This window comes from Limnohabitans sp., from assembly GCF_036804465.1.
Lineage (GTDB): Bacteria > Pseudomonadota > Gammaproteobacteria > Burkholderiales > Burkholderiaceae_C > Limnohabitans.
The window spans coordinates 1-43,697 of record NZ_DAIRSK010000023.1; the positions used below are offsets into that span (position 1 = coordinate 1).

Sequence of the window (43,697 nt, forward strand, 5' to 3'; positions counted from 1 at the left end):
ATCAACGCACGGCAATCTTGCCATTCATACAAACCTTTCGATCTGGCGTGATTTGCAAATGAAGATCTCCCCCATGAACTTTGACAATTTCTTTGCACAAACTCAACCCCAGTCCTGAGCCTGAAATAGCGCCCTCCTCCAGCCCCTCGAGCTGCAGGTGCCGATAGAAGCGCTCAAAGATGCGGTCATCGAGACCGCTTGTGGTGAGCTTGGTTGTGTTGGTGATCGAAAAGTGCACATGGCTCCGAGTCATATGTGCTTGAAAGTCGATCGAGCCTTGGATGCGGTTGTATTTGACGGCATTGCCAAAAAGGTTTCGCATCAATTGAATCAACAAGTCGCGATCAGCCTTGAACAAGATGACCCCGTCGATGGCCTTTGTCAATACCAAGTCGGGCCTGTCGCTGTTGATATCGTCCATGATTTGCCCAACCACATCGCTGAGGTTGACCTCTTCCTTGTCAAGCCCAATTTGACCCGCGTCGGCTTGCGAGAGAAAAAGCAATTTGTTGGAAATGGAGATCAACCGCTCCACCTCCTCTGACACCAGCGACAACTCCACTTGAGTCGTGGAGCCGTCGGGCACTTGGTTGATCAATCGGTGCAAATGGCCGCGAATGATGGTGAGCGGCGTTCGCAGCTCATGCGCTGCATCGCTGGAGAAACGAGCCGCTTGGGTGTAGCTGGCTTTGAGCCTGTCAATCAATTCATTGAAATACCGAATGAAGATAGCGAACTCTGTGAAGTTGTCCTTGACTTTTATGTGCGTATCGGGGCTAGAGAGTTTGATTTCAGTGAATGCGTTTTGCAAATTTTTAATGGGTTTGAGTACGAAATAAATGATGAAAGAAGTGGTCAGTATCGTGAAAAGAATAAGCAAGGGAAGTGTTTTTAAAGCGACTTGATTTCTGACTTCCAATATTTCTTCCAATGGTTTTTGAAACGCGGTCGCCTTCACCGCAATATAAATAGACTGAGAGTCCCGCAACAAACGCAGCAGATGCCAAGTTTCTTGACGCCACGTGGTGGTGGTAGCTTCGAATGGTTTTGTATCTAAGGCCTGCCACTCAAGGGCTTGGGAGGTCAAGCTCAGCGCAAAATCCGCTGCTTCCGCGCTTGGTTGTAATAGGTTTGAATACACAAGAACATCATTGGGTTGAAGAAATGAGATCGTTCTTTCCAGACTCACTTGGAGCGTCTTCAAATCGAGGGTGCTTGGGTTGGCAACCAACTCTTTTTGCACTTGCAGCGCCACCACATCACTGAAGTACATCCGAAATGGTTCACCACTGGTCCACCTGACCATCATGCGAGATGCACCGACGAAAATGACCACGCACAAGGTAACCGACAAAAAAACATAAAACTTAAATGAGCGCTGCATACTAAACATTGTTAAGTCGATAGCCCACGCCACGTATCGTTTCTAAGGGAAAGGCACGCAATGCATCTGGACTGGAATCATCCAATTTGCGGCGCAGGCGCTGAATGCATACATCCACCACATTGGTGCCCGGGTCAAAGTCAACATTCCAGACTTGCTTGAGGATTTGTTGTCGTGTGAATATTTGCCCAGGCGACAACAAAAAGCTCTCCAACAACACAAACTCACGCTGCGTCAGTAAGGCTGTTTGCTTGCCCCATTGCGCAACACGTGAAAACCGGTTGAGCGTCACGCCGCTTTGCGTGATCGTGGGTTGCGCGCTCCCCGTTTGGCGCGCAATCAAGGTTTTGACACGCACCACCAACTCTTCAATGAAAAAAGGCTTGGCCAAATAATCGTCGGCCCCTTTTTCAAACCCTTTCAACCGATCGATGAGCTCGGTGCGGGCCGTGAGCATCATGACTGGGGTTTTTAAACCTTTGCGACGAATCTCACCCAGCACCTCAAATCCATCTAGCAATGGCATAGACACGTCCAACACAATGGCGTCAAATTTTTTGATCAAGGCCGTGTTGAGCCCTCTGAAGCCATCTGCGTCATGATGAACGGCAAACCCTTCCGCTCGGAAACCCGACATGATGAAATCGGCAATGTGTTGCTCGTCTTCAACCAACAAAATATTCATGATTTGATTTTGGCCTCCAATCCATGAACTTCTCTTTGAATTACGAGTTTGTAATCTTTGTGCTTTGCATGGCTTTATCCAAAAAGTGCTGCATGCACCTGTTTGACGTCGCTTGTTTTGAGGCTGCCAAGCTGCAACTTGCGCCGCCTACACTTGCGCCGTGACCCCCACTCAACCACGACACGTCGCCATCGTTGGCGCTGGCCCCGCCGGCCTGATGGCTGCTGAGATGCTCAGCGCTGCAGGCGTGCGTGTGCAGGTGTATGACGCCATGGCATCGGTGGGCCGAAAATTTTTGCTGGCAGGCTTAGGCGGGCTCAACCTCACACACGCCGAGCCTTTTGAGCGCTTCACCACCCGTTATGCCGAACGCAGCGAAGCTTGTGGTGCGTGGCTAAGCACATGGGATGCCGTTGCCATTTGTGAATGGGTCAAGGGCTTGGGTCTTGACACCTTTGTGGGCAGCTCGCAGCGCATCTTCCCCACCGACATGAAGGCCGCACCGCTGCTGCGTGCATGGTTGCACCGGCTGCGTCACCCCACACAAGGTGTGCCCGTGACGTTTCATATGCGCCACCGCTGGTGCGGCGCTTTGCAGCATGAAAACAACCAATTCAGCTTGCGCTTTGACACCCCTCAAGGCGTTCGCACGGCGCACGCCGATGCCGTGCTGCTGGCCTTGGGCGGCGCCAGCTGGGCCAAACTCGGCTCTGACGGCGCGTGGCAAGCCTGGTTGGGCGCATTGGGCATAGAGGTGTCGCCACTGCGCCCCAGCAACTGCGGCTTTGATGTGAAGGGCTTGAATGGTCAGACAGGCTGGAGCAGCCACTTGTCAAAGCAATTTGCAGGCGTACCGCTCAAGTCGGTTGCCTTGTCGTTCCACGACAGTGTGGGCCAGCGTTTTCATCGCCGCGGTGAGTTTGTGGTCACCGCCACAGGCGTTGAGGGCAGTTTGATTTATGCCGCATCGGCTGTGTTGCGCGACGAAATTGAGCGCAGCGGCACAGCCACCTTTCACCTTGATTTGAAGCCCGACTACACCCCCGAGCGCGTGCTGGCCGAAGTGTCGCATCCGCGTGGGACGCGCTCGCTCAGCAGCCATTTGAAAAGCCGACTCAACCTCACCGCTTTGCATTTGGGCCTACTGCACGAAGTGCTGAGCAAAGAAGCCATGGCCAACCCCTTGCAGTTGGCGGCGGCTATCAAACACCTGCCCATCACGCTTGACAAGACCCGTCCGATCGATGAGGCCATCAGCAGCGCAGGTGGCGTCCGCCTAGAGGCGCTGAACGCCCACCTCATGGCCAACACCCTGCCCGGCTTGTTTGTGGCGGGCGAAATGTTGGATTGGGAAGCGCCCACAGGGGGCTACTTGCTCAGCGCCTGTTTGGCCAGCGGACGCTTGGCAGGCCTTGGTGCAGCGCGGTTTTTGGACCACTGACACAAGCTGATTCTTGTTAGTTAACGCTCAGCTTCGCCCTCTATGATTGGGGCATTACTTCGTCTGAAAACCTTCTCACCATGTTTCGTACCCTGCTGAAATCCAAGATCCACCGCGTCGTGACCACGCAGTGCGAGCTCCATTACGAAGGCTCCTGCGCCATCGACGAACACCTGCTGGAAGCGGCCAACATCTGTGAAAACGAACAAGTCCACATTTGGAACATCAACAACGGCGAACGCTTCATCACCTACGCCATCAAAGGCGAGCGTGGCTCGGGGATGATCTCTGTGAATGGTTCAGCGGCTCGCCGCGCCAGCGTGGGTGACTTATTGATCATTGCCTCATTCGCGCAAGTGCATGAAGACCAAGTGGCTGGTCATGAGCCGCAACTGGTGTTTGTGGATGAACACAACCAGCAAGTGGGCTTGCGCCACCATGTGCCCACGCAGGCGGCGCCTGGGCATGGGACGGATGAATGTTGAGTCAAGCTGCTGTCAATTGCCGCTAAGATTTGCGGCATATGTTGCAGTACCAAACCGTCCCCGTCACCCCCTTCCAACAAAACTGTTCCATCGTCTGGTGCGATGAAACGCACAAGGCCGCCATCATCGACCCCGGTGGCGATTTGCCCGTGTTGCAAGACGCCTGCCAACAACTCGGTGTCAGGCTGGAACAAATTTGGCTCACCCACGCCCACGTCGACCACGCAGGTGCCACCGCCGACTTGGCCGAGAAGCTGAGCCTGCCCATCATCGGGCCCCATGAGGGCGATCAATTTTGGATTGACGGCTTGCCGCAGGCCGCGGCCAACTACCATTTCCCGCCCTCACGCACCTTCACACCCACGCGCTGGCTGCACGATGGCGACACCGTCACACTGGGCGCTCACACACTGCAAGTACGCCATTGCCCAGGTCACACCCCCGGCCATGTGGTGTTTTATTCGCCAGACATCAAACGGGCGTTTGTGGGCGATGTGCTGTTTGCTGGCAGCATTGGCCGCACCGATTTTCCGCAGGGCAACCACGATGATTTGATCAACAGCATCACGCAGCGCTTGTGGCCCATGGGCGACGACACGGTGTTTATTCCAGGCCACGGCCCTGAGAGCACGTTTGGTCGAGAGCGCAAAACCAACCCCTATGTGGGCGGTACCTGAGCCGTTTATTTGGCGCGCTCGAACAGCGGCATGACTTTGGGCAAATTGGCCTGAATTTCTTCAATGCGCGTGTTGCCCGATGGATGGGTGCTGAGCCACTGCGGTGGTGCACCTTTGTTGGCCGCACTCATTTTTTGCCACAAGGTCACACCGGCGCGGGGGTCGTAGCCCGCACGCGCTGCGATTTCCATGCCCACCAAATCGGCCTCGGTTTCGTCGTCACGGCTGAATTTAAGTGACAGCAGTTTGGCGCCTTGGTTGGCCACCAAATCGGTGATCTGTGGATTCACGCCAAAGAACACCGCGGCCACCGTGCTGCCAATGGCAGCCACGCCGCTGGTGGCGGCAGATTTGCCCATGCGCTCACGGGCGTGTTCGCGCAAGGCGTGCGCAATTTCGTGGCCCATGACCATGGCCACTTCGTCGTCTGTGAGCTTGAGCTGCGTCAAGATGCCGCTGTAAAAAGCAATCTTGCCACCGGGCATGCAAAACGCGTTGATTTGGTTGGAGCCCACCAGGTTGACTTCCCATTTCCACTCTTTGGCGCGCGGATTCCAGTCAAAGCTTTGAGGAATGATGTCTTTGGCAATGCGACGCAAACGCATGACCTCGGGATGGTTGTCTGAGCCCAGCGCGTTTTTGCTGGCGGCCTCCTTCATCATCTCGCCGTATTGTTTGCGGGCTGATTGCTCTACCTCCGCGGCCGGCACCAAGCCTGCAAAAACTGAGGCCTCGCGCTTGACTTCTACCCCTTCTCTGGCCAAAGCCACAGCACTGCCAAGGCCGCAAGCGCAGCCAACACAACCGTAAAGAAAAGCGCGTTTGGTAAGCATGAAAAAGTCTTTTTGTGAAAGCCTGAAAATACAGACATGAACGATACAACAAGTCCACCACGCACGCCGCCCGCGCAAGTCAAAAAACAAGGGTGGTTGCATGCATTCAAAGTTTATTTAGAGCCTGCCTCTTGGCGCATGTTGTGCCTTGGCTTCTCGGCTGGTTTGCCGCTTTTGCTGGTACTGGGCACGCTGAGTTTTCGCTTGCGCGAGGCCGGCATTGACCGCAGCACGATTGGTTTTTTGAGTTGGGTGGGCTTGGCTTATGGTTTTAAGTGGGTATGGTCGCCCTTGGTGGACCGGCTGCCCTTGCCGCTGCTCACACGCTGGCTGGGCCGCCGCCGCAGCTGGCTGCTGTTGGCTCAACTCACCGTCTGCGCAGGCCTGGTGGGCATGGCCTTGCTGGACCCGCAAGTCGCGCTAGAGCCCGTGGTGTGGTGCGCCTTGGTGGTGGCGTTTGCCTCCGCCACACAAGACATTGCCCTTGATGCCTATCGCATCGAATCTGCCGACGCCCAGCACCAAGCCGCCTTGGCCGCCACCTACCAAACAGGCTACCGCCTCGCCATGATTTGGGCGGGTGCGGGCGTGTTGTGGGTGGCCGCACGCGTGGCAGGTGCAAACGACACCGCTTACCTGCATGCGGCATGGCAGACGGCTTATTTGGTGATGGCCGCCTCAATGAGCCTGGGTGTGTTGACCGTGCTGCTATCGCCCGAACCATCTCAGCGGGTGATGCCGCCTGCACGCAACGCAGCCGAGTGGCTGCAAGGCGCGTTGATCGAGCCCTTTGCCGAATTCATACGCCGCTACCGCTGGCAAGCCGCCATCATTCTTGGCCTGATTGCGGTGTACCGCATCAGCGATGTGGTGATGGGCATCATGGCCAACCCCTTTTATGTGGACATGGGTTACACCAAAGACGAGGTGGCCGCCATCACCAAAGTGTTTGGTGTGATCATGACCTTGCTGGGCGCCTTCATTGGCGGTGTGTTGTCGATGCGCTTGGGCGTGATGCGCATCTTGATGCTGGGTGCAGTGCTGAGCGCCATCACCAATGTGTTGTTTGCGTGGCTGGCCACGCGTGGCCACGACTTGACGGCTTTGGTGTGGGTCATCTCGGCCGACAACCTGGCCAGTGGCATTGCCTCTGCAGCCTTCATCGCGTACTTGTCTAGTCTGACGAATGTGAACTACTCGGCCACGCAATACGCGCTGTTTAGCTCGATGATGCTGCTTGCACCCAAGTGGCTGGCGGGCTTCTCAGGCGTGTTTGTGGACGCGCACGGGTATGAGGCTTTTTTCACCAGCACGGCGCTGCTGGGTGCGCCCGTGCTGGTGTTGGTGTGGCTGGCGGCACGGGTGTTGCCGCAGACGCATGCAGAGCCAGCCATTCAAGCGCAAGACTGACCTCCCATTCATTGCACAATATTGCGCATGACATCTACACCTCTGAACACCCGCTTCGCTCAACTGTTTCAGCTCAGCTCCCCCATCGCATTGGCTCCCATGGCGCTCGCCACAGGCGGCGCGTTGACGGCGACTTGTGCGCAAGCGGGTGCTCTGGGCTTGCTGGGCGGTGGCTATGGCGACCTCGCCTGGACACAGCGCGAATACACCTTGGCCACAGAGTTGCTGAAAAGCGATGCCGCCAGCCACGCCCGGCTGGGCTGCGGCTTCATCACCTGGAAGCTTGACGAGAACGCCGAGGCACTCGACTGGGTGCTCACACAAAAGCCCTGCGCCATCATGCTGTCGTTTGGTGACCCACGTCCTTATGCGGGACGCATTGCCGACGCAGGGGCCCAGCTGATTTGCCAAGTGCAGCGCCTAGACCAAGTGGCACAGGCCATTGAAGCGGGTGCTTCAGTGATCGTGGCGCAAGGCGGCGAGGCGGGTGGCCACGGTGCCAACGCGCTCGAAGGCCGCAGCACCTTCACGCTGGTGCCTGAGGTTGCCGACTATTTAGCAGCACACGCGCCCAACACCTTGCTACTCGCCGCAGGCGGCGTGGCCGATGGCCGTGGCTTGGCCGCTGCGTTGATGTTGGGGGCAGATGGTGTGTTGGTGGGTTCACGCTTGTGGGCCACCACCGAGAGCTTGGCAGCCACGGGCGCCAAAACACAAGCCACACACACCAGCGGCGACGGGACAGCACGCAGCCAGGTGTTTGATATCTTGCGCCGTAAAAACTGGCCTGCGCCCTATGACTTTCGCGCGATTCGCAACGACTTGCATCGCGCACTTGAAAACGACATACCTGGTCTAAAGGCCAACCCAGAGCCAGCACGTGCCAGCTACGACGCTGGCATCAAAGCCGCTGATTTTTCGCGAGCGCATGCCACAGCGGGTGAGGCGGTGGGCTTGATTGCCGACGTGCCCAACGCCCGTGAAGTGATTGCCCGAATGACGCAGCAAGCGCACGCGCTGCTCACCCAATAAAAGCGCGATGAGCCCTCGCATATTGATCTTGTCGCACGACAACAAAATTGGCGACGCCATTGTGGCCACGGGCTTGTTCAAGCCCCTGCGCGCCCATTGGCCCGATTGCGAAATAGGTGTGTTGTGTGGTGGCAGCAATGCCGCACTCTACCGCCACCACCCCGATGTGAAGTGGCTGCATGTGTGCAACAGCCGCAATGTGTTTGCGCGTATATGGGCCAGCTTCAAGGCACGCTGGGTGGGCTACGACATGGTGGTGCACTTTGGCTTGAATTTGGCCAACTCGTCCGAGCAAATCGTGCTTAGCATCGTCCATGCCAAGCAGCGGTTTTTGTTTGCAAAGCACCCCGTCAAGTCGCTGCCAAACGATGTTGTGATGGATAGTGAGTTGAGCAGCCCTCACTACTGCGCGCGGCACTTGCGTTTTTTGCAAACCATCCAAGCCCCGCACAGCACCTACCAATACGACATCCAACTCGACCATCACTTGGTGGTACCCATGCCCAAATTGCCTGGCCCATGGATGGTGATCAACAGCCAAAGCAGCACCCCCAATCGTTCGCTTTCAATTGAATGGGTTCAAACGTTTGTGGCTGCTGTTTGCGACAGCCAACCCGACACACAGGTCCAACTGTTGAGTGCCAGTCCAGCCCATGAGGCTGAATTAAAAGCGTCCTTCCTTGGCTTGGGTCCACGTGTGCAGGTTTGCCAATACCAAGCCAGTGTGAGTTACTCGCTCAACGTCATCCGCGGTGCCGACATCGTGGTCACGCCCGACACCTATGCGGTGCACGCGGCCAGCGCATGGAATATTCCTGTCGTTGCTTTGTATTTGCCCAACGGGCCCACGATGGTGTGGACGCCGCTGTCTGACACCTTTGTCCAAATTGAAGCAGCCCTTGGCAAAGAAGTCAGCGACATCCCTGTGGCCGAAGTGCTGAAGGCACTGCATCAAATCAAGGCATCACCCAAGTCTGGTCGCCTGATTCGGCTCAGCTGACTTGATCCGTCAACGGGGCGAGGTCTTCGGCAGCACCCAACTGACTCAAGCCCTGCGTGCAAACCTCAATGAACTTTTGGCGCATGGCATTGCGTCTTTTCAGTGCTGAGCGTTTTTTTGACTCGACCTCGTGCTCTGGACGCGCCACCCACACCAGCGGCAGCAACCAATCTTGCTGCGCCGTCTGTTGTGTGGCACCCAGCTGCTGCCAGACATCGTCATAACGAATGTTGATGCGTTTTGACAAACTGAAATAGCTGGCGTAGGCGTGCTTCTTATCGGCCACACCCACGATACACACCAAGCCCCAAGCTTGCGCCATTGCCTGCAATGCGTTGAGCAAAATAAAGGTTGGCTTGGTTCGCTCTAGTGCTTGGGTGGCTTGTTTGACCAAATCTTTTGTGTTTGAAGTGCCTTGCAAGCAGCCCACAAACAGGGCATGTCCATCACCTGACAATCCCAACATTTGCGCTGGCAAAACACTGACCGACGATCTGAGCAACACAGCGCCATTCATGAGCAAGGTCACGGCCAACTCCCCCTCGCGGGACAAGCCACGACTCGGGCTCAACAAAATCTCAAAATCCGTGTCGCTGTGCTGAATCTTTGCCAGACTGACCGATCCTTTTTCATAAAACGAAAGCACCTCAGCCCATTTGAATCGGGCTAAAAACCAATCAAGAAAAGCCAGTTGCGCGGCCACACGTTGTGGCCCATCTAAACCCGTCCAAAGATAAGCACGCGTGCACTTCAATGCCAAAGACGCATCCATTTCTAGCAAACGTGTGAGCTGATGCGACTCAAAGTATTGCTTGACTTGTGCAAGCTCAGCACTGAATAGTTTTTGCCTGAGCTTGAACTTCAAGCGCCGCTTCATGGTCTGCATCTTCCCCCCGGCAAGGCTGTCGGTGAGCAAGAAGAGCTCCTCTGAGTTAGACCACATAAATCCTCAATTCACATAGGGGGCAGCGACGGTGGCTGCCTGTATTTTTAAAGCAGGCGATAGACACGCTCAGCCGATACGTCTTCCAGGCAACGCATGTGTCCCAGCGGGCAAGCGCGCTCATAGCACGGCGCGCAAGCCAGGGGCGGTTGGTAATTTGGGTCCACGCGCAACCACACCACACGCGCATGCTCATTCAAAGGTGGGGTGTGCTCAGGGCTGGACGAACCAAACACAGCCACTTGCGGCACACCAAAAGCAGCGGCCACGTGCATGAGACCCGAGTCATTGCTGACCACGCGGTGTGCGTCGGCAATGAGCGCAAAGGCTTGCATGAGATTGGTTTGACCAGCCAAGTTAAAGCAGTTGCCGCGCTTTTGGGCATTGGCAGCGGTGGCAATTTCTTGGCAGATGTCAAACTCTTTGCTCGACCCCAACAAAAACACTGGACGGTCCATCTTGCTGGCCAATTCTGCAAAGTGTTTGGCTGGCCAGCGTTTGGCGGGGCCGTATTCAGCGCCGGGCGCAAACACCACGTAACTTTTTTTAGCCAAGGTGGGCAAGGTGGGCATGTTGGTAGCCAACTGTTCCAGCGCGTCGTCCAGCGCACCCACTCCGGCTTTGAGCACAGGCCGTAAATCGCCCACCAGCTTCATCGGGCCAGTCAGGGTTTGGCCAATCAAACTGAGCGCGGCATACCACTCCACCATCGGAGGACGTTCTTCGGCTTGGGGGTTGTCTAAGCGGTCGGTGAGCAGGCCAAAACGCATTTCACCGGTGTAGCCCACGCGCTTGGCAATGCCTGCCATCCAAGGCAGCAGCGCACTTTTGAACGAATTGGGGCACACATACGCCACGTCAAACTTGCCGCGCAGTTGGTTGGCTAAGTTGATTCGCCCCATCAGTTGCAGGCCGCCGTGTTTGAACGGCATCTCAATCACCTCAGCCACGCCGGGCATGACTCGGTAAACCGGTGCAATCCAAGGCAAGGCAGCAACCGTGAGGCGCTCGCCACGGGCAGCCAAGCGGCGCAACAAGGGCTCGGTCATCACCGCATCCCCAATCCATTGGGGCGCAATGACGAGCCCGTTTTTAGTGGCCGTGGCCAACGTGCTCGCCGGCTTTGAGTGTGTACCCGGTGCCGCAGTAGGGGCACTTGGCATGGCCTGTGCGGGCCACATCCAAGTAGACCTTGGGGTGACTGTTCCAGAGCTTCATGTCCGCTTTTTCGCTGGGGCAAAACACGCCGCCATGACCGTTGAGGTCTTTTGCCAAGAGTTCAACTGGATTGCTCATGTTCAAACCTTTGTCAACCAATGTGCGTACTTGGGGTTGCGGCCGTTGACAATGTCAAAGAACGCCGTCTGGATTTTTTCTGTGATCGGGCCGCGGCTGCCCACATAGCCGTCCTTGCCCAATTCGATGCGATCGAGTTCACGGATGGGCGTCACTTCAGCCGCGGTGCCTGTGAAAAAGGCTTCGTCAGAAATGTACACCTCGTCGCGCGTGATGCGCTTTTGCACGATCTCTAGACCCAAATCTTTGGCAATGTGAAACACCGTGTTGCGGGTGATGCCGTTCAGGGCGCCAGCAGACAAATCGGGTGTGTAGATCACGCCGTCTTTGACCACGAAGATGTTTTCGCCAGCGCCTTCAGAAACAAAACCTGAGGTATCGAGCAACAGGGCTTCGTCGTAACCTTCGTCGGTCACTTCCATGTTGGCCAAGATGGAGTTGGTGTAGTTGCTCACCGCCTTGGCCTGCGTCATGGTGATGTTGACGTGGTGGCGGGTGTAGCTCGAAGTCTTGACGCGAATGCCGCGCTTCATGCCTTCTTCGCCCAGGTAGGCGCCCCATGTCCAAGCGGCGACCATCAAATGGATGGTGTTGCCTTTGGGGCTCACGCCTAACTTTTTGTCACCAATCCAAGTGAGTGGGCGGATGTAGCCTGACTCCAACTTGTTCTCACGCACCACCGCGCGTTGCGCTTCAATCACTTGGTCTTTGGTGAACGGGATGGCCATGCGCAAAATCTTGGCGCTGTTGAACAGGCGCTCTGTGTGCTCTTGCAAACGGAAGATGGCCGTGCCTTGCTCGGTGTTGTAAGCGCGCACGCCCTCAAAGGCGCCGCAACCGTAGTGCAAGGTGTGGCTCAACACGTGAATCTTGGCGTCGCGCCAGTCGACCAGTTGGCCGTCCATCCAAATTTTGCCGTCACGGTCAGACATGGATGATGGGATCACGACGCTCATGGGATTTCCTTTGGACTGAAGTTGTGGTGGTCGCCAGTTTTGGCGACATGGTGCATTTTAGCGAGCCTCGGGCCTGCGAATTGAAGCGCTTGTTCAAGCGCTTAGTCGTTGGCGGCTTGGCTGATGGGCTCGACGTCGATGGCCTGAAAGGGCCGATCCAAGGTCCAGCTTTGCAGCTTGCCCTGCGCAAACACGCAGCGCACCACCGATTGGCTGCCGTCGCGCCAGCTGAACACCTCGGGCTGCGCGCCTTTGTCGGTCTCGGCTTGGCCCAAAGCGCGGGTCATGGCGATCACGTGCATCAAGCTCACGCCAGTCCTGAGCTTGGCGTTGAGCATGACGGCGCTGTCCACAAAACCGATGGGGCGGTTGCTGGCCCGCTTCATGATTTGCACCAAGCGCGTGAAATACAGCAGCAGCCACATCACGCCGCCCGTCACCACCATGGCAATGCCCATCCATTGCCATGTTTGCCAAGCCCATGCCGTCAAACCCACGGCGCCAATGGGCACCAAATATCTTTGAAAGTTCATGCGACTATTGTCTCAGGGTCGACGGCTGCTCTCTGTCACCATGGTCTGACCAGGCGTGTTATTTGACGGTGCTGAGTTTTTGACGTTGGGCGATTTCGGCTTGGATGGCAGCCATCATTTTTTTGTCAGGCTGTTTCCATGTGCCCCCGGACTGATTGACCATGTAATTCACAGCCTCTGAAAAGCCCTGGACCGTCAAGTCTGGGACGCCCCCTTTGGGCGGCATCGCCCTCACGCCTACAAACCCATGGGCCGTGATGATGACCTGGCCCTCTGCCACCAATGGCGCCCACTTGTTGTTGTCACCTATTTGTGGCGAATTGGCAAAGGCTTTGGCGTGGCAATTGGCGCAAACCGCTTTGAATGTGTCCTCACCCGAAGCAAGCGCAGGTGCGCCCATAAAAACCAACCCTGTTGCAACGACATATTGATAAAAATACATAAAAACCTTTTTAAAAATGACTGAACGCTGCTACCTTGCGCTGTCTGGGCAACGCAAAGTCACTTGCAAACCACCCAAGGCCACTGACTGACCCACTTGCACATCAATGCCCTGAAAAGCCGCGATGTGGCGAACGATGGACCAACCCAAGCCACTGCCAGTGGCCGATGTGCCCAACACGCGGAAAAAGCGTTCGCCCAAGCGGGCCAAGTCCTCGGGTGATAAGCCTGGGCCACTGTCTTGAACGCACACTTGTATCTGAGCGTTGCCCAAACGCTGTGCCTGGATGCGCACCGTGGCCCCATTGGGGCTGTAACGCAAGGCGTTGTCAATCAAGTTGCGCAACAAGATACCCCACAGCGTGCTTTGGCCGTTGACCTGCAAGGGCTCAGGCGCCAGCAGCTCTAGGGTTTGGCCGCGCTGCAAGGCTTGGGGTGCAAGGTCGGCCAAGATTTGCTGAAGCAGCTGGTCCAGGCGCAACGGCGCCAAGGCCACCTCTTGCGGGCCTTCTAAATGGGCCAAGGTCAGCAGTTGTTCGACCACGCGCGAGGCGCGGTCGCAACCCATCAACGTGTTTTGCAGCGCAAGTTGACGTCGTTTGTCGTTTGTGGCTTCGCTCAACGCCACTTGGGCTTGGGCACGAATGGCCGCGATAGGCGTGCGCAACTCATGCGCAGCATCGGCCGTGAAGCGCCGCTCGGTTTGCATACGTGAGGCCAAGCGCTGCAGCAAGTCATTGAGGGCGTCGAGCAAGGGCTGCACTTCTTGCGGCGTTTCGGGCAGGCTGACGGGGGCTAGCGTGTGTGTGTCGCGCTTCAATAGCACTTGGCGCAAGCGCTGCAAAGGCTGCAGGCCTGAGCGCACGTTCCACCACAAACCTATCAGCAACAGGGGCAGCGCAAGGGTGAGCGGCGGCAAGAAGCCGCGCAGCACCGCCCACAAAATCTCGTCGCGGCTGTCCAATTGCTCGGCCACATAAATTTGTACATCGTTGCTTCGACCGGGCGCAGCAAAGACGCGCCACGATTTGCCGTCGGCCAACGTCAGCGTCTCAAACCCTTGCGTGTGCTGGGCCATGGGCGCATGCGCCACATTGGGCGAGTGCATCACCAAGCGGCCTTCGTCAAAGACTTGGTAGGCCACGCGATTGGCGTATTTGTGCAGGGTGGGGGCATCGAGCAGAGGCTCGTCATCGTCAGGCGTGGCGTTTTGTTGCACCACCAGCAAAGCGGCCGATTGGGCCAAGTGCGCGTCCAGCAGCTCGTCCACTTCGTGCTTGGCTTCGTAGCCCACAAAGGCGGCCGTGCCCATCCACACCACCAGCACCGCGCCTAAGGTGCGGGAGAGTAAGCGTTGTTGCAAAGACAATTTGTGTGCCATGGCGTTGTTAACGTCTACTTGGGCATGACGACATAACCCACCCCGCGCACGGTGTCGATCAGCCCCAAGCCCATCTTGCGGCGCAGGTGGTGGATGTGAACTTCAATCGTGTTGCTCTCGACCTCGTGGCCCCAGCGGTACAGATGTTGTTCTAGCTGTTCGCGTGACAGCACACGTCCCGCGTTGAGCAACAAGGCTTGTAGCAAATCAAACTCACGGGTGGACAGACTGATGGCTTCGCCTGCTCGGCTCACCTGCCTTGCGCTGGCGTCCATCACCACATCGCGCAGTTGCAGGGTGGTTTGTGGTTTGCCGTGGGCACGACGCACCAGGGCGTGTAAGCGAGCAGCGAGTTCGTCTAAATCAACGGGTTTGACCACATAGTCGTCCGCGCCGAGGTAAAGGCCTTCAATGCGCTGAGCCACGGCATCGCGTGCGGTCAGCACCAACACGGGGGTGTCAATGCCACGCGCACGCACGGCCTTCAACACAGCCAAGCCGTCTTGGCGTGGCAGACCTAGGTCCAGCACTGCCGCTTGGTGTTGCGCACTGATCAGCTCTCGCTCGGCAGCCACACCATCGCGCACCCAGTCCACCTGAAAGCCGCGCTGATCAAGGCCCGCACGCAGGCCGCTACCAAGCAGCTCATCATCCTCGGCCAGAAGTATTCGCATAGCCTCGCCACATCGGTCGCAGGGCGTGTGGGCCACGCCACACGCGCAACACCACCACCAACCCCGCATGGAGACACACCACAGCCATGGCCGCGTTGCCCAAACCTTCGTGCAGGGCTTGCAGGGCATCGTTGAACCAACCATCGCCTAACAACGCATTGTAGGTAGCCCACCCGCTGGCAATGGCCACCGTGCAAAACACATAAATGCAAAGCACCGCAGCGCTCAGCACCCAGCTGCTGGCACCCACCCAAAAGTTGCGGCTCAGCCATTCACCCTGCTTGAATTTATTCACCCACACGCGCCACATGGCCACACGACGCAGCAACAAACCCCAACGCGCCGAAGCAGGCCCCACCCATCCCCACAGCAAACGAAACATCAACACTGCCGCCAAGCTGTAGCCGCTGTACACATGCACCAAGCGCCAGTATTCCGACTCGGACGTGACATAAGAAATGAGGAATGCCAAGGCCATGCTGGCGTGCGCCATGCGCGTGCCCAGATCGACCACGGGCTTGCGCGGCACGGGCATGGGTGTTGGCCGCTGTGCGTGGCTGAGTTTGAAAACGCTGTCGCTCATTTGGGAATCCTCACCCGATCGTCTTCAAAATCGCCTTGCACCGCATCTTGGTGGCAGGCGGTGCAGTTGGCGGGGCTTTTGATGGACGCACGTTTGAACGTGGCGGCACTCACCTCGCGGTGCTTGCGCTCAAACCATGCCGAGCGCGTGATGCGGTCTTGCGGCGGCTCTTCACGCGCACGTTTGCCTTGGCCGCCGTAGGTTTGTAGCCACGTGTCAATTTGCTTTTGCGTGGCTGCATCCAGCGAGGCATCGCTGCCATAGTGTTTGTCGAGGCCATGCATCACGCGCTGCCAAGATGCATTGGGCAACAAGTGAGGCGGGAAAGCGAAGTGGCAACTGCCGCACTCTTGGGTGTACACCGCGGGTGGTGTCGGACCTTTGTAGCTATCTGCCCATGCTGGAGCAGTCGCTAACAAGCAGGCGGCTACTGCGCTTTGTATGAGATGTGTCAAACGTGAATGCATATCAACTCCTATCCACGCACAGACATGAGCCAAGCCAACACATCGGCTTTTTCGACAGCCGTGCATTCCCGCGCCAGCACATCTTTGCAATTGCGGCGAAACCACTTTTCAGCCTTGGCGCTGTCGCTAAAACGCTTGGCATTGGCCGCAGGGGCGAGGGGCTCGATGGTTTTGTCGGTGCTGGCATGACGTCCGCCAGACATGGGTGATTTGCCGTGACAACTGGTGCATTGCCACTCTTGGCCATGGTTGGCCTTGAAAAATGCTTCACCCTTGGCAATACTGGCAGCTTGACCTGCTTGCGCGGTGTAGCCTGCCAACAACTCGGCAGGTGTAGCGGCCATCGCGTGCAGCGATACACAAAGCAGGAGCGGGATGATTTTGTGAAGCATGGTGGTGTGTCTTTCACAGCCCATGCTAGAGAACGCTTCTTAGGGTTTTCTTAAGAAGCCTCTCAACCCAATTCGCGCACCAAGCCGATCGCCTCATCCACCCGTTCCACCGCATGCACGGTCATGCCGGGAATGGGCTTTTTGGGTGCGTTGGCTTTGGGAATGACGGCCACGGTAAAGCCTAACTTGGCGGCTTCTTTTAAGCGCTCTTGGCCTCTGGGTGCTGGGCGCACCTCGCCCGCCAAACCCACTTCACCAAACGCAATAAAGCCTTGGGGCAAGGGCTTGCCGCGCAAGCTGCTTTGAATCGACAACATCACGGCCAAGTCAGCTGCAGGCTCGCTGATGCGCACGCCGCCCACGGCGTTGACAAACACATCTTGATCCATGCACGCCACGCCCGCGTGACGATGCAGCACGGCCAGCAACATGGCCAAGCGGTCTCGGTCTAGGCCCACACTCAAGCGACGCGGCGATGGGCCACCACTGTCGACCAAGGCTTGAATCTCCACCAGCAGGGGGCGTGTGCCTTCCAGCGTGACCAACACACAACTGCCGGGCACGGGCTCGGCGTGTTGGCTCAAGAAAATAGCGCTGGGGTTGCTCACACCCTTCAAGCCTTTTTCGGTCATGGCGAAGACGCCAATTTCGTTCACCGCACCAAAGCGGTTTTTAATCGCGCGCACAAGTCGGTAAGTCGAATGTGTGTCGCCTTCAAAGTACAACACCGTGTCCACCATGTGTTCCAGCACGCGGGGGCCAGCCAATGCACCTTCTTTGGTGACGTGGCCTACCAACACCACGGCGGTGCCTGAGGACTTGGCCATGCGGGTGAGGTGGGAGGCGCATTCACGCACCTGCGCCACCGAACCGGGGGCGCTGGTGAGTTGGTCGGAGTACACCGTTTGGATGGAGTCCATCACCACCACCGCAGGTTGCAGTTTGTCAACCGTGGCCAGTATTTTTTCGAGCTGCGTTTCGGCCAACACTTGCACTTGGCTGTGGTCCAGCCCCAAGCGGCGCGAGCGCAACGCCACTTGGGCAGCAGACTCTTCGCCCGTCACATACAGGGTGCTCATGCCGCTGCGCTGCAAGCCATCCATGGCTTGCAAAATCAAAGTTGATTTGCCGATGCCAGGGTCGCCACCGATCAGCACCACGCCACCTTGCACCATGCCGCCGCCGAGCACGCGGTCGAGTTCTTCTTGGCCGGTGGGCGTGCGGGCCACGTCTTGCGCTTCGATGTCGCAGAGGATGGCTACTTCGGATGCGGGGGCCAAAGCGGCCATGCCTGCGTAACGGTTTTTGGTGGTGCCGCTGCTGTCCACGGTGGACTCCACCAATGTGTTCCACGCATTGCAGCTGGGACATTTGCCTAGCCACTTGGGCGTGATGCCGCCGCAGTCGGTGCAGGTGTATTGGGTTTTTTCTTTGGCCATGCAGCAATATTACTGGATAAATAGCCAGTGGTGGTGTTAGTCTTGGCTAAAGCCTACGCGCCCCGATACCGCACACATCAACTCATAAGAAAGGGTGCCTGCAGCGTACGCCACCTCATCAATGGGCAACACGCTGCCATGGCTGGACTTGCCCCATAGCGTCACTTCGCTGCCATAAAAAGTCGGATCGCCAGTTTCAGACTTGGCGGCTGCGCAAGGCGACAGGTCCACCGCCATCATGTCCATGCTCACGCGCCCCAAGGTGCGGGTGCGCACCCCATCCACCAACACAGGTGTGCCCGTGGGGCAGTGGCGCGGATAGCCGTCGGCATAGCCACAGGCAACGATGCCGATGCGCATGGCGGCGTCGGCGGTGAATGTTGAGCCATAGCCCACGGTATCGCCCGCTTGCAAGTCTTGCGTGGCGATGATGCGACTGCGCAAACTCTGGGTAGGCTGCAAATCCCATTGCACCGTGGTGTGCTCGGGAAAGTCTGGCGCACTGCCGTAGAGCGCAATACCGGGTCGCACCCAATCCGCAGCCACAGCCACATCGCTGGCATGGCGCAACAAACCTGCGCTGTTGCACGTGCTGCGCTCGCCAGGCAAGTCTTCGGTGGTTTTGGCAAACACTCGCATTTGCTCGGCCACGCCTTTGGGGCCATCGGCATCGCTGAAGTGGGTGACCAAGGATATTTCTTCTACCTGCGGCAGTTGGTTCAAGCGCGTCCAAGCAGATCGAAACCGCGTGGGTGTGAAACCCAAGCGGTTCATACCGCTGTTCATTTTGAGAAAGATACGGTGCGGCACTTGGGTTTTGTGACGGCTGAGCATGTCCACTTGCTCGTCGCAGTGCACGGTGTGCCACAGATCGAGACGCGAGCAAAGTTCAAGATCGCGCATGTCAAACACACCTTCAAGCAACCAAATCGGCCCACGCCAGCCGAGGCTGCGCATCTGCTGCGCCTCATCGAGATCAAGCAAGGCAAAGCCATCGGCCCCGCGCAAACCTTCAAAGACATTCGCAATGCCGTGGCCATAAGCATTGGCCTTGACCACCGCCCACATGCGGGCGTCGGGAGCAGCGGCACGCATGCGCGCCAAGTTATGACGCAGGGCGTCGGTGTGAACAAAGGCTTGTATCGGACGGGGCATAGGCAATATTGTGGCACCCGCGTGATATAACCTGTGGTCGTTAAAAAAGAAAGAAGAATCAACAGACCCACAGCCTGTGTGCGGGTTTGCCTGACCCATCTATGAAGCGCGGTTTCTACACCATCATGTCGGCCCAGTTTTTCAGTTCGTTGGCCGACAACGCACTGTTCGTCACTGCCGTTGAACTCCTGAAAACAGATGGCGCGCCCGAGTGGCAACGCGCTGCTTTGGTGCCGATGTTTGCCTTGTTTTACGTAGTGCTTGCGCCGTTTGTAGGGGCGTTTGCCGACTCGCGGCCCAAGGGCGAAGTCATGCTGCTGAGTAACACCATCAAGGTGGTGGGTTGCTTGATGATGTTGTTCGGTGTGCACCCCTTGCTCGCGTATGCAGTGGTTGGTCTTGGTGCAGCCGCATACTCCCCTGCCAAGTACGGCATCTTGACCGAGCTGTTGCCCGCATCGCAATTGGTCAAAGCCAACGGTTGGATTGAAGGCTTGACGATTGCGTCCATCATCCTTGGTGTGTTGTTGGGCGGTCAATTGGTGGGCCAAAACTTCTCTGCCTGGTTGCTCTCTTTTGATATGCCGTTCATCAACACGGGCATTGACACATCGGCCGAGGCAGCCATCTGCTTGTTGATCCCGCTCTACGCTTTAGCGGCTTGGTTCAACCAACGCATTCCTTTGACAGGTGCTGCCTACATTCCCATGCGTGCCGATCCCGACAAAAGCATGGCACGCAACTTGTTGGTGTTGGTGCCCGATTTTTGGGATTGCAACAAACGTTTGTGGAATGACAAGCTGGGCCAAATTTCGTTGGCCACCACCACTTTATTTTGGGGCGTGAGCGGCAACCTGCGCTACATCGTGCTCGCATGGAGCGCTGCAGCCTTGGGCTACTCCACCACCCAGGCGTCCAGCTTGGTGGGCGTGGTGGCCATCGGCACCGCTGTTGGCGCGGTGGTGGCTTCCATGAAGATGAAGCTCGACCATGCCACCCGACTCATGCCCTTGGGCATTGCCATGGGTGTGTTTGTGATCGCCATGAACTTCATCGACAACCTTTGGCTGGCGGTGCCTTTCCTGATCATCTTGGGGGGCTTGGGTGGCTTTTTGGTGGTGCCCATGAACGCGCTGCTGCAGCACCGTGGCCACAACCTGATGGGTGCCGGCCGATCGATTGCGGTGCAAAACATGAACGAACAGCTGTGCATTCTGGGCCTGGGCTTTTTGTACACCTTCAGCACTGGCATGGGTCTGAGCGCGTTTGGCGCCATCACCGCATTTGGCGCATTGGTAGGCTTTGTGATGTGGCTCATCAAGCTTTGGCATGAGAACAACCTCCTGCACCACCGCGATGAATTGGCGCGTTTGATGCACATCGCGCGCAACGACGACCTGCACGGGTAAGCCCAGAGCGAGCCTCACATGACAAGCCCCATGCTGGCTGTGTTGGCCCTGGCGCTGAATGCCTTGGTATGGGGCCTGTCTTGGTGGCCATTGCGCCAGCTCGACGCAAACGGCTTGCACCCCCTGTGGTCCACCGCTTGCGTGTTCACCTTGGCCACCTTGGTGCTGACACTCGTCCGCCCGTCGGGCTGGGGGCACTTCAAGCAATACCCGCAACTTTGGTGGCTCATGGCAGCCTCAGGCCTGACCAATGTGGGTTTTAACTGGGCTGTCACCACGGGCGATGTGGTGCGCGTGGTGTTGCTGTTTTATCTCATGCCGACTTGGTCGCTGCTGCTGGCTTGGTGGCTGTTGGGCGATCGGCCTACACGGGGTGCGTTGGCGCGCTTGGGACTTGCGCTACTCGGTGTGGTGCTGGTACTCAAAGCACCCGAATCCCCCTGGCCGCTGCCGCAAGACTTGCCAGACATCTTGGCGTTACTGGCGGGCTTTTGCTTTGCACTCACCAACATCTGGTTGCTGAGGCTGCAGCACACACCCGAGTCCGCGCGCATGATGGCCATGTTTGGTGGGGGTGCATGCATGGCGTTGGCGTGTGCCTTGGTGCCATGGGCAGATGGCTTGGGTGCGTCGGCTGCCATGGCATGGCTGAGTGATGCGTCCTTGGCACAAGCCACCACGTGGGCGCCTTATCTAGTGGGCCTGAGCGTGGCCTTTTTGGTATCCAACTTCAGCCTGCAATATGGCGCCGCACGGTTGAGCGCGCACACCACCGCCATGGTGATGATGTCAGAGGTGGTGTTTGCCAGCGTGTCCTCTGTGGCACTAGGGGCATCGGCGCTGAGCTGGCGCATCGGCCTAGGTGGCGGCATGATTGTGCTGGCGGCGCTGCTGGCCTCTCAATCCCACACCTCGAAAGACACCACACCATGACCGCATTGACCGACTTCACCGCCTCCCACATTGACGGCACACCTGCGGCGTTTGCCAAGCTGCAAGGCAAGGTGGTGTTGATTGTCAACACCGCCAGTGCGTGTGGCTTCACGCCGCAATTTGAAGGCTTAGAAGCCCTGCACAAAACCTACGGCGCACAAGGCTTGGCCGTGATTGGTTTTCCTTGCAACCAGTTTGGCGCACAAGACTCGGGCACCAATGCCGAGATTGGCGCGTTTTGCCAGCGAAACTACGGCGTGAGTTTTACGATGATGGAAAAAGTGGAGGTCAATGGCGACCAGGCCCACCCTTTGTTCAAGTGGCTCAAGGCCGAAGCACCTGGCATGCTGGGCAGCGAGGCCATCAAGTGGAACTTCACCAAGTTTTTGGTGGGCAAAGACGGCCATGTGATCAAGCGCTATGCGTCTATCGATGCGCCCGCCAAATTGACGGGTGATATTGAAGCGGCCTTAGCCGCTTGATCAGTTCAACGCCTCATCCAGCACTTCCACCCAGTGCCTCACCGGCACATCCGTGCCGCTTTGCAAGTGGGTGATGCAGCCCACGTTGGCACTCAAGATCGCTTTAGGTTTCAGTGCATCTAAGTGGCCCAACTTGCGGTCGCGCAAGGTGGTGCTGATGCCGGGGTTGAGCACACTGTAAGTGCCCGCTGAGCCGCAGCACAAATGCGCTTCAGTGTTGGCCACTTGGATGGCAAAGCCCAAATCGGCCAAATGCTTTTCAACACCGCCTTTGAGCTGTTGGCCATGCTGCAAGGTGCAGGGCGGGTGGAAAGCTTGCATGCCTGCGTTGGCGAGCACTTGCGCTTTCAACTGAGGCTTGAGCACGGGCACCAACTCGGGCAACAACTCACTCAAGTCTTTCGTGAGTTCGCTGATGCGCTGGGCTTTGGCTGCATACACGGCATCGTCTTTGAGCACATGGCCGTAGTCTTTGACCATCACACCGCAGCCTGAGGCGTTCATCACGATGGCCTCGACTTCGTATGAACCGCCTGGCTCAACAAAGGGCCACCATGCGTCGATGTTGGCGCGCATGTGCGCCTTGCCACCGTCTTGGTCGTTCAAGTGAAATTTCACCGCGCCGCAGCAACCCGCCTTGGGCGCGACGAGGGTTTGAATGCCTGCTGCATTCAACACACGTGCCGTGGCGGTGTTGATGTTGGGCAACATGGCGGGCTGCACACAGCCCGCAAGCATCAAGACCTTGCGGGCGTGCGTTTGGGTGGGCCACACCACGCCGTTGCGTGATGCAATTTGTGGTGCAGGCACTTTGGCTTGGAGGGCGGCGGGCAATACCTCACGAACGGCTTGGCCCAGTTTCATGGCGGGGCCAAACAGCGGCGAGGGCAAGCCTTCTTTCAAGGCCCAACGCAACAGGCGCTCGCCCATGGGGCGCGGCACTTGGGCATCCACCACTTGGCGGCCCACGTCTACCAAGTGGCCATATTGCACGCCGCTGGGGCAAGTGCTTTCGCAGCTGCGGCAGGTGAGACAGCGGTCCAGGTGCTGCTGTGTTTTGCGCGTGGGGGTGGCACCCTCAAAGACTTGCTTGATCAAATAAATGCGGCCGCGCGGGCCGTCTAGCTCATCACCCAGCAGCTGGTAGGTGGGGCAAGTGGCGGTGCAAAAACCGCAGTGCACGCACTTGCGCAAAATAGCTTCAGCGGCTTCGCCTTCGGGCGTGCCGACGTATTGAGGGGCCAGGTTGGTTTGCATGTGGGGATTTGTCTTTTAAGCGCGACCGGGGTTGAAGATGCCCGCTGGATCAAACTGTTGTTTGAGTTCGTTTTGAATCCGTTGTTGCACCGCGTTGAGCGGGGTGTACACGCCCGCTTGCTTGTCCACATCGCCCAGGGTTTTCTGGCTGGCCGAGCTGGTGCGAAACAAGGTGGCGTGGCCCCCTGCCTTGACCGCCGCTTCGCGCACGTGTGCAGCATGTGCGGCTGGTGCCCATAGCCAGCGCTGCGCGCCGTGCCATTCGATGTACTGGGCACAGACAGCGCCGTTCACGCGCACATCTAACACCGGCGCGGTTTGTGGCACGCTGAGCCGCCACAAGCAGTCTTGGTCGGTGGGCGCGTGGAAAAAGTCCAAGGTTTGTTCCGTGCTGGCTTGCCAGTCGGCAGCGGCTTGTGCGCGGTCCAAAATGCTCACTTGGGCGCCCAGGGCTTTGACCTCTATGCTCATCTTGACGATGGCCGCGTCCACCGCAGCCACGGCACCGCGCAGGCGCACAAAGAAATAGTCTTGCGCTGGCATGACGGTGCTGTCGTGCACCCACGCGCTGGCATTGAGTGGCAGCGGCTGACCGCCCCACTGGTTGATGAGCTTCAACGCCAGCGCTTGGCTAAGCCCTGCACACACCAAGGTGGCTTCGCCAGGTGCAACAGGCAAGACCTTCAATGACACCTCGGTGATCAGGCCCAACTGGCCCCAACTGCCAGCCAACAAACGCGACACGTCGTAACCCGCCACATTTTTCATCACTTGGCCGCCAAAGGTGAGGTGTTCACCTTTGCCGTTGATCACGCGTGCGCCCAACACAAAGTCACGCACCGTGCCCACACTGGCACGCGCTGGGCCGCTGAGGCCTGCGGCGACCATGCCGCCGATCGTGGCATCCGCACCCAAGTGCGGCGGCTTGCCTAGGGTGTCGCGCCGGCTTGCACGAAAGTGCGGCGGCTCGAAGGCAAAGCTTTGGCCCTTGTCGGCCAACGCTGCCTCGACCTCCGCCAAGGGCGTGCCGCAGCGCACAGTGATGACCAACTCGCTGGGTTCATAGCTCAAGATGCCGCTGTAGGCGGTGGTGTCCAACACCTCGCCTTGCAGGGCTTGGCCCAAAAAATCTTTGGTGCCGCCACCGCGTAAACGCAAGGGCTGACCGGATTGGGAGGCTTGGAGAATACGGTCCGTGAAATGCGCTAGGGTGTCTTGCATGGCCAACATGGTAGTCGCTGGGCCAGATGGACGTTTTGAATTTTTTGCACAACTCGATCAAAAATCTGTGCAGCCTGCAACGCGGGCGGCAAGCCAAGCGCGCAACACCTGCCCACAAAAAAGCCCGCCCTGATGACTCAGGTGCGGGCTGTGAAGTTCAAGGAAAACTTGAAACGCTTGAAAAAATTAACGGTGGTAGGCCGTTTCGCCGTGTGCGCTGATGTCCAGGCCTTCGCGCTCTTCTTCTTCCGTCACACGCAGGCCCACCATCATGTCCACCACTTTGAAGCCAATGTAGGAGACCACGCCTGACCAAACAATGGTGGTGATCACCGCTTCGAATTGGATCAAGACTTGACCAGCGATCGAGTAGTCAGCGCTGGCCGCGTTGGCCACGTAATCAAAGATGCCCGTGCCGCCGAGCGAAGGCGCAGCAAACACGCCCGTCAACAACGCACCCACAATGCCGCCCACCCCGTGCACACCAAACACATCCAGTGAGTCGTCAGCGCCCAGCAGGCGTTTCAGACCGTTCACACCCCACAAGCAGAGGAAGCCGCCTGCTGCACCGATCACGATGGCACCCATGGGGCCCACGAAACCGCAGGCTGGGGTGATGGCCACCAAACCCGCCACCGCACCCGAAGCAGCGCCCAACATCGAGGCTTTGCCTTTGGCCAGCGCTTCACCGGCAATCCAAGCCAAGGTAGCAGCAGCCGTGGCCACCAGTGTGTTCACGAAAGCCAGTGCAGCAACACCGTTGGCCTCGAGGTTAGAGCCAGCGTTGAAACCGAACCAACCCACCCACAACAAAGAGGCACCGACCATGGTCAAGGTCAAGCTGTGTGGCGCCATGGATTCTTTGCCGTAGCCCGTACGCTTGCCGATCACATAAGCACCTACCAAACCTGCCACAGCAGCGTTGATGTGCACCACCGTGCCGCCCGCGAAGTCCAAGGCGCCCTTGGCCCACAACCAACCCGCAGCAGCCGTCACTGTTTCCAATGTGGCAGCGTCGGTGATGGCGTCAGGACCGTCCCAATACCAAACCATGTGGGCCACTGGCAAGTAGCTGAAGGTGAACCAAATACCGCAGAACAACAACACCGCCGAGAAACGCACACGCTCAGCAAATGCACCCACGATCAAAGCGCAAGTGATGGCCGCGAAGGTGGCTTGGAAAGCCGCGAACGTGAACTCAGGAATCACCACACCTTTGCTGAACGTGGCAGCAATCGAATCGGGCGTGATGCCTTGCATGAACAACTTGTCAAAGCCGCCAAAGAAAGGTGAACCGCCGCTGAACGCCACGCTGTAGCCGTAGATGACCCACAACACGTAGACCAGCGAGCTGACCACAAAGACTTGCATCAGCACAGACAGCATGTTCTTGCTGCGAACCAAACCGCCGTAGAACAAAGCCAAGCCTGGGATGGTCATCAAGATGACCAACACCGTAGAAATCGTCATAAAGGCCGTATCACCTTTGTTGGGCACGGGCGCAGGTGCGGCTTCGGCAGCTGGAGCTGCCGCAGCGGGGGCTGCAGCAGGCGCAGTGACTTTGACGTCGGCAACAGGGGCAGTTTGTGCCGTGGCAGCAGCGCCGCTGAGCAGCAGGCCAAACCCAAGGGCCAATGAGGCGAGAAATTTTTTCATGATGGTCTTCTTTCTTAAAGCGCTTCCACGCCGGTTTCACCGGTGCGAATGCGGACGACTTGTTCGAGGTCAAAAACAAAAATCTTGCCGTCGCCGATTTTTCCAGTCCGTGCAGAACCTTCGATGGCTTCGATCGCGCGCTCGACGTGTTCAGCGTCCACAGCGGCTTCGATCTTGACCTTGGGCAAGAAGTCAACCACGTACTCAGCGCCGCGATACAACTCGGTATGGCCTTTTTGACGGCCAAAACCTTTGACTTCAGTAACAGTGATACCTTGCACGCCAATTTGAGACAAGGCCTCGCGGACCTCATCCAACTTGAACGGCTTGATGATGGCGGTGATGAGTTTCATGGTTGCTCCTAGAGAAGACGATGCGTTGGTTTAGAACGCGTACTTAACGCCAACGACGACAACATCTTTGGCTGCGTTGTAGCCAGTCGATGAGAGATCTTTGAAGAGCTTGTCGGATCCCGTTGTTTTGATGGCGGCCAAACTGGCAGTCAAACCATCACCCAAGTCTTTGTTCAACGTGAGCGAGAAGTCGCTGTAGCCGTAAATGCTGTTTGCGTTCTTGATGCTTTGGCGCCCAGCGTGCGGAACCAAGCTATAACCATTGCCCAAATCAAATGTCGCGCTCAGGTCCAAGTAATTGCTGCCTTTGCTGTTTGAATAGCCAAACAGATTAGAGATGGCTTGTGAATACTTCAGAGTGATTGGGCCGAAAGTTGCTGCGCCATAAACTTCGTCCGTGTTGGCGTTCACGTTGGCTGAGGATGCATTTTTGTAAGTGTTGTCGAGGTATGCATAGCGCAAGTAACCCACGTCATAAGCCAGACCACCGGCCTCAAACTTGTAGCCGCCGTACACATCCAACTCAACTGGGCCTTTGGCTTGTTTGGCAGTCGCGTTGCCTGACTCTAGGGCGGCATCTTTGATCCACTTGATGGTCGAAGCCCAAGCGCCTAAATAAAAGCCATTGGCATTGGCATAGTCAATGCCGCCTTGCAGCGCTGGGTCGCCCTTGGTCTGGCCAATGCCGCGGTAACGGTACTCGCTGAAAACACCCACGTTGTAAGTGACTTCTGGGGCCGCAGGCGCAGTTTGCGCAAACGCTGCAGAAGAAGTGGCCAAGAGGGCCAGCAAAATTTTTGATTTGATGTTCATGGTTTTCTCCGTTGAAAAATAAAGAGTGACACACCTACTTAGCAGGGTCCGTGCCAATGTGTTTCTTCACAAAAGTGCTCTCACAACATGAACAATGACCCAAAGTGATGCGGTAGTCTGGCTACCAAGCCATTTTGACGCACAGTCTTGGTGCATAACTTTGTGTTACGTGCCCCGCATTGGGGATAGGTCTTCAAAAAGAGAATATTCATGACGCTTGCGCTCATTCACAGCCGAGCCCTGCTCGGCCTTCAGGCACCCGCCGTGACGGTGGAGGTGCATTTGGCAAACGGTTTACCCAGTTTCACTTTGGTGGGCTTGGCAGACACCGAGGTCAAAGAGGCCCGCGAGCGCGTGCGCTGCGCTATTCAAAACACGGGGCTGGACTTTCCGACAAACAAGAGAATCACCGTCAACCTTGCCCCAGCCGATCTACCCAAAGATTCGGGCCGTTTTGATCTGCCTATTGCTTTGGGCATTTTGGCGGCCAACGGCCAGTTGGACGAGGCCGCTTTGGCCTTGCATGAGTTTGCGGGCGAGTTATCGCTGTCAGGCGAATTGCGGCCCGTGCGAGGCGCGCTAGCCATGGGCCTGGCGGTGCGCGGCGCGGGGGTGCGCACACGTTTGGTGTTACCCCCCATCAGCGCGCAGGAGGCGGCCTTGGTTCCCACCGCCGAGGTGTACCGCGCCCAACACCTGAGCGATGTGGTGGCGCACTTTGCCAAGCCCGCGGTGAAGGGCTTGGTGGCCCTACGCGAAGAAGCCACCACGAACAAAGTACACACCACGGACGGCTGGTGCCGCATTGACGCGCCAACATGGACCCAAGCAAACCAGACACATGGCCCCGACTTGGCCGATGTCAAAGGCCAAGCAGGCCCTCGCCGCGCGCTAGAGATTGCAGCAGCGGGTGGACACTCTCTGTTGTTGGTCGGTCCGCCCGGCACCGGCAAGTCCATGCTGGCGCAGCGCTTTGCCGCCCTGCTGCCCGACATGAGTTTGGATGAGTCATTAGAAAGCGCTGCCATCGCGAGCTTAGCGGGCCGCTTTGAATTGAACCAGTGGATGCAACGGCCCACCCGCAGCCCGCACCACACCGCCACATCGGTCGCGCTGGTGGGTGGCGGCACGCCGCCGCGTCCTGGTGAAATCTCTTTGGCACACAACGGCGTGCTGTTTTTAGACGAGCTGGCTGAGGTCAAGCGCAGCGCACTCGAAGCCTTGCGTGAGCCTTTAGAGAACGGCCACATCACCATCTCACGCGCAGCCTCGCAGGCCAAGTTTCCTGCGCGTTTCCAGCTGATCGCGGCGATGAACCCCTGCCCGTGTGGCTATCTCGGCTCGACGCTGAAAACCTGTCGCTGCACACCCGACCAAGTGGCGCGCTACCAAGGCAAGCTCAGTGGCCCGTTGTTAGACCGCATCGACTTGCAGGTGGAAGTGCCCACGCTCGCCACCCAAGTGTTGATGCAAAGCGCGCCGGGTGAGTCCACCGCCACCGTACGCGCTCGATGTTTGGCCGCACATGCGAAAGCGCAGGCAAGACAAGGCACAAGCAACCAAGGTTTGCAGGGGCAAGCCCTCGAGGCGCACATGCATCTCGATGCGGCAGCAGCCACGTTTTTACAACACGCCGCCACCAAACTGGGCTGGTCCAGCCGCAGCACCCACCGCGCGCTGCGCGTGGCGCGCACCATTGCAGACTTGGCCGACAGCGCGACGGTGCAAGTGGCGCATGTGGCCGAAGCGTTGCAGTACAGGCGCGTCTTGGTCAATCCCTAAAGAGCGGGGTACCCAACGGATCAGTCCTGCGGTGCAGCGCTGCGCGTGGTTTGCAACCACTCGACATGGGCCACCTCTTTGAGCCAAGCTGGCCATTGATGCATCTCTGCGCTGGCGCAAAGATGGTCTACAAACGAACGCTGCACCGCTGTGGTCCAAGGCATATGGCAGCATGCGTCTTTGAGAAACAAACGCACGGTCAGGCGCCACAGATCGTCGCCCAAGGCGGCACGCGTCACGGGAAACGCAGGCACCAAGATGTCGCACACGTGGTCGGCCATGGCTTGCAAACACGCGTTGGCTTCGGCCGGGTTCACGCCTTCTGGTAGTGGTGCGTTCAAAGGATCGCGCAAGTGGCGTGCGAGCGCAAATTGGGCTTGGCGCAAATCGTTCAACATGTCAAAGCCTCCTCATTGAGTTGCTTCATATCGCCCACACATCGCGCCACGCGGCGGTGGGTGCGCGCCAGAACTTCGCGCAGCAAGGCGTCATCTTGGCCCACACGCACGTAGTCGATGCTGGCCAATGGCAGCGCTTGCAAGTACGCGAGGGGATCAAAACCAAAGCGCAAACCATGCGCGGCCAATTCATGCAAGTCCAAGTGCAAGCTACAACCTGCTTTGTCCACCACCGCGCTGATGAACTGGGCCTCGTTCATTTCCACTTGCAGTGGCCGCATGCGATGCGCCACGTTGCGAATGCCAATGCGCAAACCCAAGGCGTCTTGCACCTGCGCGATGCGGCTCACCGTCCAAGACACCGCTGCGCGCGTGCTGGGAATAGGCAAGTTGATGAACAAAGGCGCGTCGTCTGCGCTCCAAGACAAGGCTTCTGAAAATACCCGAATGTTGTGTTCTGCCATGAAGGCTCTCAAATCACGCAGCACGTTTTTGTCTAGCTGACCTGGCCCGCCCAACGATAGGCTTTGGCTCAAGCACACGCCAACGTAGCGCTGGGTGAGTTGCTTTAAATTTGCCTGCACTTGGCCACAGCGACCCACCCAGTCGGGTGGGGTGAGTTCTAAAAAATGCACGTGCGCGGGAACTGCGCTTTTCAAAGTTGTTAAAAAGGCCGGGCTTAATGCCAAACCCATGCCGTGAAGGGTGTGATGTTTCATAGATGCCTATCGAAGAGTCAGCCAAACATTGGCCTCTGCGTCTGATTCGTCAACCCCACGGAGAACATGAGTAAATGAACTTGCGAATAAACGACTTTGTGATTTATAGCCCCTAAGCTCAAACACTAATAAAGCAAAAGTCAAATTTGTTTGTGGTCACACAAAGAAAAGGCCCGCACTTGGCGGGCCTTGAGAGTGAGTCAGTGCTCTTACAGATGAGGCGCCAGTAAGCGCGCCAAGTCTTTCACAACAACGCCCCGGCGCTCTGCCAAATCATGCACTTGGTCGTCACCTATGCGACCCACATTGAAGTAGGTCGCAGCCGGATGCGCCAAATAAAAACCACTCACGCTCGCGGCGGGTGTCATGGCCAAGCTGGTGGTCAAGCCCATGTCGATGTCATCGCATTGCAGCAGTGCAAACATGTCTTGCTTGGCACTGTGGTCGGGGCAGGCGGGATAGCCGGGCGCAGGACGAATGCCTTGGTATTTTTCTTGTATCAGGTCTGCGTTGCTCAAGGCTTCGTCCGGGGCGTAGCCCCACAAATCGGTGCGCACGCGGTGGTGCATGCACTCGGCAAAGGCTTCGGCCAAGCGATCGGCCAAAGCTTTGAACAAAATGGCCGAGTAATCGTCGTGCGCATCGATGAAGCGTTTTTCTTGCTTGTCTGCGCCCAAGCCTGTGGTCACGGCAAAAAGGCCTACGTAGTCAGCGGCCTGGGTTTGGTCAGCCACAAAGTCGGACAAGCAACGGTTGGGATTGTGGTTTGGCTTGACGGTTTGTTGGCGCAAGCCATACCAAGTCATCACCTGTTGTTGGCGGGTTTCATCGGCATACAAAACAATGTCGTCGCCCACGCGCTGGGCAGGATACAAGCCCACCACAGCGTTGGCAGAGAGCCAACGGTTGGCGATGATTTTTTTCAACATCGCTTGTCCGTCTGCAAACACTTTTTTAGCTTCCACGCCAACGACCTCATCTTCCAAAATGGCTGGAAAGGGTCCTGCCAAATCCCAAGTTTGAAAGAAGGGTGCCCAGTCGATGTATTTTTCTAGCTCGGCGAGGTCAAAATTTTTGAACACGCGACGGCCAATGAATTTAGGCTTGGCGGGTTGGTAGTTGTCAAAGCTGAGCTGCATGGCATTGGCGCGTGCTTGGGCCAAGTTGAGCAGCGGCGTTTGTTTTTTGTTGGCGTGCTGCTCACGCACCTTGTCATAGTCGGCATTCAAATCAGCAATGTATTTGGCAGCAAGTTCCGACAGCAAGCCTTGCGCCACGCCCACGCTGCGCGAAGCATCGGGCACATAGACCACGGGGCCGCTGTAATGCGGCGCAATCTTGACGGCGGTGTGCACGCGGCTGCATGTGGCACCACCAATCAGCAGCGGCATTTGGCGCTCGCGGAAATACACATCTTTTTCCATCTCTGCGGCCACGTACTGCATCTCCTCCAAGCTCGGCGTGATCAGCCCTGAGAGGCCAATGATGTCCGCGTTTTCTTCCTTGGCTTTAGCCAAAATTTCGTGGCAGGGCACCATCACGCCCATGTTCACCACCTCGAAGTTGTTGCACTGCAAAACCACCGTGACAATGTTTTTGCCGATGTCGTGCACATCGCCTTTGACGGTCGCAATCACGATCTTGCCCTTGGCTTTGACGTCTTCTCCCGCCGCTTCTTGGGCGAGTTTTTCGGCTTCGATGTAGGGCAGCAAATGCGCCACCGCCTGCTTCATCACACGAGCACTTTTGACTACCTGCGGCAAAAACATCTTGCCCTGACCAAACAAGTCACCCACCACATTCATGCCGTCCATCAACGGGCCTTCAATCACGTGCAAGGGGCGGCCGGCTTTTGCCAAAATCTCGCGGTAAGCCTCTTCGGTGTCGTCGTTGATGAAGTCGGTGATGCCGTGCACCAGCGAATGGCTTAGGCGCTGCGCCACGCCCACAGGCGAATCAGGTGTGCCGCGCCAGGCGAGTTTGTGGCTGTCGTCTTTGGCCGCGCCTTTGGCGGTTTCGGCCACTTCAATCAGACGCTCGCCTGGGGTGAGGTGTGCTTCGCCTTCTTTGTATTGGGGCGCACGGTTGAGCACCACATCTTCCACGCGCTCGCGCAAAATGGGTTCGAGGTCGTCGTAAACGCCCACCATACCGGCGTTGACGATGCCCATGTCCATGCCCGCTTGGATGGCGTGGTACAAAAACACGGTGTGGATGGCTTCACGCACCGGGTCGTTGCCCCGAAATGAAAAACTCACGTTGGACACACCGCCGCTGACCTTCGCTCCCGGCAAATTTTGTTTGATCCAGCGCGTGGCGTTGATGAAGTCCACCGCGTAGTTGTCGTGCTCTTCAATGCCCGTGGCAATCGCAAAAATGTTCGGGTCGAAGATGATGTCTTCAGGTGGAAAGCCCACCTCGTCCACCAAGACGCGGTAAGCGCGTTCGCAAATTTCAACCTTGCGGGCGTAGGTGTCGGCCTGGCCTTTTTCGTCAAACGCCATCACCACTGCGGCTGCGCCGTAGCGCTTGACCAAAGTAGCCTGGCGCTTGAACTCGTCCAAGCCTTCTTTCATGCTGATGGAGTTGACGATTCCCTTGCCTTGGATGCAACGCAAGCCGGCTTCGATGACGGACCATTTGGATGAGTCCACCATCACGGGTACCCGCGCGATGTCGGGCTCGCCGGCCATGAGGTTCAAAAAGCGCACCATGGCCGCTTGGCTGTCGAGCATGGCTTCGTCCATGTTGACGTCGATGATCTGCGCGCCGTTTTCCACTTGCTGGCGTGCGACCGCCAAAGCCTGCTCGTATTCGCCATTCAAAATCATGCGCGCAAAGGCTTTGGAACCAGTGACGTTGGTGCGTTCGCCAACGTTGACAAACAGCGAGCCCATGCCAATGGAGACGGGTTCAAGACCCGACAACTTCATGGGGGAAATGGCAGTGGAATTCATGGGGTACTCACCTGGGGGCTGACATAACAGGTGAGCGTCGTTGCAAAAAATTCGCCCCAAGCCTGACTTCACGCGCAAGTCCTCAAAGGACGGGTGAAGCTGCAACGCTCCTTGGGGTGGATTTATTTTAACCGCTCAGACGCATGCGCATGGATTGCCCCACCGTCCTGCGTTTTGTTCTGAGGAGCGGGTCGACTTAGACCAGCTTGGCTTCTAGACGAATTTCTGCGCCTGCCAAAAGCTTGGAGACGGGGCACCCGACCTTAGCCGCCAACGCCTGCGTCTGAAAAGCTTGCGCACTGATGCCCGGTATTTCAGCTTCACAGGTGAGCTCTATCAAGCTGATGGTGGGCCCTTCGGTCAGGTGGACGGTGGCAGTCGTGGCGATTTTCTTGGGAACAAATCCCTCATTGCTTAACAACGCGGACAAGAACATGGCGTAGCAACCCGCATGCGCAGCACCGATTAATTCTTCTGGGTTCGTGCCCTTGCCCGATTCGAAACGTGAAGCAAAAGTGAATGGGCCTTCGTAGGTTCCGCTGGCCAGTTTCATGGTGCCGGAGCCTTCTTTGAGTGTGCCTTGCCAGACTGCAGAGGAGGTGCGCATGGTCATTTGTGTTGCCTTTCTAAAGTTAAACGACTAAAACTTTTATCATAACTATAGCTTTGAAAAGCTGTGTGATTGCCTCTTGCATGACAACGTGAGTGCAAGCTAAGTTTGCAAGTTGATCGGGTGGTCGGTCCTTGATCCATCAAGGCTCAGAAACACCCAAACCAACATGCAGGGCGTGGGCCGCAGCCAATGTCAGCCCGTCCGCGCCCACCGCACCCACCACCTGCAAGCCCACAGGCATGCCGTTGGGCGCAAAGCCTGCAGGGATGTTGACCGTGGGCGTGTGCAACACCGTCCAAATGCGGCAAAACACGGGGTCGCCTGTGTTCTCTAGCCCCAGCGGGGCTGCGCCCGGTGCGCTAGGGGTCAGCAGCACATCGACGTCTTGAAACACCTCTGCCAATTGCGCCCGGCAGCGCGTCACCCACGCGTGCGCTTGGTCGTATTGCTCAAGCGTCACCGCCAAACCCGCCTGCATGATGCCCTGCAAACGTGGGCTGAGTTGCGCCCAATGGTTCAAGCGCTCAAAAGCAAATGACTGTGCTTGGTCTGAAAGTTGAATGGCGGTTTGCGCGCGCGCCAACTGTTGGTAGTCCACAGGCAGCAGCACGTCGCGTAGCGTCATGGCGCTGTTGGCTTGAACACAAGCCGCCGCATGTTGCATGGCCGCTTGGGTTTCGGGCAAGGCCTGCTCCCACTCATAGCTGCGACACAAGCCCACACGCAATGGACGAGACAGGTGCTGGCCCAGTGGTCGCACCAGCCATGAGGTCCGCCCGCTCAGGGCCGCCGCAAACAAAGCCGCATCGGGCACGTCGCGGGCCAAGGTGCCCAAGGTGTCCAAGGTATCTGACAAGGGCTTGGCGCCCGCGCGGTTGATGCCGCCAAAGCTGGGCTTGAAGGCCACCACACCACAGTAAGCAGCGGGCCGAGACAGCGAGCCCGCCGTTTGTGAGCCCAGCGCCAGCGGCACCATGCCGTCTGCCACCGCAGCAGCCGAGCCAGAAGACGAGCCCCCTGGTGTGTGCGCCAGGTTGCGTGGGTTACGGGTTTGGTTGGGCTGGAAGGTGGCGAACTCGGTGGTCACGGTTTTGCCCATCACCACCGCGCCAGCGGCACGTGCTAAAGCCACGCAGCTGGCATCGCTCGCGGGTTGATGGTCGGCATACACGGACGAGCCATACGAGGTGGGCATGTCAACCGTGTCGATGAGGTCTTTCACGCCAATGGGCAGCCCATGCAACAGGCCTTGATGCGCCCCTTGGTCCAAGGCCTTGGCTCTGGCCAAGGCGGCTTCACGCGCCACATGGGTCCAGGCTTGCACTTCTGGCTCGCGGGCGTCGATGCGTTCTAGGCAATCGTGCACCAAGTCTTCGGCTCGCAACGTGCGTTGGGCCAGTTGCTGGGCAGCCTCGCAGGCGCTGAGGGGGGGCTTGTGCATGGGCGGGTCTCCGTTACAAAAAAACAAAGTCCCATTTTGCTATGGCTGGCGATCCGCCGCAGTCATGGGCGTTCGCGGGTCTTTGCCTTCAACCCTACGGTGCAGAGCGGACATCTACGGACCCTCCAAACCTCAGTTTGTCAAAATCCTCATACAGATGGTGCGCCAGTATTTTCTGAACTTGGGCCCCACAGGCTTTGCTTTGACGACGCCTGAGCGCAGTAAAGGGCTGTTTGACTTCAGCAAGAGTTGATGCAGGGGATTTTTTAAAGGCCCGTCCTGCTAGGGCCGACGTTCAGCCGCAGTGATATGCGGTCACGCCGCTTCGCGATAAAAAGGCCCCGCGCTGAGGGCGCGCGCTTTTTGATCCGCCACCACGTTGCCAATGGCCGCGATGTGCTCGGGCGTGGTGCCGCAGCAGCCGCCCACAATGTTGACCCAACCTTCGGCCGCAAACTCGTGCAACAAGCGGCTGGTCACCTCAGGTGTTTCGTCAAAGCCGGTGTCGCTCATGGGATTGGGCAGGCCCGCATTGGGGTAGCAGCTGATAAAGGTGTCACCCGCGACTTTGTTGAGCTCTTGGATGTAGGGGCGCATCAAAGTGGCGCCCAAGGCGCAGTTCAGGCCAATGGCCAGCGGCTGAGCATGGCGCACGCTGTGCCAAAAAGCCGTCACGGTTTGGCCGCTCAAGATGCGGCCCGAAGCGTCTGTCACCGTGCCGCTGATGATGAGGGGCAAGCGCTCGCCCGAGGCTTCAAAGAATTCTTCAATTGCAAACAACGCCGCTTTGGCGTTGAGTGTGTCAAAAATGGTTTCCACCAGCAGCACATCTGAGCCGCCCTCAACCAAGGCTTTGACTTGGTCGTGATACGCGGCACGCAGTTCTTCAAAGTTCACATTGCGCGCGCCCGCGTCGTTCACATCGGGACTGATGCTGGCGGTCTTGGGCGTGGGCCCTAATGCACCAGCCACAAAACGCGGCTTGTCGGGTGTGCTGTATTTGTCGCATGCGGCACGGGCGATGCGGGCTGAGGCCAGATTCATCTCGTAGGCCAAATCCGCCATGTCGTAGTCAGCTTGCGCGATGGTGGTGGCGCCAAAGGTGTTGGTCTCTATCAGGTCAGCGCCCGCAGCGAGGTAGCGCTCGTGGATGTCTCGAATCACATCGGGCCGGGTGAGGCTGAGCAATTCGTTGTTGCCCTTGACGTCTTTGTGGAAGTCTTTGAAACGCTCGCGCTGTGCGCCTGGCCCCGTGTAGCCGGCACCTCGGTATTGGGCTTCGTCGAGCTTGAAGCGCTGAATCATGGTGCCCATCGCGCCGTCAAGGATGGCGATGCGGTGTTTCAAAATGTCGGGCAGCGCTTGGGCGCGGGTATAGGCAGGAACTTTCATACCACGATTGTAGAAGTGCGGCGAATCGGCAGTCAGCGACTCGCGGATAGCCCCATCAAGGCGCTGTCGAAATCAGCTCAAACGCCAGGGCTGCACCTGGCTGCACCGTCACTTTGACCGCACGCACATCGGAGGCACCCGGCACGATCAAGCGCGTGATATTAGACAAAGGCTGGCGGTTCAAACTAAAGGGTTGGTCCAACTTGAACTGGTGGCTGTCGCCGTGAATGACCAACACCGGCTTGCCCCAGCGCTGCGCCAAGGGCAACAAAGTTTCGCCCACACTTTTGCGAAAACCAGACCAGCCGGGAAAGTCTTCGTAGATGCTTTTGGAGTCAAACACATCGGCTTGAAACGCAAACACGATCAAGCTGGGATTTTGCGCAGCGGCTTCTGCAAAGGCCGACTGAATCCATGCAATGTTGGCGCCATCGCGTTCATAAAACTCTCGGCTCGCGGCAGCGTCGCGCGGCTCAAAGTTGTTGTTGCTGCCCACGATGTGCACGGTGTTGAACTGCACGCCTTGGTGCTGCCAACGCAGGTTTTCCACATAGGCGGCAAAGGCTGGCATGCGCTGGGCTTGGCTTTGCACGCGCAGGGGCTGGCTGCCGAGCGACTGTCCAGGCTTGAAAAAACCTTGACGCAAAGCGGCCAAACGCTCGAGCGGGTCATACGCACCGTTGTTGGCTCGGTGGCAATCGGTCCACTCATTGTCGCCAGGGGTGTACACCAGCGCGCCTTTGAAGCGCTGAAAGTGTTCACGTTGGTTGGCAAACTCCTCGTCGCTGCAGCGGGTCGAGCCCGATTTGAAATCACCCACATGGATCGAAAAATCGGGCCCTACTTGGTTGATGCGATCGATCAATGCGCGGTAGGGGCCAAACGCTTTTTCTGGTGAGCCATAAGGCAAGTCGCCCAAGGCCACGAACGAAAACGCCTGCTGCGCATTGACAACCGACAAGGAGAGACAAAGGCCAAAGGCTAAACAAGCGCGAAGCAGGGTGGTTTTCATCATGGGCGACGTTCTAAGTGTTGGAGGTGTGGTGCGTGATTTTGAAGGGCAATTGTGACCTCTCTCGCCGATCGGGCTGCGGATGCGCGCGATGTGAGAGCGGCACGCACATTGTGCTGAATCCAATGGGGGACAATGCCTGCTCTTTGTCTGTCACAGGTTTCAGTTTTGCCCTCTCCGTTGAGCATCTTGCGCGAGGTTTTTGGTTACAACGCGTTTCGCGGTCCGCAAGAGGCCATTGTCAACCACGTGTGTGGTGGCGGCGATGCGCTGGTGCTCATGCCCACGGGCGGTGGCAAATCGCTGTGTTACCAAATTCCTGCCATTGCACGCCAGCGTGCGGGACACGGCATCACCATCGTGGTGTCGCCGCTCATCGCGCTCATGCATGACCAAGTGGGTGCGCTGCACGAAGCCGGTGTGGAAGCCGCGTTTTTAAACTCCAGCCTCAGCGGCGAAGAGGCCAACGCAGTCGAGCAACGTTTGCGCCGTGGCGACATCACCCTGCTGTATGCCGCGCCGGAGCGCGTCACCACGCCTCGGTTTTTGGCGCAACTCGATGCACTGCATGCGCAAGGCCATCTGAGCCTGTTTGCCATTGATGAAGCGCACTGCGTGAGCCAATGGGGCCATGACTTTCGCCCCGAGTACCGAGCGCTCACCGTGCTGCACGAACGCTACGCCGGTGTGCCGCGCATGGCGCTCACCGCCACCGCTGATGCGCTGACACGCGCCGACATCGTCGAGCGTTTGCAACTCGAAGACGCGCAACAATTCGTCAGCAGCTTTGATCGCCCGAACATTCGCTACACCATCGTCGAGAAAAAAGACGCCACGCTGCAGCTGTTGCGTTTTATTCAGCGCGAACACGCCGGCCCCTATGGACAAGACAGCGGCATCGTCTACTGCCAATCGCGCAAACGGGTGGAAGAAGTGGCCAAGCAGTTGTGCGACGCAGGCATTGCCGCCTTGCCCTATCACGCGGGACTGGATGGGGCCATTCGCCAAAAGCACCAGAACCGTTTTTTGCGTGAAGAAGGCTTGGTGATGGTGGCCACCATCGCGTTTGGCATGGGCATTGACAAGCCCGATGTGCGCTTTGTGGCGCACTTGGACATGCCCAAAAACATCGAAGGCTATTACCAAGAAACCGGGCGTGGCGGCCGCGACGGTCAAGCTGCCCATGCGTGGATGGCCTACGGCCTGAACGACGTGGTGAACCAACGCCGCATGATTGACGAAAGCCCCGCCGCCGAAGACTTCAAACAAGCCATGCGTGGCAAGCTAGACGCGCTGCTGGCCTTGGCGGAGGCGACCGACTGTCGCCGGGTCCGGCTGCTGGGCTACTTTGATGAGACCTACGCGCCTGAAGATGGGCAAGTCAGGCTCACATGCGCAAATTGCGACAACTGTCTGCAACCACCAGAAATTTGGGACGGCACACAAGCCGCCCGCATGCTGCTGTCCACCATCTACCGCGTCAAGCAGCAAAGCGGCATGTCGTTTGGCGCGGGCCACATGATGGACATCTTGCGCGGCAAAGCCACTGAGAAGGTCCTCCAATACAGCCACGACAAGCTCAGCACCTTTGGCATAGGCGCGCATTTCAGCGAGGTACAGCTGCGCGGCGTGTTGCGCCAGCTGATTGCCTTGGGTGCATTGGGTGTGGACGCACAAGCCTTCAACACCTTGTATTTGACCCAAGCCTCACGTGCGGTGCTCAAAGGGGATGTGTCGGTGCGGCTGCGGGCATCGGTGTCGGCCCCCGCAGACCGCAAAGGCGACCGAAGGGCCAAGGGGGTCAGCAGCAGCGCCAAACCCGCACCCATGGCGCTGGACGATGCAGGCCAGCAACGCTACAACGCCCTCAAAGCTTGGCGGGCCGAGGTGGCCAAGTCGCACAATCTGCCGGCCTATGTCATCTTTCATGACGCCACCTTGGCCGCCATTGCACAAGCCGAGCCACAAGATTTGCAAGCGCTTCAAGGCATTGCTGGCATAGGCGTCAAAAAATTAGAAGCCTACGGTGACGAGGTGCTGCGCGTTGTGGCTCTGACGGGCTAGATGACTTGCGTCAGTTGTGTCAATTCATAGGGCTTCTCATTTCCCCTAGAATTCAGGTCAGTTTATCTATCCAGAGGAATTCCCCCATGTCCGACCACAAACCAGAACACAGCACCGAGCAAGACGTCGTCGAATCCATCGTGCCCATGATGCCCATCGTGCTGCCCGTCGTGGGTGGCGTTTTGATGTTTCTGATGATTTTCATTGCCATGTTCATGGCCTGAACCACCGGCTTGGCCGACGTTTCGTTGCCCTTGACCCTCCAAAAAGCGCCTCTTCAGGCGCTTTTTCTTTGTAACTTCTTACTCAGCCAAACCCTATAAGTTACAGAAAACCAGTTGAAAAGTAATGCTTTTAGGCCTTTGCAAGTAACTCTTAGGGTTTTTGCAAGCCTGCACCAAGGCAGAGTTTCATAAAATAGCCATCCCGCTGTTATAGGAAAACAGCAATGAATTGAGGTCAGCGCCTCGCACTTTATTCAAAGGCTAGACGCTGGCCTCAATTTTTTGACTTAGGAGCTTTCCATGAACATCCACGCACCCGCGTATGTAAAAAATCCCAAACTCATTGCTTGGGTTGGTGAAATGGCCGCCTTGTGCAAGCCAGACACCATCTACTGGTGTGATGGCAGCCAAGAAGAGTACGACCGCTTGTGCCAACAGCTGGTCGACCACGGCACCTTCAAAAAGCTCAACCCTGCCAAACGCCCCAACTCTTATTTGGCTTGGTCTGATCCCACCGACGTGGCCCGCGTGGAAGACCGCACCTACATCTGCTCTGAGCAAAAAGAGAACGCAGGCCCCACCAACAACTGGATGGCCCCCGCCGAGATGCGCGCCACCTTGCACCCCTTGTTTGATGGCTGCATGAAGGGCCGCACCATGTATGTGGTGCCCTTCAGCATGGGCCCCATGGGCTCACACATTGCCCACGTCGGCATTGAGCTGTCTGATAGCCCGTATGTGGCTGTGAGCCAAAAAATCATGACCCGCATGGGCAAAGCCGTGTACGACGTCATCGGCACAGACGGTCACTACGTGCCTTGCGTGCATACCGTCGGTGCGCCTCTCACTGAAGGCCAAGCCGACGTGACCTGGCCATGCAACAAAACCAAATACATCGTGCACTACCCAGAGACGCGCGAGATTTGGTCTTACGGCTCAGGCTACGGCGGCAATGCGTTGTTAGGCAAAAAGTGCTTTGCCTTGCGCATCGCATCCAACATGGGGCGCGACCAAGGATGGTTGGCCGAGCACATGCTCATCTTGGGCGTGACCAACCCGCAAGGCAAAAAGTACCACGTCGCAGCCGCCTTCCCCAGCGCTTGCGGCAAAACCAACTTCTCTATGCTCGTGCCGCCTGAAGGCTTCGACGGCTGGAAAGTCACCACCATCGGTGACGACATTGCGTGGATCAAGCCCAACGCCGACGGCAAGTTGTACGCCATCAACCCAGAGGCTGGCTACTTTGGTGTGGCGCCTGGCACCAACTTCCACACCAACCCCAACTGCATGGCCAGCTTGGACAAAAACGTCATCTACACCAACGTCGCGTTGACCGACGACGGTGACGTGTGGTGGGAAGGCATGGAAAAAGACAGCGGCCAATTGCCAGACCACTTGATCGACTGGCAAGGCAAAGACTGGACCCCCACCATTGCCAAAGAAACTGGCGCCAAAGCGGCTCACCCCAACGCCCGCTTCACCGTGGCTGCCACCAACAACCCCGCGCTCGACAGCCAATGGGACGATGCCAACGGCGTGGCCATTGACGCGTTCATCTTCGGTGGCCGTCGCTCCACCACCGTGCCTTTGGTGACCGAAGCACGCAACTGGACTGAGGGTGTCTACATGGCTGCCACCATGGGCTCGGAGACCACCGCTGCCGCTGCTGGCCAACAGGGCGTGGTGCGCCGCGACCCCTTTGCCATGTTGCCTTTCATGGGCTACAACATGAGCGACTACTTCCAGCACTGGCTCAACATGGGCGACAAGCTCAAAGCGGGCGGCGCCAAAGTGCCTTCCATTTACTGCGTCAACTGGTTCCGCAAAGGCGACGACGGCAAATTTGTGTGGCCAGGCTACGGCGAAAACATGCGCGTGTTGAAGTGGATGATTGACCGCATCGAAGGCCAAGCCCACGGCAAAGAAAACGTGTTCGGCGTGAGCCCCACCTACGAAGAAATCAACTGGACGGGCTTGAACTTCACGGCCGAGCAATTCAAGACCGTTACCAGCATCGACAAAGCAGCGTGGGTGGCTGAGTTGAAACTGCACGAAGAGCTCTTCACGCAACTGGCCTACCACTTGCCTGCTGAAATGACGACGACCAAAGCCGCTTTGGCCGCGCGTCTAGAGGCATAAAACGCCACGAATGACACGCCTTAAAAGCGGCGTGTCAAAAACAAAAAGCCCCGCAAGCTGCCAAGCTGGCGGGGCTTTTGTTTGCACCCTTGAATCTACAACCACCCGCGCTTGCGAAAACGCCAATACAAGAAAGCGGCCGTCGAGCCAATGATGCCCAACGCCATGGGGTAGCCATAAGTCCACTTCAACTCGGGCATCACTTCAAAGTTCATGCCCCAGATGCCTGCCAACGCGGTGGAGACGGCAAAGATGGCCGCCCAAGCCGCCAGGCGCTTGGTGACCTCGGACTCTTCAATGGTGACCAAAGACAGGTTGACCTGAATCGCCGTGGCGATGGTGTCGCGCACCGCATCGATCGCGCTGTTGATGCGCGCCAAGTGGTCGTGCACATCCCGAAAGTACGCTTGGCTGGCTTGGCACACCGCTGGCACGCGCCCGCCGTGCAGTTTGCCAAGCACCTCCAGCAACGGCACCACGGCGTGGCGCACGGTGGAGCTTCTGTGCTTGAGGGCATAGAGCCGCTCGATGTTCCAGCGGGCCGAGCCACGCTCAAAAATTTGATCTTCGACTTCTTCCAAGTCCGCCTCTATCGCTTCGACCAAGGGGAAATAGCGGTCCACCACCACGTCCATCAGGGCATAGGCCACGAAAGCTGCGCCCTGCTTGAGCAATTCGGGTTCGCGCTCACAACGCTCACGCACGCCTAGGAAGTTTTGCTGACTGCCGTTTCGCACAGACAACACAAAATTAAGGCCCACAAACACCGCCACTTCGCCCACGTGCACCGCGTCTTGCTGCATTTCCAACAGGTGCATAACCACAAAAACAATGTCGCCGTACTCTTCAATTTTGGGGCGCTGGTGACCCCGCGAGGCATCTTCGACCGCCAAAGGGTGCAGGTCGAACTCTTCCTGCATTTGTGCCAGCTCAGCGGGCGACGCATCGCGCAAAGCAACCCAAATGAAACAGTCAGGTTTTGCCAACCAATCGCTGATATCGGCAATCGCAATATCCGCTAATTTTTGGCCCTGTTGATAAGCCACGCAATTGACAAGCATGTGGGCAACCCTTGGAAGCGATAAAAAGTAATTACCCACGACTATAAGGTGACGCCTTGTTTGCAAGACAATCGCGTTTTATGCATCCTCTAGAGCTGATATGAACCTCTGCCTTGCCAACACCTTGCGCACCGCGGCACTCACCCTCACACTGAGTCTCGCGACGCTGCCCGCACTCAGCCAAAACGTCATCAAGATTGGCGAGATCAACAGCTACAAAGCCCAGCCTGCCTTTCTTGACCCCTACAAAAAGGGCATGGAACTGGCGGTGGAAGAAATCAATGCCGCAGGCGGGGTCAACGGCAAACAACTGCTGCTCATCACGCGTGACGACAACGCCTCGCCTGGCGACGCGGTGCGTGCCGCCGAAGAGCTGCTGAGCCGCGAGAAAGTGGATGTGCTCGCAGGCGCTTTCCTGTCGCACATTGGGTTGGCGCTGGGTGACTTTGCCAAGCAACGCAAGGTGTTCTTTCTTGCGGGCGAACCGCTGACCGACAAAATGGTCTGGCAAAACGGCAACCGCTACACCTACCGCCTGCGCGCCAGCACCTACATGCAAGTGGC

At 57.7% G+C, this 43,697-nt stretch carries 43 protein-coding genes and 1 riboswitch; of the genes, 14 read left to right on the forward strand and 29 right to left on the reverse strand.

Annotation, left to right across the window (positions count from 1 at the left end; genetic code table 11):
• Position 1 precedes the first annotated feature (1 nt).
• Positions 2 to 1,384: a sensor histidine kinase gene (locus V7Q41_RS11890; protein ID WP_333846083.1), complete on the reverse strand. Its 1,383-nt coding sequence runs from the start codon at positions 1,382 to 1,384 to the stop codon at positions 2 to 4.
• Position 1,385: 1 nt separating this feature from the next.
• A complete protein-coding gene (locus V7Q41_RS11895) occupies positions 1,386 to 2,069 on the reverse strand; it encodes a response regulator transcription factor (RefSeq protein ID WP_333846084.1) in 684 nt (227 codons plus the stop codon).
• A 160-nt stretch (positions 2,070 to 2,229) separates the two neighbouring features.
• Between V7Q41_RS11895 and V7Q41_RS11900 the strand changes: the two genes are divergently transcribed.
• The 3 genes from V7Q41_RS11900 to V7Q41_RS11910 all read left to right on the forward strand — a co-directional run bounded on the left by V7Q41_RS11900 (position 2,230) and on the right by V7Q41_RS11910 (position 4,672).
• The gene (locus V7Q41_RS11900; RefSeq protein WP_333846085.1) at positions 2,230 to 3,510 is read left to right on the forward strand and encodes a TIGR03862 family flavoprotein; all 1,281 of its coding nucleotides are present in this window, start codon (positions 2,230 to 2,232) and stop codon (positions 3,508 to 3,510) included.
• Between the two features lie 80 nt (positions 3,511 to 3,590).
• Positions 3,591 to 3,995 (forward strand): aspartate 1-decarboxylase, encoded by a 405-nt coding sequence (panD, locus tag V7Q41_RS11905; RefSeq protein WP_333846086.1) that lies wholly within the window; start codon positions 3,591 to 3,593, stop codon positions 3,993 to 3,995.
• Positions 3,996 to 4,033: 38 nt separating this feature from the next.
• Positions 4,034 to 4,672, forward strand: coding sequence for an MBL fold metallo-hydrolase (locus V7Q41_RS11910; RefSeq protein WP_333846087.1), 639 nt, complete (start codon positions 4,034 to 4,036; stop codon positions 4,670 to 4,672).
• Between the two features lie 5 nt (positions 4,673 to 4,677).
• Here V7Q41_RS11910 and V7Q41_RS11915 read toward each other — a convergent pair whose 3' ends face one another.
• Entirely contained in the window at positions 4,678 to 5,505 is an 828-nt protein-coding gene (locus tag V7Q41_RS11915; RefSeq protein ID WP_333846088.1) for a M48 family metallopeptidase, read from the reverse strand.
• 36 nt (positions 5,506 to 5,541) lie between these two features.
• Here V7Q41_RS11915 and V7Q41_RS11920 point away from each other — a divergent pair, with 36 nt between their 5' ends.
• Genes V7Q41_RS11920 through V7Q41_RS11930 form a run of 3 tightly spaced genes read left to right on the forward strand, consistent with a single transcriptional unit; the run spans position 5,542 to position 8,947 of the window.
• On the forward strand, positions 5,542 to 6,915 hold the full coding sequence (locus V7Q41_RS11920; protein WP_333846089.1) for an AmpG family muropeptide MFS transporter: 1,374 nt from the start codon (positions 5,542 to 5,544) through the stop codon (positions 6,913 to 6,915).
• Positions 6,916 to 6,942: 27 nt separating this feature from the next.
• Entirely contained in the window at positions 6,943 to 7,947 is a 1,005-nt protein-coding gene (locus V7Q41_RS11925; protein WP_333846091.1) for an NAD(P)H-dependent flavin oxidoreductase, read from the forward strand.
• A 7-nt stretch (positions 7,948 to 7,954) separates the two neighbouring features.
• Positions 7,955 to 8,947, forward strand: coding sequence for a glycosyltransferase family 9 protein (locus V7Q41_RS11930; RefSeq protein WP_333846093.1), 993 nt, complete (start codon positions 7,955 to 7,957; stop codon positions 8,945 to 8,947).
• Here V7Q41_RS11930 and V7Q41_RS11935 read toward each other — a convergent pair.
• The 13 genes from V7Q41_RS11935 to alr form a co-directional block, all read right to left on the reverse strand.
• A complete protein-coding gene (locus tag V7Q41_RS11935) occupies positions 8,940 to 9,863 on the reverse strand; it encodes a DUF535 family protein (protein ID WP_333846094.1) in 924 nt (307 codons plus the stop codon). The two genes, V7Q41_RS11930 and V7Q41_RS11935, sit on opposite strands and share 8 nt — an antisense overlap.
• A 74-nt stretch (positions 9,864 to 9,937) precedes the next feature.
• The gene (gene waaF / locus V7Q41_RS11940; protein ID WP_333846095.1) at positions 9,938 to 10,999 is read right to left on the reverse strand and encodes a lipopolysaccharide heptosyltransferase II; all 1,062 of its coding nucleotides are present in this window, start codon (positions 10,997 to 10,999) and stop codon (positions 9,938 to 9,940) included.
• The gene (locus V7Q41_RS11945) at positions 10,983 to 11,186 is read right to left on the reverse strand and encodes a zinc-finger domain-containing protein (protein ID WP_333846096.1); all 204 of its coding nucleotides are present in this window, start codon (positions 11,184 to 11,186) and stop codon (positions 10,983 to 10,985) included. Before V7Q41_RS11945 ends, waaF begins: the two co-directional genes overlap by 17 nt.
• Before the next feature lie 2 nt (positions 11,187 to 11,188).
• The gene (locus tag V7Q41_RS11950) at positions 11,189 to 12,142 is read right to left on the reverse strand and encodes a branched-chain amino acid transaminase (protein ID WP_333846098.1); all 954 of its coding nucleotides are present in this window, start codon (positions 12,140 to 12,142) and stop codon (positions 11,189 to 11,191) included.
• 101 nt (positions 12,143 to 12,243) lie between these two features.
• Entirely contained in the window at positions 12,244 to 12,675 is a 432-nt protein-coding gene (locus V7Q41_RS11955; protein ID WP_333846099.1) for a glycerate kinase, read from the reverse strand.
• Positions 12,676 to 12,733: 58 nt separating this feature from the next.
• Positions 12,734 to 13,117, reverse strand: a complete 384-nt coding sequence (locus V7Q41_RS11960) for a c-type cytochrome (RefSeq protein WP_333846100.1) — start codon at positions 13,115 to 13,117, stop codon at positions 12,734 to 12,736.
• 30 nt (positions 13,118 to 13,147) lie between these two features.
• The gene (locus V7Q41_RS11965; protein WP_333846101.1) at positions 13,148 to 14,497 is read right to left on the reverse strand and encodes an ATP-binding protein; all 1,350 of its coding nucleotides are present in this window, start codon (positions 14,495 to 14,497) and stop codon (positions 13,148 to 13,150) included.
• Positions 14,498 to 14,511: 14 nt separating this feature from the next.
• Positions 14,512 to 15,171, reverse strand: coding sequence for a winged helix-turn-helix domain-containing protein (locus V7Q41_RS11970; protein WP_333846102.1), 660 nt, complete (start codon positions 15,169 to 15,171; stop codon positions 14,512 to 14,514).
• Positions 15,146 to 15,754 carry a cytochrome b/b6 domain-containing protein gene (locus V7Q41_RS11975; protein ID WP_333846103.1) on the reverse strand — a complete coding sequence of 203 codons (609 nt, stop codon included), beginning with the start codon at positions 15,752 to 15,754 and terminating at the stop codon, positions 15,146 to 15,148. The genes V7Q41_RS11970 and V7Q41_RS11975 overlap by 26 nt, the downstream gene beginning before the upstream one ends.
• Positions 15,751 to 16,221, reverse strand: coding sequence for a diheme cytochrome c (locus tag V7Q41_RS11980; RefSeq protein WP_333846104.1), 471 nt, complete (start codon positions 16,219 to 16,221; stop codon positions 15,751 to 15,753). Before V7Q41_RS11980 ends, V7Q41_RS11975 begins: the two co-directional genes overlap by 4 nt.
• An 8-nt stretch (positions 16,222 to 16,229) precedes the next feature.
• A complete protein-coding gene (locus tag V7Q41_RS11985; protein WP_333846105.1) occupies positions 16,230 to 16,613 on the reverse strand; it encodes a DUF1924 domain-containing protein in 384 nt (127 codons plus the stop codon).
• Between the two features lie 62 nt (positions 16,614 to 16,675).
• Positions 16,676 to 18,052, reverse strand: a complete 1,377-nt coding sequence (gene radA / locus V7Q41_RS11990) for a DNA repair protein RadA (RefSeq protein WP_333846106.1) — start codon at positions 18,050 to 18,052, stop codon at positions 16,676 to 16,678.
• Between the two features lie 36 nt (positions 18,053 to 18,088).
• On the reverse strand, positions 18,089 to 19,207 hold the full coding sequence (gene alr, locus V7Q41_RS11995) for an alanine racemase (RefSeq protein ID WP_333846107.1): 1,119 nt from the start codon (positions 19,205 to 19,207) through the stop codon (positions 18,089 to 18,091).
• A gap of 101 nt (positions 19,208 to 19,308) precedes the next feature.
• Between alr and lplT the strand changes: the two genes are divergently transcribed.
• The 3 genes from lplT to V7Q41_RS12010 are packed head-to-tail and all read left to right on the forward strand — an operon-like array spanning position 19,309 to position 22,031.
• Positions 19,309 to 20,616 (forward strand): lysophospholipid transporter LplT, encoded by a 1,308-nt coding sequence (lplT, locus tag V7Q41_RS12000; RefSeq protein WP_333846108.1) that lies wholly within the window; start codon positions 19,309 to 19,311, stop codon positions 20,614 to 20,616.
• An 18-nt stretch (positions 20,617 to 20,634) separates the two neighbouring features.
• Complete coding sequence (locus tag V7Q41_RS12005; RefSeq protein ID WP_333846109.1) at positions 20,635 to 21,549, forward strand: DMT family transporter; 915 nt, start codon at positions 20,635 to 20,637, stop codon at positions 21,547 to 21,549.
• On the forward strand, positions 21,546 to 22,031 hold the full coding sequence (locus tag V7Q41_RS12010) for a glutathione peroxidase (protein ID WP_333846110.1): 486 nt from the start codon (positions 21,546 to 21,548) through the stop codon (positions 22,029 to 22,031). Before V7Q41_RS12005 ends, V7Q41_RS12010 begins: the two co-directional genes overlap by 4 nt.
• On the opposite strand, the gene glcF is transcribed toward V7Q41_RS12010, so the two are convergent.
• From glcF to V7Q41_RS12035, 5 genes are all read right to left on the reverse strand, one after another.
• On the reverse strand, positions 22,032 to 23,288 hold the full coding sequence (gene glcF, locus V7Q41_RS12015) for a glycolate oxidase subunit GlcF (protein WP_333846111.1): 1,257 nt from the start codon (positions 23,286 to 23,288) through the stop codon (positions 22,032 to 22,034). It lies immediately after the preceding gene.
• Positions 23,289 to 23,303: 15 nt separating this feature from the next.
• A complete protein-coding gene (gene glcE, locus V7Q41_RS12020; RefSeq protein WP_333846112.1) occupies positions 23,304 to 24,509 on the reverse strand; it encodes a glycolate oxidase subunit GlcE in 1,206 nt (401 codons plus the stop codon).
• Positions 24,510 to 24,695: 186 nt separating this feature from the next.
• On the reverse strand, positions 24,696 to 26,165 hold the full coding sequence (gene amt / locus V7Q41_RS12025; RefSeq protein ID WP_333846113.1) for an ammonium transporter: 1,470 nt from the start codon (positions 26,163 to 26,165) through the stop codon (positions 24,696 to 24,698).
• A gap of 14 nt (positions 26,166 to 26,179) precedes the next feature.
• Entirely contained in the window at positions 26,180 to 26,518 is a 339-nt protein-coding gene (locus tag V7Q41_RS12030) for a P-II family nitrogen regulator (RefSeq protein ID WP_333846114.1), read from the reverse strand.
• Between the two features lie 30 nt (positions 26,519 to 26,548).
• Complete coding sequence (locus tag V7Q41_RS12035; protein WP_333846116.1) at positions 26,549 to 27,331, reverse strand: TorF family putative porin; 783 nt, start codon at positions 27,329 to 27,331, stop codon at positions 26,549 to 26,551.
• A gap of 210 nt (positions 27,332 to 27,541) precedes the next feature.
• Here V7Q41_RS12035 and V7Q41_RS12040 point away from each other — a divergent pair, with 210 nt between their 5' ends.
• Positions 27,542 to 29,113: a YifB family Mg chelatase-like AAA ATPase gene (locus V7Q41_RS12040; protein ID WP_333846117.1), complete on the forward strand. Its 1,572-nt coding sequence runs from the start codon at positions 27,542 to 27,544 to the stop codon at positions 29,111 to 29,113.
• Positions 29,114 to 29,133: 20 nt separating this feature from the next.
• On the opposite strand, the gene V7Q41_RS12045 is transcribed toward V7Q41_RS12040, so the two are convergent.
• From V7Q41_RS12045 to V7Q41_RS12075, 7 genes are all read right to left on the reverse strand, one after another.
• The gene (locus V7Q41_RS12045; protein ID WP_333846118.1) at positions 29,134 to 29,511 is read right to left on the reverse strand and encodes an HvfC/BufC family peptide modification chaperone; all 378 of its coding nucleotides are present in this window, start codon (positions 29,509 to 29,511) and stop codon (positions 29,134 to 29,136) included.
• Positions 29,505 to 30,230 (reverse strand): DUF692 domain-containing protein, encoded by a 726-nt coding sequence (locus V7Q41_RS12050; RefSeq protein ID WP_333846119.1) that lies wholly within the window; start codon positions 30,228 to 30,230, stop codon positions 29,505 to 29,507. The genes V7Q41_RS12045 and V7Q41_RS12050 overlap by 7 nt, the downstream gene beginning before the upstream one ends.
• 209 nt (positions 30,231 to 30,439) lie before the next feature.
• Positions 30,440 to 33,163 carry a methionine synthase gene (metH, locus tag V7Q41_RS12055; RefSeq protein ID WP_442918862.1) on the reverse strand — a complete coding sequence of 908 codons (2,724 nt, stop codon included), beginning with the start codon at positions 33,161 to 33,163 and terminating at the stop codon, positions 30,440 to 30,442.
• 49 nt (positions 33,164 to 33,212) lie between these two features.
• A riboswitch (S-adenosyl-L-homocysteine riboswitch) is annotated at positions 33,213 to 33,306 on the reverse strand.
• 77 nt (positions 33,307 to 33,383) lie between these two features.
• The gene (locus tag V7Q41_RS12060; RefSeq protein ID WP_333846121.1) at positions 33,384 to 33,800 is read right to left on the reverse strand and encodes an OsmC family protein; all 417 of its coding nucleotides are present in this window, start codon (positions 33,798 to 33,800) and stop codon (positions 33,384 to 33,386) included.
• A 139-nt stretch (positions 33,801 to 33,939) separates the two neighbouring features.
• Positions 33,940 to 35,241, reverse strand: a complete 1,302-nt coding sequence (locus tag V7Q41_RS12065; RefSeq protein ID WP_333846122.1) for an amidase — start codon at positions 35,239 to 35,241, stop codon at positions 33,940 to 33,942.
• A gap of 315 nt (positions 35,242 to 35,556) precedes the next feature.
• Positions 35,557 to 36,633 (reverse strand): homocysteine S-methyltransferase family protein, encoded by a 1,077-nt coding sequence (locus V7Q41_RS12070; protein WP_333846123.1) that lies wholly within the window; start codon positions 36,631 to 36,633, stop codon positions 35,557 to 35,559.
• A gap of 55 nt (positions 36,634 to 36,688) precedes the next feature.
• A complete protein-coding gene (locus V7Q41_RS12075) occupies positions 36,689 to 37,648 on the reverse strand; it encodes a hypothetical protein (RefSeq protein ID WP_333846124.1) in 960 nt (319 codons plus the stop codon).
• A gap of 165 nt (positions 37,649 to 37,813) precedes the next feature.
• On the opposite strand from V7Q41_RS12075, the gene recQ reads away from it, so the two are divergent.
• From recQ to V7Q41_RS12090, 3 genes are all read left to right on the forward strand, one after another.
• Positions 37,814 to 39,709, forward strand: coding sequence for a DNA helicase RecQ (recQ, locus tag V7Q41_RS12080; RefSeq protein WP_442918861.1), 1,896 nt, complete (start codon positions 37,814 to 37,816; stop codon positions 39,707 to 39,709).
• An 86-nt stretch (positions 39,710 to 39,795) separates the two neighbouring features.
• Entirely contained in the window at positions 39,796 to 39,933 is a 138-nt protein-coding gene (locus V7Q41_RS12085) for a hypothetical protein (RefSeq protein ID WP_333846127.1), read from the forward strand.
• Between the two features lie 300 nt (positions 39,934 to 40,233).
• Positions 40,234 to 42,072: a phosphoenolpyruvate carboxykinase (GTP) gene (locus V7Q41_RS12090; RefSeq protein ID WP_333846128.1), complete on the forward strand. Its 1,839-nt coding sequence runs from the start codon at positions 40,234 to 40,236 to the stop codon at positions 42,070 to 42,072.
• A gap of 95 nt (positions 42,073 to 42,167) precedes the next feature.
• On the opposite strand, the gene corA is transcribed toward V7Q41_RS12090, so the two are convergent.
• A complete protein-coding gene (gene corA / locus V7Q41_RS12095; protein WP_333846129.1) occupies positions 42,168 to 43,133 on the reverse strand; it encodes a magnesium/cobalt transporter CorA in 966 nt (321 codons plus the stop codon).
• A gap of 100 nt (positions 43,134 to 43,233) precedes the next feature.
• Here corA and V7Q41_RS12100 point away from each other — a divergent pair.
• Positions 43,234 to 43,697, forward strand: a 464-nt coding sequence (locus V7Q41_RS12100) for an ABC transporter substrate-binding protein (protein ID WP_333846131.1), incomplete at its 3' end; no start/stop codon positions are given.

Coding starts and splice junctions, on each gene's coding strand:
- amt (WP_333846113.1), bottom strand. CDS start 26,165: ATGAAAAAATTTCTCGCCTCATTGGCCCTTGGGTTTGGCCTGCTGCTC.
- V7Q41_RS12060 (WP_333846121.1), bottom strand. CDS start 33,800: ATGACCATGCGCACCTCCTCTGCAGTCTGGCAAGGCACACTCAAAGAA.
- V7Q41_RS12050 (WP_333846119.1), bottom strand. CDS start 30,230: ATGAAACATCACACCCTTCACGGCATGGGTTTGGCATTAAGCCCGGCC.
- V7Q41_RS11895 (WP_333846084.1), bottom strand. CDS start 2,069: ATGAATATTTTGTTGGTTGAAGACGAGCAACACATTGCCGATTTCATC.
- glcE (WP_333846112.1), bottom strand. CDS start 24,509: ATGCAAGACACCCTAGCGCATTTCACGGACCGTATTCTCCAAGCCTCC.
- V7Q41_RS12010 (WP_333846110.1), top strand. CDS start 21,546: ATGACCGCATTGACCGACTTCACCGCCTCCCACATTGACGGCACACCT.
- V7Q41_RS11980 (WP_333846104.1), bottom strand. CDS start 16,221: ATGCATTCACGTTTGACACATCTCATACAAAGCGCAGTAGCCGCCTGC.
- V7Q41_RS12085 (WP_333846127.1), top strand. CDS start 39,796: ATGTCCGACCACAAACCAGAACACAGCACCGAGCAAGACGTCGTCGAA.
- V7Q41_RS11925 (WP_333846091.1), top strand. CDS start 6,943: ATGACATCTACACCTCTGAACACCCGCTTCGCTCAACTGTTTCAGCTC.
- V7Q41_RS12035 (WP_333846116.1), bottom strand. CDS start 27,331: ATGAACATCAAATCAAAAATTTTGCTGGCCCTCTTGGCCACTTCTTCT.
- V7Q41_RS11955 (WP_333846099.1), bottom strand. CDS start 12,675: ATGAACTTTCAAAGATATTTGGTGCCCATTGGCGCCGTGGGTTTGACG.
- V7Q41_RS11915 (WP_333846088.1), bottom strand. CDS start 5,505: ATGCTTACCAAACGCGCTTTTCTTTACGGTTGTGTTGGCTGCGCTTGC.
- V7Q41_RS11910 (WP_333846087.1), top strand. CDS start 4,034: ATGTTGCAGTACCAAACCGTCCCCGTCACCCCCTTCCAACAAAACTGT.
- V7Q41_RS12090 (WP_333846128.1), top strand. CDS start 40,234: ATGAACATCCACGCACCCGCGTATGTAAAAAATCCCAAACTCATTGCT.
- V7Q41_RS12005 (WP_333846109.1), top strand. CDS start 20,635: ATGACAAGCCCCATGCTGGCTGTGTTGGCCCTGGCGCTGAATGCCTTG.
- V7Q41_RS12070 (WP_333846123.1), bottom strand. CDS start 36,633: ATGAAAGTTCCTGCCTATACCCGCGCCCAAGCGCTGCCCGACATTTTG.
- metH (WP_442918862.1), bottom strand. CDS start 33,163: ATGAAGTTGTCGGGTCTTGAACCCGTCTCCATTGGCATGGGCTCGCTG.
- V7Q41_RS12030 (WP_333846114.1), bottom strand. CDS start 26,518: ATGAAACTCATCACCGCCATCATCAAGCCGTTCAAGTTGGATGAGGTC.
- V7Q41_RS11985 (WP_333846105.1), bottom strand. CDS start 16,613: ATGCTTCACAAAATCATCCCGCTCCTGCTTTGTGTATCGCTGCACGCG.
- lplT (WP_333846108.1), top strand. CDS start 19,309: ATGAAGCGCGGTTTCTACACCATCATGTCGGCCCAGTTTTTCAGTTCG.
- V7Q41_RS12040 (WP_333846117.1), top strand. CDS start 27,542: ATGACGCTTGCGCTCATTCACAGCCGAGCCCTGCTCGGCCTTCAGGCA.
- alr (WP_333846107.1), bottom strand. CDS start 19,207: ATGCCCCGTCCGATACAAGCCTTTGTTCACACCGACGCCCTGCGTCAT.
- V7Q41_RS11975 (WP_333846103.1), bottom strand. CDS start 15,754: ATGAGCGACAGCGTTTTCAAACTCAGCCACGCACAGCGGCCAACACCC.
- V7Q41_RS11960 (WP_333846100.1), bottom strand. CDS start 13,117: ATGTATTTTTATCAATATGTCGTTGCAACAGGGTTGGTTTTTATGGGC.
- V7Q41_RS12075 (WP_333846124.1), bottom strand. CDS start 37,648: ATGATGAAAACCACCCTGCTTCGCGCTTGTTTAGCCTTTGGCCTTTGT.
- glcF (WP_333846111.1), bottom strand. CDS start 23,288: ATGCAAACCAACCTGGCCCCTCAATACGTCGGCACGCCCGAAGGCGAA.
- V7Q41_RS11930 (WP_333846093.1), top strand. CDS start 7,955: ATGAGCCCTCGCATATTGATCTTGTCGCACGACAACAAAATTGGCGAC.
- corA (WP_333846129.1), bottom strand. CDS start 43,133: ATGCTTGTCAATTGCGTGGCTTATCAACAGGGCCAAAAATTAGCGGAT.
- V7Q41_RS11970 (WP_333846102.1), bottom strand. CDS start 15,171: ATGCGAATACTTCTGGCCGAGGATGATGAGCTGCTTGGTAGCGGCCTG.
- panD (WP_333846086.1), top strand. CDS start 3,591: ATGTTTCGTACCCTGCTGAAATCCAAGATCCACCGCGTCGTGACCACG.
- V7Q41_RS11945 (WP_333846096.1), bottom strand. CDS start 11,186: ATGAGCAATCCAGTTGAACTCTTGGCAAAAGACCTCAACGGTCATGGC.
- V7Q41_RS11920 (WP_333846089.1), top strand. CDS start 5,542: ATGAACGATACAACAAGTCCACCACGCACGCCGCCCGCGCAAGTCAAA.
- V7Q41_RS11950 (WP_333846098.1), bottom strand. CDS start 12,142: ATGAGCGTCGTGATCCCATCATCCATGTCTGACCGTGACGGCAAAATT.
- radA (WP_333846106.1), bottom strand. CDS start 18,052: ATGGCCAAAGAAAAAACCCAATACACCTGCACCGACTGCGGCGGCATC.
- V7Q41_RS11965 (WP_333846101.1), bottom strand. CDS start 14,497: ATGGCACACAAATTGTCTTTGCAACAACGCTTACTCTCCCGCACCTTA.
- V7Q41_RS12065 (WP_333846122.1), bottom strand. CDS start 35,241: ATGCACAAGCCCCCCCTCAGCGCCTGCGAGGCTGCCCAGCAACTGGCC.
- V7Q41_RS12045 (WP_333846118.1), bottom strand. CDS start 29,511: ATGTTGAACGATTTGCGCCAAGCCCAATTTGCGCTCGCACGCCACTTG.
- V7Q41_RS11890 (WP_333846083.1), bottom strand. CDS start 1,384: ATGCAGCGCTCATTTAAGTTTTATGTTTTTTTGTCGGTTACCTTGTGC.